This is a genomic window from Streptomyces sp. NPDC087906, assembly GCF_055584925.1.
Genome location: NZ_JBVJLC010000002.1, coordinates 396228 through 453898, shown reverse-complemented (window position 1 = coordinate 453898; position 57671 = coordinate 396228). Strand labels below are relative to the sequence as shown.

General features: G+C 70.9%; 50 protein-coding genes (2 of these 50 cut by a window edge). 23 read left to right on the top strand and 27 right to left on the bottom strand.

Annotation, left to right across the window (positions count from 1 at the left end; genetic code table 11):
* The 3 genes from ACZ63I_RS07335 to ACZ63I_RS07325 form a co-directional block, all read left to right on the top strand.
* On the top strand, positions 1-433 hold the 3' portion of the coding sequence (locus ACZ63I_RS07335; RefSeq protein ID WP_469336258.1) for a carbohydrate ABC transporter permease. The gene continues 455 nt to the left of window position 1, outside the view; 433 of the gene's 888 nt are visible here — the last part of the coding sequence; the start codon falls outside the window, past its left edge; it ends in the stop codon at positions 431-433.
* A 104-nt stretch (positions 434-537) separates the two neighbouring features.
* On the top strand, positions 538-3030 hold the full coding sequence (locus tag ACZ63I_RS07330) for a carbohydrate-binding protein (protein ID WP_469336256.1): 2493 nt from the start codon (positions 538-540) through the stop codon (positions 3028-3030).
* Positions 3031-3099: 69 nt separating this feature from the next.
* Complete coding sequence (locus tag ACZ63I_RS07325) at positions 3100-4731, top strand: glycoside hydrolase family 13 protein (protein WP_469336255.1); 1632 nt, start codon at positions 3100-3102, stop codon at positions 4729-4731.
* A 21-nt stretch (positions 4732-4752) separates the two neighbouring features.
* On the opposite strand, the gene ACZ63I_RS07320 is transcribed toward ACZ63I_RS07325, so the two are convergent.
* Positions 4753-5640, bottom strand: coding sequence for a helix-turn-helix transcriptional regulator (locus tag ACZ63I_RS07320; protein ID WP_469336253.1), 888 nt, complete (start codon positions 5638-5640; stop codon positions 4753-4755).
* 113 nt (positions 5641-5753) lie between these two features.
* Between ACZ63I_RS07320 and ACZ63I_RS07315 the strand changes: the two genes are divergently transcribed.
* Complete coding sequence (locus ACZ63I_RS07315; RefSeq protein WP_469336251.1) at positions 5754-6449, top strand: SDR family NAD(P)-dependent oxidoreductase; 696 nt, start codon at positions 5754-5756, stop codon at positions 6447-6449.
* 292 nt (positions 6450-6741) lie between these two features.
* On the opposite strand, the gene ACZ63I_RS07310 is transcribed toward ACZ63I_RS07315, so the two are convergent.
* A complete protein-coding gene (locus tag ACZ63I_RS07310) occupies positions 6742-7680 on the bottom strand; it encodes a hypothetical protein (protein WP_469336249.1) in 939 nt (312 codons plus the stop codon).
* 229 nt (positions 7681-7909) lie between these two features.
* Between ACZ63I_RS07310 and ACZ63I_RS07305 the strand changes: the two genes are divergently transcribed.
* Positions 7910-8224, top strand: coding sequence for a UBP-type zinc finger domain-containing protein (locus ACZ63I_RS07305; RefSeq protein ID WP_469336247.1), 315 nt, complete (start codon positions 7910-7912; stop codon positions 8222-8224).
* Positions 8225-8278: 54 nt separating this feature from the next.
* Here ACZ63I_RS07305 and ACZ63I_RS07300 read toward each other — a convergent pair whose 3' ends face one another.
* Positions 8279-9148 (bottom strand): NAD-dependent epimerase/dehydratase family protein, encoded by an 870-nt coding sequence (locus tag ACZ63I_RS07300; RefSeq protein ID WP_469336245.1) that lies wholly within the window; start codon positions 9146-9148, stop codon positions 8279-8281.
* Positions 9149-9307: 159 nt separating this feature from the next.
* On the opposite strand from ACZ63I_RS07300, the gene ACZ63I_RS07295 reads away from it, so the two are divergent.
* Complete coding sequence (locus ACZ63I_RS07295; protein WP_469336243.1) at positions 9308-9757, top strand: hypothetical protein; 450 nt, start codon at positions 9308-9310, stop codon at positions 9755-9757.
* Positions 9758-9880: 123 nt separating this feature from the next.
* On the opposite strand, the gene ACZ63I_RS07290 is transcribed toward ACZ63I_RS07295, so the two are convergent.
* From ACZ63I_RS07290 to ACZ63I_RS07275, 4 genes are all read right to left on the bottom strand, one after another.
* Positions 9881-10603, bottom strand: a complete 723-nt coding sequence (locus tag ACZ63I_RS07290; RefSeq protein WP_469337029.1) for a VOC family protein — start codon at positions 10601-10603, stop codon at positions 9881-9883.
* A gap of 138 nt (positions 10604-10741) precedes the next feature.
* Complete coding sequence (locus ACZ63I_RS07285; protein ID WP_469336241.1) at positions 10742-11509, bottom strand: sulfite exporter TauE/SafE family protein; 768 nt, start codon at positions 11507-11509, stop codon at positions 10742-10744.
* A 164-nt stretch (positions 11510-11673) separates the two neighbouring features.
* Positions 11674-13515, bottom strand: a complete 1842-nt coding sequence (locus ACZ63I_RS07280) for a coagulation factor 5/8 type domain-containing protein (protein WP_469336239.1) — start codon at positions 13513-13515, stop codon at positions 11674-11676.
* 30 nt (positions 13516-13545) lie between these two features.
* Positions 13546-14565: a chitinase gene (locus tag ACZ63I_RS07275; protein WP_469336237.1), complete on the bottom strand. Its 1020-nt coding sequence runs from the start codon at positions 14563-14565 to the stop codon at positions 13546-13548.
* Between the two features lie 233 nt (positions 14566-14798).
* Between ACZ63I_RS07275 and ACZ63I_RS07270 the strand changes: the two genes are divergently transcribed.
* From ACZ63I_RS07270 to ACZ63I_RS07260, 3 genes are all read left to right on the top strand, one after another.
* Positions 14799-15407, top strand: a complete 609-nt coding sequence (locus ACZ63I_RS07270; protein ID WP_469336236.1) for an NUDIX hydrolase — start codon at positions 14799-14801, stop codon at positions 15405-15407.
* 59 nt (positions 15408-15466) lie between these two features.
* Positions 15467-16768 (top strand): FAD-binding protein, encoded by a 1302-nt coding sequence (locus ACZ63I_RS07265; protein WP_469336234.1) that lies wholly within the window; start codon positions 15467-15469, stop codon positions 16766-16768.
* 69 nt (positions 16769-16837) lie between these two features.
* Positions 16838-17863 (top strand): serine hydrolase, encoded by a 1026-nt coding sequence (locus ACZ63I_RS07260; RefSeq protein ID WP_469336233.1) that lies wholly within the window; start codon positions 16838-16840, stop codon positions 17861-17863.
* 42 nt (positions 17864-17905) lie between these two features.
* Here ACZ63I_RS07260 and sthA read toward each other — a convergent pair whose 3' ends face one another.
* Positions 17906-19309, bottom strand: a complete 1404-nt coding sequence (gene sthA / locus ACZ63I_RS07255) for a Si-specific NAD(P)(+) transhydrogenase (protein WP_469336232.1) — start codon at positions 19307-19309, stop codon at positions 17906-17908.
* Between the two features lie 205 nt (positions 19310-19514).
* Here sthA and ACZ63I_RS07250 point away from each other — a divergent pair, with 205 nt between their 5' ends.
* The 3 genes from ACZ63I_RS07250 to ACZ63I_RS07240 all read left to right on the top strand — a co-directional run bounded on the left by ACZ63I_RS07250 (position 19515) and on the right by ACZ63I_RS07240 (position 24490).
* Entirely contained in the window at positions 19515-20348 is an 834-nt protein-coding gene (locus ACZ63I_RS07250; RefSeq protein WP_469336230.1) for an aldo/keto reductase, read from the top strand.
* A 72-nt stretch (positions 20349-20420) separates the two neighbouring features.
* Positions 20421-21515 (top strand): DUF475 domain-containing protein, encoded by a 1095-nt coding sequence (locus tag ACZ63I_RS07245; protein WP_469336228.1) that lies wholly within the window; start codon positions 20421-20423, stop codon positions 21513-21515.
* A 251-nt stretch (positions 21516-21766) separates the two neighbouring features.
* Positions 21767-24490: a glycosyl hydrolase family 95 catalytic domain-containing protein gene (locus tag ACZ63I_RS07240; RefSeq protein ID WP_469336226.1), complete on the top strand. Its 2724-nt coding sequence runs from the start codon at positions 21767-21769 to the stop codon at positions 24488-24490.
* Between the two features lie 28 nt (positions 24491-24518).
* Here ACZ63I_RS07240 and ACZ63I_RS07235 read toward each other — a convergent pair whose 3' ends face one another.
* The 3 genes from ACZ63I_RS07235 to ykgO form a co-directional block, all read right to left on the bottom strand.
* Positions 24519-25805, bottom strand: a complete 1287-nt coding sequence (locus ACZ63I_RS07235) for an MFS transporter (protein ID WP_469336225.1) — start codon at positions 25803-25805, stop codon at positions 24519-24521.
* A 44-nt stretch (positions 25806-25849) separates the two neighbouring features.
* On the bottom strand, positions 25850-27685 hold the full coding sequence (locus ACZ63I_RS07230) for a glycoside hydrolase family 15 protein (protein WP_469336223.1): 1836 nt from the start codon (positions 27683-27685) through the stop codon (positions 25850-25852).
* A gap of 67 nt (positions 27686-27752) precedes the next feature.
* A complete protein-coding gene (gene ykgO / locus ACZ63I_RS07225) occupies positions 27753-27875 on the bottom strand; it encodes a type B 50S ribosomal protein L36 (protein ID WP_469337027.1) in 123 nt (40 codons plus the stop codon).
* A gap of 152 nt (positions 27876-28027) precedes the next feature.
* On the opposite strand from ykgO, the gene ACZ63I_RS07220 reads away from it, so the two are divergent.
* Positions 28028-29686, top strand: a complete 1659-nt coding sequence (locus ACZ63I_RS07220; protein ID WP_469336221.1) for an NAD(P)/FAD-dependent oxidoreductase — start codon at positions 28028-28030, stop codon at positions 29684-29686.
* A complete protein-coding gene (locus tag ACZ63I_RS07215; protein WP_469336220.1) occupies positions 29683-31146 on the top strand; it encodes an ATP-binding protein in 1464 nt (487 codons plus the stop codon). The genes ACZ63I_RS07220 and ACZ63I_RS07215 overlap by 4 nt, the downstream gene beginning before the upstream one ends.
* A gap of 21 nt (positions 31147-31167) precedes the next feature.
* Here ACZ63I_RS07215 and ACZ63I_RS07210 read toward each other — a convergent pair whose 3' ends face one another.
* A complete protein-coding gene (locus ACZ63I_RS07210) occupies positions 31168-32382 on the bottom strand; it encodes a cysteine desulfurase-like protein (protein WP_469337025.1) in 1215 nt (404 codons plus the stop codon).
* 97 nt (positions 32383-32479) lie between these two features.
* On the opposite strand from ACZ63I_RS07210, the gene ACZ63I_RS07205 reads away from it, so the two are divergent.
* The 4 genes from ACZ63I_RS07205 (at position 32480) to ACZ63I_RS07190 (ending at position 36384) form a co-directional block, all read left to right on the top strand.
* Entirely contained in the window at positions 32480-33283 is an 804-nt protein-coding gene (locus ACZ63I_RS07205; protein ID WP_469336219.1) for an SAM-dependent methyltransferase, read from the top strand.
* A 53-nt stretch (positions 33284-33336) separates the two neighbouring features.
* On the top strand, positions 33337-33576 hold the full coding sequence (locus tag ACZ63I_RS07200; protein ID WP_469336218.1) for a hypothetical protein: 240 nt from the start codon (positions 33337-33339) through the stop codon (positions 33574-33576).
* Positions 33577-33760: 184 nt separating this feature from the next.
* Positions 33761-35179: a DUF2252 domain-containing protein gene (locus ACZ63I_RS07195; protein ID WP_469336216.1), complete on the top strand. Its 1419-nt coding sequence runs from the start codon at positions 33761-33763 to the stop codon at positions 35177-35179.
* 110 nt (positions 35180-35289) lie between these two features.
* Positions 35290-36384 (top strand): L,D-transpeptidase, encoded by a 1095-nt coding sequence (locus ACZ63I_RS07190; protein WP_469336214.1) that lies wholly within the window; start codon positions 35290-35292, stop codon positions 36382-36384.
* On the opposite strand, the gene ACZ63I_RS07185 is transcribed toward ACZ63I_RS07190, so the two are convergent.
* From ACZ63I_RS07185 to ACZ63I_RS07150, 8 genes are all read right to left on the bottom strand, one after another.
* The gene (locus tag ACZ63I_RS07185; RefSeq protein WP_469336213.1) at positions 36381-36860 is read right to left on the bottom strand and encodes a VOC family protein; all 480 of its coding nucleotides are present in this window, start codon (positions 36858-36860) and stop codon (positions 36381-36383) included. The genes ACZ63I_RS07190 and ACZ63I_RS07185 overlap by 4 nt on opposite strands.
* A gap of 72 nt (positions 36861-36932) precedes the next feature.
* Positions 36933-37577 carry a beta-glucanase gene (locus ACZ63I_RS07180; protein ID WP_469337024.1) on the bottom strand — a complete coding sequence of 215 codons (645 nt, stop codon included), beginning with the start codon at positions 37575-37577 and terminating at the stop codon, positions 36933-36935.
* Between the two features lie 215 nt (positions 37578-37792).
* A complete protein-coding gene (locus tag ACZ63I_RS07175; RefSeq protein WP_469337022.1) occupies positions 37793-38815 on the bottom strand; it encodes a TolB family protein in 1023 nt (340 codons plus the stop codon).
* A gap of 23 nt (positions 38816-38838) precedes the next feature.
* Positions 38839-40110, bottom strand: coding sequence for an MFS transporter (locus ACZ63I_RS07170; protein ID WP_469336211.1), 1272 nt, complete (start codon positions 40108-40110; stop codon positions 38839-38841).
* A 1-nt stretch (position 40111) separates the two neighbouring features.
* Entirely contained in the window at positions 40112-41011 is a 900-nt protein-coding gene (locus ACZ63I_RS07165; protein ID WP_469336209.1) for an alkaline phosphatase family protein, read from the bottom strand.
* 157 nt (positions 41012-41168) lie between these two features.
* Entirely contained in the window at positions 41169-42662 is a 1494-nt protein-coding gene (locus tag ACZ63I_RS07160; RefSeq protein WP_469336207.1) for a metallophosphoesterase family protein, read from the bottom strand.
* 61 nt (positions 42663-42723) lie between these two features.
* A complete protein-coding gene (locus ACZ63I_RS07155) occupies positions 42724-43353 on the bottom strand; it encodes an alpha-ketoglutarate-dependent dioxygenase AlkB (protein ID WP_469336205.1) in 630 nt (209 codons plus the stop codon).
* A 117-nt stretch (positions 43354-43470) separates the two neighbouring features.
* The gene (locus ACZ63I_RS07150; protein ID WP_469336204.1) at positions 43471-43896 is read right to left on the bottom strand and encodes a cold-shock protein; all 426 of its coding nucleotides are present in this window, start codon (positions 43894-43896) and stop codon (positions 43471-43473) included.
* Positions 43897-44019: 123 nt separating this feature from the next.
* Between ACZ63I_RS07150 and ACZ63I_RS07145 the strand changes: the two genes are divergently transcribed.
* Together ACZ63I_RS07145 and ACZ63I_RS07140 are read left to right on the top strand one after the other, a co-directional pair.
* Entirely contained in the window at positions 44020-44451 is a 432-nt protein-coding gene (locus ACZ63I_RS07145) for an SRPBCC family protein (RefSeq protein ID WP_469336202.1), read from the top strand.
* Between the two features lie 215 nt (positions 44452-44666).
* Complete coding sequence (locus ACZ63I_RS07140) at positions 44667-45287, top strand: N-acetylmuramoyl-L-alanine amidase (RefSeq protein WP_469336200.1); 621 nt, start codon at positions 44667-44669, stop codon at positions 45285-45287.
* Positions 45288-45345: 58 nt separating this feature from the next.
* Here the strand turns inward: ACZ63I_RS07140 and ACZ63I_RS07135 are convergent, their stop codons facing one another.
* The 3 genes from ACZ63I_RS07135 to ACZ63I_RS07125 all read right to left on the bottom strand — a co-directional run bounded on the left by ACZ63I_RS07135 (position 45346) and on the right by ACZ63I_RS07125 (position 47350).
* Positions 45346-46074, bottom strand: coding sequence for a Type 1 glutamine amidotransferase-like domain-containing protein (locus ACZ63I_RS07135; RefSeq protein WP_469336198.1), 729 nt, complete (start codon positions 46072-46074; stop codon positions 45346-45348).
* Positions 46071-46592, bottom strand: coding sequence for a GNAT family N-acetyltransferase (locus tag ACZ63I_RS07130; RefSeq protein ID WP_469336197.1), 522 nt, complete (start codon positions 46590-46592; stop codon positions 46071-46073). The genes ACZ63I_RS07135 and ACZ63I_RS07130 overlap by 4 nt, the downstream gene beginning before the upstream one ends.
* A 98-nt stretch (positions 46593-46690) precedes the next feature.
* Positions 46691-47350, bottom strand: coding sequence for a GntR family transcriptional regulator (locus ACZ63I_RS07125; protein ID WP_469336195.1), 660 nt, complete (start codon positions 47348-47350; stop codon positions 46691-46693).
* A gap of 142 nt (positions 47351-47492) precedes the next feature.
* Between ACZ63I_RS07125 and ACZ63I_RS07120 the strand changes: the two genes are divergently transcribed.
* The 3 genes from ACZ63I_RS07120 (at position 47493) to ACZ63I_RS07110 (ending at position 51249) form a co-directional block, all read left to right on the top strand.
* A complete protein-coding gene (locus ACZ63I_RS07120; RefSeq protein WP_469336194.1) occupies positions 47493-48962 on the top strand; it encodes an NCS1 family nucleobase:cation symporter-1 in 1470 nt (489 codons plus the stop codon).
* A gap of 5 nt (positions 48963-48967) precedes the next feature.
* Positions 48968-49690: an aspartate/glutamate racemase family protein gene (locus tag ACZ63I_RS07115; protein WP_469336192.1), complete on the top strand. Its 723-nt coding sequence runs from the start codon at positions 48968-48970 to the stop codon at positions 49688-49690.
* Positions 49691-49767: 77 nt separating this feature from the next.
* The gene (locus ACZ63I_RS07110; RefSeq protein ID WP_469336190.1) at positions 49768-51249 is read left to right on the top strand and encodes a serine/threonine-protein kinase; all 1482 of its coding nucleotides are present in this window, start codon (positions 49768-49770) and stop codon (positions 51247-51249) included.
* An 8-nt stretch (positions 51250-51257) separates the two neighbouring features.
* Here ACZ63I_RS07110 and ACZ63I_RS07105 read toward each other — a convergent pair whose 3' ends face one another.
* The 4 genes from ACZ63I_RS07105 to ACZ63I_RS07090 all read right to left on the bottom strand — a co-directional run.
* Positions 51258-52259 (bottom strand): helix-turn-helix transcriptional regulator, encoded by a 1002-nt coding sequence (locus ACZ63I_RS07105; RefSeq protein ID WP_469336188.1) that lies wholly within the window; start codon positions 52257-52259, stop codon positions 51258-51260.
* A 235-nt stretch (positions 52260-52494) separates the two neighbouring features.
* Entirely contained in the window at positions 52495-56328 is a 3834-nt protein-coding gene (locus tag ACZ63I_RS07100) for a S8 family peptidase (protein WP_469336187.1), read from the bottom strand.
* 332 nt (positions 56329-56660) lie between these two features.
* Positions 56661-57371 (bottom strand): type 1 glutamine amidotransferase, encoded by a 711-nt coding sequence (locus ACZ63I_RS07095; protein ID WP_469336185.1) that lies wholly within the window; start codon positions 57369-57371, stop codon positions 56661-56663.
* Between the two features lie 122 nt (positions 57372-57493).
* Positions 57494-57671: the 3' portion of a hypothetical protein gene (locus tag ACZ63I_RS07090; protein WP_469336183.1), read on the bottom strand. 167 nt of this gene lie beyond the right edge of the window; 178 of the gene's 345 nt are visible here — the last part of the coding sequence; its start codon lies off the right edge, out of view — the gene reads right to left on this strand; it ends in the stop codon at positions 57494-57496.

Genomic DNA, 57671 nt, shown 5'->3' with positions numbered 1-57671 from the left:
GGTGCACGCCAACCTCATCAACACCCCGTGGGCGATCTGGCTGCCGGCCTGCGCCAACGCGTTCAACATCTTCATACTCAAGCGGTTCTTCGACCAGATCCCAGGCGAACTGCTCGACTCCGCGCGGATCGACGGCGCCGGCACCGTACGGGTCCTGGTCTCCGTCATCCTGCCGCTCTCCCGCCCGGTCCTCGCCGTGGTGTCCATCTTCGCGGTCGTCGGAGTCTGGAAGGACTTCCTCTGGCCGATGCTCGTCCTGCCCGACCCGGCACGGCAGCCGATCACCGTGGCGCTGAACCGGCTCTCCCTCGACATGCCCGCGAACCAACTCCTCGCGGGCATGGTGATGGCCAGTGTGCCGCTGCTCGTCCTGTTCCTGATCTTCCAGCGCAGCATCATCTCCGGCCTCACCGCAGGCAGCCTCAAAGGCTGATTCCTGTCTCCCCCCTCCTGGAAGGACACACTGTCGTGTCACCAGCACCGAGAACACGTCCAACTCCCTCCCCCTCTACGGCCCTTCTGCGCATATCCGCCCTGATGGTGGCCCTGATCTGCGCCCTGGCCTACGCGCTGACCGGGCCGCTGGCCCCCGGCGCGCACGCGGCGAGCAGCACCCTGGAAGCAGAGTCGGCCGCGCTGTCCGGCGGCGCCGCCGTCTCCACCGAGCACCCCGGCTACACCGGCAGCGGCTTCGTCGGCGGTTACACCGACGCCAACAAGGGCAAGGCGTCCACCTCGTTCACCGTCCAGTCGGCAGCGGCCGGCGCCGGCTCGGTGAAGATCCGCTACGCCAACGGCACCACGGCGACGATGACCCTGAGCCTCTACGCCAACGGCACCAAGGTCCGCCAGGTGAGCCTGCCCCCCACGGCCAACTGGGACAGTTGGACCACCCGTGACGAGGCGCTGACCTACCGGCAGGGCGCCAACACCGTCGCCCTGACCTTCACCACCGCCGACAGCGGCAACGTCAACCTCGACAACGTCGTCGCCACCACGCCGGACAGCACACCGACCGATCCGCCCACCGACCCGCCGACCGACCCGCCCGCCGGATCGCCCGCCCTGCAGGCCGAGAGCGCCTACTTCTCCGGTGGCGCCTCCGTCGCGACCTCGGCGGCCGGCTTCACCGGCAGCGGCTACCTCACCGGCTTCACCACCAGCGGCGCCCGCTCCGTGTACGACGTCAACACCGCCTCCGCCAAGACCTATCCGGTGGTCGTGCGCTACCGCACCGACGGCGGATCGGCCGCCACCATCAGCCTCACCGCCAACGGCAGCAAGGTCCGCCAGCTCTCGCTGCCCGGCACCTCGGGCGCGTGGAAGGACGCCACCACCGACGCCCCGCTGCGGGCCCAGCTCAACACACTGACCCTGCGCACCGAGTCGGGTGACAACGGCGCCCTGCAACTGGACGGCGTCACCGTCACCGGGTCGGCCGCCCTTGCCACCCGCGGCGCGACCGTCCCGTACACCACGTACGAGGCGGAGTCCGGCGCCACCAACGCCTCCACCATCGGCCCCGACCGCACGTACCTCTCCGTGCCGTCCGAGGCGTCGGGCCGCAAGGCGGTCGTCCTCGACAGCACCGGCGAGTACGTCCAGTTCACCCTGACCAAGCCCGCCAACGCGCTGACCCTGCGCTACTCCCTGCCGGACACCGCCCCCTCGGCGACCCTCAGTGTGTACGCGGGCTCCACCCATGTCCGCGACCTCGATCTGACCACCAAGTACAGTTGGGTGTACGGCGCGTACCCGTACAACAACGACTCGTCGCAGGGCTCCGGCCACCACTTCTTCGACGAGACCCGCGCCCTCATCGGCAGCTTCCCCGCCGGGACCGTGCTCAAGTTCCAGAAGGACGCGGGGGACACCGCCGCCTCGTACACCCTGGACCTCGTCGAGACCGAGACCGTCGCGGCCGACCAGGCCATGCCGTCCAGCGGGTTCGTCTCCGCGACCACCCTCGGCGTCACCGCCAACGACAACAGCGACGACACCTCAGCCCTCAACTCGGCCGTGCAGAACGTGAAGTCGCAGGGCAAGGGGCTCTGGCTGCCCGCCGGTACGTACAACATCTCCGGGCACGTGAACCTCACCGGGATCGCCCTGCGCGGCGCCGGCGCCTGGTCGACCGTACTGCGCGGCAGCAACGGCAAGGGCGGCCTCTTCGGCCAGGGCGGCACCAGCACCGTCCAGGACCTGACCATCGCCGGTGACGTGTCCTACCGCGACGACGCCAACTTCGACGCCGGTATCGAAGGCAACTTCGGCAACGGCTCGACGTTCCAGAACATCTGGATCGAACACACCAAGGTCGGTCTGTGGATCGACGCACCCACCAACGGCCTGTACGCCACCGGGCTGCGCATCCGCGACACCTTCGCCGACGGCGTCAACCTCCACAAGGGGACCACCGACACCGAACTGCGCAACTCCAGCATCCGCAACACCGGCGACGACGGACTCGCGATGTTCTCCGAGGGCCAGGCGGTCACCCGCAGCGCCTTCCGCTTCAACACCGTGCAGGTGCCGCTGCTCGCCAACACCGTGGGCATCTACGGCGGCAACGCCAACCGCGTCGAGGACAACCTCCTCTCCGACACCGTCACCGGCTCGGCCGGCATCGCCATCAGCAGCCGCTTCGCGCCCGTACCGTTCAGCGGCACCACGTCCGTGCAGCGCAACACACTCCAGCGCACCGGCGGCTTCGAACCCAACTGGCAGAGCAAGTTCGGCGCCCTGTGGATCTACGCCGACTCCTCCGACATCACAGCGCCCGTCCTCGTCCAGGACATCGACATCATCGACTCCACCTACAGCGGGGTGCTGATCTCCTTCAACAAGACGGTCAGCAATCTGACCCTGAAGAACATCAAGATCCAGAACACCGGCCTCTACGGCATCGAGATCCAGTCCGCGGGATCCGGCACCTTCTCCGGTGTCACGGTCAGCGGCGCCGCCTCCGGTGGCCTGAACAGCAGCGGCGGATTCGCCATCACGCGCGGAGCCGGCAACTCCGGCTGGTAACCGCCCCCGGTGCCGGGGCCCCCGCGACCCCGGGGGCCCCGGCACCACCTCATCGAACAAGGAGTTCCTGTGACCCACTGGTGGCGGCATGCCGCGATCTACCAGATCTACGTACGCAGCTTCGCCGACGGCGACGGCGACGGCACCGGCGACCTCGCCGGCGTCCGCGACCGGCTGCCCTATCTGCGGGAACTGGGCGTCGACGCCCTGTGGTTCACCCCCTGGTACACCTCACCGATGGCCGACGGCGGCTACGACGTCGCCGACTACCGCGACATCGACCCGCTGTTCGGCACCCTCGCCGAGGCCGAGCAACTCGTCGAGGACGCCCACACCCACGGACTGCGCGTCCTCGTCGACCTCGTACCCAACCACTGCTCCGACCAGCACCACTGGTTCCAGGAAGCGCTCGCCGCAGGACCCGGCTCCGCCGCACGCGAACGCTTCTGGTTCCTGCCGGGCCGCGGCGACAGCGGCGAACTGCCGCCCAACGACTGGCACTCCTACTTCGGCGGCAGCGCCTGGACCCGGATCACCGAGGCCGACGGCACCCCAGGACCCTGGTACCTGCACATGTTCGCCCCGCAGCAGCCCGACCTGAACTGGGAACACCCCGAGGTCCGCGCCGAGTTCGAGGACATCCTGCACTTCTGGCTGCGCCGCGGCGTCGACGGCTTCCGGATCGACGTGGCACACGGCCTCGCCAAGAAGCCGGGACTGCCCGACATCGGCCCCGACCCCGACCCGACCGATCTGCCCTACCAGGACCACGACGACGTCCATGACATCTACCGCAGTTGGCGCAAGATCCTCGACGGCTACCCCGGCGACCGGATCTTCGTCGGCGAGGTCTGGCTGCCGTCGGCCGAGCAGTTCGCCCGCTATCTGCGCCCCGACGAACTGCACTCCGCCTTCAACTTCGACTTCCTGTGCAGCTCGTGGGAGCCGGCCGCGCTGCGCGACGTCATCGACTCGACGCTCGCCGCACACGGCCCGGTCGGCGCGCCGCCCACCTGGGTGCTCTCCAACCACGACACCATCCGCCATGTCACCCGCTACGGCCGCGCCGACACCTCGTTCGATATGGGCGACAAGCGGCTCGGCGACCCGAGCGACCTGGCACTCGGCCGCCGAAGAGCCCGCGCCGCTGCGCTGCTGACCATGGCGCTGCCCGGCGGGGTGTACATCTACCAGGGCGACGAACTGGGCCTGCCCGAGGTCCAGGACCTGCCGGACGCACTCCTCCAGGACCCCACCTATGTGCGCTCCGGCGGCGCCGACCGGGGCCGCGACGGCTGCCGCATCCCGCTGCCCTGGCAGGACGGCGGCGCGGCGCTCGGCTTCTCACCGGACGGCGCCACCGCGGCGCCCTGGCTGCCGCAGCCCGCCGACTGGGCCGCGCTCAGCGCCGCGCGACAGGCCGCCGACCCCGACTCGTTCCTCGCCCTCTACCGCGCGGCCCTGGCGCTGCGCTCGGCCCGCCTGACCGGCCTGCCGGAGACCCTGACCTGGGTCGACAGCCCGCCGGGGACCCTCTGCTTCGACCGCGACGGCGGCTTCCGCTGCCTGGTCAACGCGACGGAGGCGCCGGTTCCGCTGCCTGCGGGCGGGCAGGTGCTGCTCAGCAGCGGACCGCTGGACGAGAGCCCCGAGGGCGGCGTCCTGCCCGCCGACAGCACGGTCTGGCTGGACATGAACTGAGCAACCGCGGTCCGGGCCCGGCTACTTCACCGACTTCTCGCCGGTCGGGCCCGCGGCGACCGGTGGTCCCGCGATCGTGGCCAGCCGCAGCTTGGTCTCGTCCTCGCTGCCTGGCACGGCCGTCATGATCACGATCTTCAGCTCGGAGTCACCGTCGGTCAGGGTGTCGCAGTCCACCGTGACCGTCCCAACCGACGGGTGCTCGATCCTCTTGTGGTCCTCGCGGTGCGTGGCCACCGAACCCGCCGCCCACAGCTCGGCGAACCGCTCGCTGCCCGCGGTCAGTTCGCGGATCAGCTCCGCCAGGTGCGTGTCGTGCGGGAAGCGGCCGGTGGCCCGGCGCAGATCGGAGACGACAGCCGCGTCCGTCGCTGCCCTGTCCACCTCGATCACCGGCCACAGCGCGAGCCGGACCGGGCCCGCGTCCTGCGGGAACCTGCTGCGGGCGAAATTGCGCCGCCGCGGTGGAATCGCCGACGGGTCGCCCAGCAGCGCGGCCCAGCCGCGGTTCCACCAGATGAGCTGCCAGTCGGCGGCGAACACCGCGGCCGCGGTGTCCGCCAGCCGGCTGAGCACCCGCTGCACACCGGGCGGGATATGGCCGGGGATCGTGTCGTCCCCCGGCGGAACGAGGTGGGCGAGCCGGTACAGGTGGTCCCGCTCGGCGGCCGAAAGCTGGAGGGCGCGGGCCAGGGACGCCACCACCGAGGCCGAAGGCGTCGTGGACCGCCCCTGCTCCAGGCGTACGACGTAGTCGACCGACACCCCGGCGAGTTCGGCCAGCTCCTCGCGGCGCAGCCCGGCGGCGCGGCGCGCGTGGCCCACCGGCAGTGCGGCGGCCGACGGGGGCAGCCGGTCCCGCCAGGTGCGGATCATCGCACCCAGCCCGGCTCCGGGGGTCGTTTTCATACGTCCCATGCTCCCGCATCCCGGGGCCGCCCGGCGCCGCCCATGGTGGTACTGCCGTTCCTACCGTCGAACCTTCTCTGGTCGGCCGCCCCGGCCGGACGAAGACTGAAGGCATGACGATCATCTTCATCACAGGAGCGAACAAGGGGCTCGGCCGTGAGACGGCCCGCCGGCTCGTCGAGCTGGGCCACACCGTCCTCGCCGGAGCCCGTGACCCCGAACAGGGCGCGGAGGCCGCCGCCGCACTCGGCGCGCGGTTCGTGCCCATCGACGTGACCGACGACGCGTCGGTCACGGCCGCGGCGGCGGACGTCGCCGCGCACGAAGGCTCGGTCGACGTGCTGGTCAACAACGCGGGCATCCTCGGCCCCGCCACTGCCGCGGACGGGCTGACCGGCGCCGACGCCCTCGGTGTCCTCGACGTCAACGTCGCGGGAGTGGTCCGTACGACCACCGCCTTCCTGCCGCTGCTGCGCAGGTCGGCCGATCCCGTCGTGGTCAACGTCAGCAGCGGCGTCGGCTCGCTCGCGTTCACCCACGACCCGGAGCGGGTCGAGTCGTCCGTCGTCGCACCGCTGTACGCCGCGTCGAAGGCGGCGCTCACGATGCTGACCACCCAGTACGCCAAGGCGCTGCCGGACATCCGGATCAACGCCGCCGATCCCGGCTACACGGCGACCGACCTCAACGGCCACAGCGGCCACCAGACCGTCACGGAGGGGACGGACGCGATCGTCGCGCTGGTCACGGAGAAGCCGGGCTCGGGCTCCGGCCGCTTCGTCGACCGGGAAGGCGAGATCGGCTGGTAGCGGCGCCGGGCGCCGATACGCGGTAGGGCGGCGAGGCGCCGGACGGGCAGCGTCGAACGGGCAGCAAAGAGACCCCGACCGGACGGGGGAGACCGGTCGGGGCCGTATGGGGAAGGGTGCGGATGGCGGTCGCCTCGCGGCGATGCGCTCCATGGGGCTTCAGCCGAACGATCGTCCCCATGTGCGATTTTTATCTGGGGCCCGGGGACACTTCCCATCCACACCCACGCCCAGTCCAACGGCCGGCCCCCGCCGATTGTTCCCCGGCCCCGGCGAGGTTCCCGGCAGGTTCCTACGAGGGGAACTGGTCCTCCGGAATCTCGCTGGTCGTGGCATTGCCCAGGATCGACTTGGCCAGCGAGAACGTCAGCACGTCGTACTGCGTACCGCCGCTCACCTGCTTCGTGCGGAAGACCGCCCTGTCGTCGAACTTCTGGAAGCTGCAGTCACGCGTGAAGGACTTCTTCGCCCCGTTCCAGTCAGCGCCTGTCGTGAAGTACACCGTGTACGAGCCGTTCGAGACGCTGCGCACCGTAGCACGGTCGTGCTTGCGCACGTACACCGTGAAGACGCTCTTCTTGCCCCGGGTCAGGGCGATCACGGCGTCGCTGTCCGTGCCGTTGTCGATGGTGAGCTTGCCGAGCCCGGAGCGGCCGGAGTCCTTCACGAGATGGCCGTTCCCGAGCCGGCGGTGGAGCGGTTTCTCGGTGCGCGGCGGCTTCAGCTCGGCCGGATAGCCCAGCGTGGTCAGCGATTCCGTCGCTTTCCGCACCGCAGCGGGCCCCGCACCGCCGCCCAGCTCCACCCGGGGCGACGTCGCGCAGCGTCCGCTGTCCGGCGCCGCGTCCGTGAGGTCGCCGCTCAGATCACGCAGCGCCATGGCGAGATCGTTGTTCCCCGTCGCCGCGTCGTCGGGCGTCGGGACCCCGTCCAGCGAGTCGGCCGCCGAGGTGGCTGCGGTGGCGGCGGCGCCCAGGGCCTTCGCCAGCTCCTTGCCCTCGTGCGCCCGGTCGACCGCACGCAGCGCCCGGTCGACCGGCGCGAGCGTCGTGGTCAGCGCCTTGCCGTAGACGGCCGGATCGACCGTGGGCGTCGGGCTCGGCTCCGCGCTCCCGCTGCTGACGGAGGCCGAAGGCTCCGATCCGCTGCCCGAGCCGCCCGAGCCGCCGCCTGATCCGCCGCCTGATCCGCACGCCGCCAGCGACACCGCCGCCAGAGCCAGTGCGGACATGCGCGCATACGTGTACTTCCCCATAACGCCCCCCGAATTCCCCCGCCCGGCGCAGGCCAGGCCCCGTATGTCCACGGTTCTCCGACGGCGGACGGCTGTCAAGAAGGCCCCTGGCCACCGCGGCGCCGCGTTCTGCTGGCGACGGCGCAGAACCGGCCGTACGGTTGAACCACGACTGGACTGACTGACTCGATAGCGACCGACGCGGTCGGGACGGGCGGGCGGCACCATGGCACACGAAGGAAGCAGCGGCGGAATGATCTGCAGCCACCTCGCTGACGTGGAACCTGTGACCCCGGACAGCGAGGACAGTTGTCTGGACTGCGTGGCGCTCGGCGACACGTGGGTGCATCTGCGGGAGTGCCAGACCTGCGGGCACATCGGATGCTGCGACTCCTCCAAGAACAAGCACGCGACCGCGCACAACAAGGCCACCGGGCACCCGCTCATCCGCTCCTACGAGCCCGGTGAGGGCTGGTGGTGGTGTTACGAGGACGAGGTCGTCTTCGAGGTCGAGGGCATGGGCCCGGTCCGCCCCGCCTGATCCCGGCCGCCGGCCGGGTCCGCTGATCGGGGCCGCTGATCGGGACCCGTACGCTCAAGACCCGCCGGAGGCCGCGCCGAACCCGTCACGCCAGGACCGCACGCGCGGCGTCCAGCCCAGGTCCTCGCGGGCGTGGCGGTTGCTCGCGCCCCGCGCCCAGTCGTGCCGGGGGCCAGGCCCGGTCGCGTGCTCAGGCAGCGGCGCGCCGACAGCCGCGCAGAACGCCGGGATCCAGTCATGGCCCGCCGCGGGTTCGTCGTCGCACACGTTCACCGCGCCCGACGGCCACTCCAGCGCCGCGACAGCCGCGGCCACGGCGTCGTCGACATGCAGGAAGCTGCTCACGTCACCGTCGGCGACCAGCTCCCCGGCGAGCGCCTGCTCCGCCATCAGCGCGCCGGGCGCGTACCAGGTGCCGGGGCCGTAGAGCACGCCGTACCGCAGCGCCACCCACTCGGGCAGCTCCCGGGCCGTCTCCTCCAGCGTCGCCACGGCCCGTACGGTCGTCGACCTCGGCGCCTCCGCCGTCAGATCCAGCGGGGTCTCCTCGCAGGCGGGCCCCTCACCGCCCTGGTAGGCCCAGGCGATGCTCTGCGCCACCATCCGCCGGGCGCCCGCCGACAGCGCGGCATTGGCCAGATTGGCGGTGCCGATCTTCCGCATCGCGGCGTTCGCCTCGCTGCTGCCGCCGCTGAGGTCGGTGAGCTGGTGCATGACGACCTCGGGTGACGCGTTCCTGACGGTACGGGTGATCGCCTCGGCGTCGTACACATCGGCGACGGCGGCCTCGGCGCCCTTCGAGCGCAGCGCCTCAGCGTCCGAGGTGCGGCGGGTCAGCGCGACGACGTCATGGCCGTCGGCGAGCAGCAGGGGCAGCAGCCGGCTGCCGATGACACCGGTGGCTCCTGCCAGGAAGATACGCATGTCGGCCGGCCTCTCGTCGCTGTCGTCGTGGTGGCGTCCCCGCCCAGCTCAGCATCCCCCGGCGGCGCGCCGCACCCGCCGCTCCGCCGCGCCGGACGCGGGGAGGACTTTTACCGCGTTTCGGGGGCAGGCCGTTGTCTGACGGAAGGGAAGTGCGGCATGAACGGCTCCACCGAGCAGACATCGCAGGATTCGACGCCGACCATCACGGAACCGGTCTCCGACCTCCAGCTCCAGCTCCTGATCAGGCTGCTGGGGGAGGACCCCAGATCATGGCTGCCGATCACACTGAACGTGCCGGGCGGTGTGGTGTACGGGGACCTGATCACGCGCGAGGCGTGGAAGGCCGACTGGGCGCGGAGCCTGCGCCGGGTGCGGAGCGTCGGCTCGAACCTGCTCGCCAGGTTCCCCGAGACGGTGGACCAGGCCGTCGACGAACTGCGCGGCGACGACGGGTCGCAGCACCTGCCGCGCTGGATCCATCTGCGCAACGTCACCGTGACGACGGGCGGTGTCAGCCCCGACGTGGAGGTGCCGGTGTGGCGCGGCAGGCTCTCCGACGTGGCCGGCTGGGCGCTGGGCCGCCCGGAGCAGCCCGACGAGCACTGACCCACCGCTCCCGACGACCAGCGCGCCGCGAGCCGCGCCCGCCCGGCCGGAGCCGACGCCCGCCGGCCGGGCGTTTCGCCCGCGCCCGAGCGCGCGTCGGCTCAGGCCGCGCGGCGTGTCGGGTCAGGCCGACGTGACGGTGAACAGCGCGCCGTCCGGGTCGCGCAGCGTCGCCTCGCGGAGCGTGGGCGCGGCCTCGGCGGGTGAGACCAGCACGCCGCCCCTGGCCGTCGCCGCAGCGACGGACTCCGCCACCTCCGGCACCTGGAAGTAGACGTGCCAGCGCGGCCGCAACTGCGGATCGGGCATCGCCTGGACGGCGCCGCCCCGGATCTTGGCGACCACATGGCCCTCCTGGCGCAGCACCGCGCTGTCGTCCTCCCGCACGAGCGTGAAGTCGCCCTCGCCCTCGGGCGCCCAGCCCAGCACCTGGCTGTAGAAGCGGGCGGCGTCCGACGTGTCGCGGGTGCGCAGCTCCAGCCAGGCCGGGGCGCTGCCGCGGCCCACCGTCCAGTCGGAGCGCACGGCGCCCTCCCAGATCCCGAAGGCCGCGCCGTCCGGGTCGGTGGCGAGCGCCGCGCGGCCGGTGTGGAAGGCGAGCGGGCCCACGGCCACCGTCGCGCCGCGCTCCCTGATCCGGGCCGCCGCCGCGTCCACGTCGGCCACGGCGAAGTACGGCGTCCAGGAGACGGCGACCTGGAGCGACGACGCGAGCGCGCCGATGCCGGCGACGGGCAGCCCGTCGGTGAGCGCCACGCAGAAGTCGTCCCCGAGCCCGGCGGCGCGGTACGTCCAGCCGAGCACATCGCCGTAGAAGAGCTGGGAGGCGGCGAGTTCACGTGACAACAGGGTCACCCAGCACGGCGCCCCGGCCACTGTCTGCGAATCAGTCTTGTCCCGCTCCAACACCGCTCACTCCGTCTTCGTCCGACCGCCTGTTTGACCCTTACTCTGCCAGGCCGCGCGGCGCGCCGCGCAGGGCCCTCAGCGCAGCAGCAGCTCCACGCCGCCGAGGACGGTCGCCCCGATCACCAGCCGTTCGAACACCCGTTGATTGATGCGGTTGACGCAGACCTTGCCGATGAGGGCGCCGGGCACGACGAACAGCGCGAGGAACACGTCCAGCAGCAGGGAGCGTCCGTCGATCAGCCCGAGCCCCACGCTGAAGGGCACCTTGGCGGTGTTGACGATCAGGAAGAACCAGGCGGACGTGCCGAGGAAGCTCAGTTTCCGGAAGCCGGCGGACAGCAGATACAGCGACATGACCGGGCCGCCCGCGTTCGCGACCATGGTGGTGAAGCCGCCGAGCACCCCGTAGGAGCGGGCCTTCAGACGGCTGTTGGCCGGCTCCGCCGCGTCGCCTGGACTGTCGGCGGCGGCCCGCGTCGCCGTGTGCCGCCGCCACATCGTGACGCCCGCCATCAGCAGCAGGATCGCCCCGATCGACGTACGGACCGCGGCGTCGTCCGCCCACAGCAGGAACACCGTGCCGACCACCACCCCGGCGGCGACCGCGGGGAACAGCCGCCACAGCGTGGGCCAGTGCGCGTGCCGCCGGTAGGTGAGCACGGCCAGCGCATCCCCGACGATCAGTACGGGCAGCAGCACCCCCGTCGACTCACGCGCGGGCAGCACGGCGGCGAAGACCGCCAGACTGACCGTATTGGCCCCGCTCACCGCCGTCTTGGAGAAACCGACCAGCGCCGCCGCTGCCGCGAGCGCGACGAACCCCCATACACCTGTACCGTCCATGTCGATCACTGATGCTATGCCTCGAACGGGTGTGGAGGCTGTGACGAGGAGGTCGCGCAGTCCGTCGCCCCCGACGCCCGCATCGTGTACGTGGTGCGGCGTGGGCCGGGTCCGGTAGCTCAGCCACCGGACCCGGCCCGCAACGCGCCCGCGGCCGGCGGCGGTTACGGATAGCCGACCAGGTTCGCGACCTGGCTTCCGCTGTTCGACGGGCCCCCGGCCCCGTTGATCACGTGGTTGACGGTGCCCGCACCGCCCAGCGACACGGTGACCATGTCGTGGAACTTCACGCCCGGCGTGTCCGGAACCTCGAAGGCGTGCTCGGCGACCACCGACCTGTCGGCCGTGAAGTTGCAGTAACTGCCGAGCCCCCACGCCTCGTGGTCGGTGACGCCGTCCGCCACCTTGTACGCGGCGTAGCCCTTGGTGTCACCGCTCGTCCAGGCGCCCTGCGACGGCGGGTCGTACGGCATCTCGTTCTGGTAGAAGTACGTCCTGCCGCCGTTGCCGTTCCAGATCGTCTGGTACTCCTGGTAGTGCTCGACGAACAGCCCGTACATCGTGACGTCGTCACCGTTGACGATCAGCCCGTTCGCCGCCGTGTTCTGGTCCCAGCCGACCCCGTCGCCGTGGTCGGCGCGCCAGATCCACAGATGGTCCCCGATGACGTCCGAGCTGTTGACGACCAAGCTCTTTGTCGCCTTGCCGACATGGGCACCGCCGACGCGGAAGAACACATCGCTCAGCGACGTGGGGTTGTCGGCGTGACGCGCGCTCGAACCGTCCGCGCCGACCTCCATCAGCGTCGGCGAGTTGGCGGTACCCGCGTCGATCAGCAGACCGGCGATCTTCACCCCGTCCACGTCGGCGACCGACATCGCGGTGATCCCGTCGTCCGGGGTCAGGGTCGCGAGGCCCATACCGAGGACGACGGTGTCGGGGTCGGTCACCTTCAGCGTCTGGTCCAGGTGGTAGACCCCGGGTGTGACGAGCAGGTTCTTGCCCGCGGCGAGCGCGGCGTTCATGTCGGCCGCCGTCGCACCCGGTTTGGCGATGTAGAAGTCGTCGATCGGCAGGGACTCGCCCGCCGGGGCACCGCCCGACCAGGTCGTCCCCGAGGCGTTCTCGCGCAGCGCGGGCACGAACACCTGGTAGGCGCCCGCTTCGTCGATGTACAGGAACGGCTTCTCGCGGGAGACCGGCGCCTGGTCGACCGTCGTGTACGGCGGGTTGGGGAAGCCCGTGGCCGGGGCGTTCTTCACCCCGACGAAGACCATGTTCCAGTTGGAGCCGTTCCAACCGCCGATCTCGTCGCCCCGGGACAGCCACTGCTGCTGCGTACCGGACTTGACCTGCCCGTCGACCTTCGTGTCGGCCATGAAGCCGCCGCTGGCCCAGCCGCCGTCGTCCAGCGCCAGATCCCCCTTGAGGTGGATCCGGCGGTACGGCGCGGCCTGCGAGACGGCCCAGCGGTCGGCGCCGCCGGTGGGGGTGACGGACAGGTTCTCCGCGTCGCGCCAGAAGTTCTGGGTGGCGTTCTGCGGCGGGAACCAGTCGGCCTCCGCGTGCACGGCCCCGTTGATGTCCACGTCGTCGGGGGACAGGCCGAGCCCCGCGACCTGGGTGTAGAAGCCGACGTTCGCGTCCACGTCGTACGAGCCGGGCTTGAACAGCTCGGCGTGCCGCTCCTCACCGAACTGGTTGGTCTCCTGCTGCCGGAAGACCTCGTCGAGCCGGCCCTGGATGTCGGCGGTCGGCGTCGACGGGTCGAACACGTCGACGTTCGGGCCGAGATCGGGTGCGTCGGCCGACGGGTCGGCGAACGCCTTACCGGTCTGCGCTGCTGCCGGGGCCCCGGCGCTCCGCGGGTCCTGGCCCGCCATGGCCGACTGCGCGGCGAAGGCGCCCGACGCCAGCAGGACGACGGCCGCCGCCACGGGCAGTACGCGGCCGCGCCGCAGGAACCGGCGTCGACCGGCCCGGAGTGCGGGTGTGTCGCTGTTCATGGGTGGTCTCCTCTCCGGTGTGCCGCGCCGTCAGCCGGTGAACCCGGCGATGATGCTGGTGAACTGCCAGGGCTCCTGGTCCACTCCGGAGCAGGTGTCGTCGTTCGGGTACTCACCGGGGCACGGCCGGTCGCGGTTGACCGACCAGAAGGAGAGCCGGGCCAGATGGTGCTGCTGGGCGTAGTCGGTGATGGCGGTGAAGTCGTCCGTGGTCACCGTCTCCTGGACGTCGGTGATGCCGTTCATCGAGGACAGCCCGCTGTGCGCGTACGCCTCCTCGTCGCTGTACCCGTAGGCGTTCTTGACCGAGTCCTTGAGTCCGTCGGTGGCCTGCTCGGTGAGGTCGGCCATGTTCTGGCCCGCGCCGCCGAAGTCGAACGGCATGATCGTCCAGCCGTCCACCTCGAGTCCCGAGTCGGCGGCCCGCCCGATCATGCTGTCGTCGGGGCCCGACTGGTCGCTGGGGAAGGTCACATAGGTGACCAGACCTGCGTTGTCCGCCTTGACCTGCTTCAGCGCGTCGATCGTCTTCTGCTGCGTGGCCGGGTCGTTGTACGCGTCGCCCTCGATGTCGATGTCGATCGCCTTCAGGCCGTAGGCGTCGATCACCTTCTGGTACGCGCCGGCCAGCGCGGACGCGTCCGCGCAGCTCTGCTCCAGCTTGTTGCCGTTCGCGCCGCCGAACGACGGGACGACATCGCCGCCCGCGCCCCGCACGGTGTCGATCGTCTGCTCGTCGACGCCGCCGCCGAGCGGCCTGCTGCCGTCCCACTGCGGGTCGCAGCCGCCGCTGTCCAGCACGAACGCCATGGTGAACCAGCGGACACCGGTGGCGTTCATGACCTCGGTCGGATCCGGCGGGTTGCCCCAGCCGTTGTACAGGTACGGGGCGACGGCCTGCGGCGCCGCGGCCGGCGCGGCGTCCTCGGGGGCGGCGTAGGCGTTGGCCGCGAAGGTGGCGCCCGACGCGACGGCGGCGGCGCAGACGGCGACGGCCGACCTGCGGAGCAACCGCCGGTTCGCGGATGTGGCATGGCGTGCTGAACTCATGTGGGGGGCCTTCCGATGTGGGGGGAGGGAAGGTGTGAAGCGGGCTGTGCGGGCGGCACGCGCCGGAACGCGAAGGCGGTGATCGCCCAACAGGCCCTGCTCCATGATTAATTCAAGGCTTGAGTTAACTCGTGGGCCCAAGGGGCGTCAAGGGGTTGGATGCCGGCAGCACGCATTCGTCTCTTGAACAAAACGGATGGACCCGGCAGCCTGCGCCTTCGTAATGTCCCTCCATGGACAACGCGCGGAACACCGTCGGCGGCCCGGTCGTCGACGTACTCTCCCGGTACGAACCGGCCGGTCCCGCAGAGGCGGCGGACGCCCGGCGGGTGCGGGAACTGGCAGGTGGCGGCGGGGATCCCTGGCTGCGCTCGACCCCGCTGCACACGACGGCGTCCGCGCTGATCGTCCACCCGCCCACCGGCCGGGTCCTGCTGCGCCGGCACGCCCGGCAGCGGTCCTGGCTCCAGGTCGGCGGCCACGGCGACCCGGGCGAGAGCGACCCGGTGTCGATCGCGCTGCGCGAGGCCGTCGAGGAGACCGGGCTGAGCGATCTGCGGCCCTGGCCGGACGCCTCCCTCCTCCAGGTGGTGATCGTCCCGGTCGCCGCGGGGCGCGGCGAGCCCGCGCACGAACACGCCGATCTGCGCTTCGTGTTCGCCACCGACGAACCGGACGCCGCCCGCCCGGAGAACCCCGACGCTCCGCTCCGCTGGCTCACCGTCGCCGAGGCCATGGAGACCACGAACGAGGCCAATGTCCGCGAGGCGCTGCGGCGCGTGGCGCTGCTGCTCGACGAGGCCGGGCACCGTCCGGCGGGGGCCCCCGCGCCGCGCCGCTGACCTGGCATGCAAGAGTTCCGGTGAGTGAGCCAGGTCCGAACGCAGTGAGGGAGAGCGCCGTGCGCCACACGCCAGAAGGGTCCGAATCCGGTCAGGCGGCGCCGGCGGTGACGAACTGGGCCCGCAACATCTCCTTCCGCGCGGCCCGGGTGCACGCGCCGTCGTCGGTGGAGCAGGTGCGGGACATCGTCGCGAACAGCGCCCATGTCCGGGCGCTCGGCAGCGGCCACTCCTTCAACGCCATCGCCGACACCACGGGCGACCTCGTCTCCGTCGCCGCGCTGCCGAAGACCATCGACGTCGACACGGCGGCGCGGACCGTCACCGTCGGCGGCGGCATGCGGTTCGCCGAGTTCACCGGAGCCGTGCACGAGGCGGGACTCGCGCTGCACAACCTCGGCTCGCTCCCGCACATCTCGGTCGCCGGGGCCTGCGCCACCGGAACCCACGGCTCCGGCATCGGCAACGGCTCGCTGGCCACCGCCGTACGCGCCCTGGAGATGGTCACGGCCGACGGCTCGCTGCGCACCCTCGACCGGGACGACGACGACTTCGCGGGCGCCGTCGTCGCGCTGGGCTCCCTCGGCGTCGTGACCCGGATGACCCTGGACCTGGTGCCGCGCTACGAAGTCCGGCAGTGGGTGTACGAGGGGCTGTCGTACGCCGCGCTGCGGGAGAGCTTCGAGGACGTCTTGTCCGCCGCGTACAGCGTCAGCCTCTTCACCCGCTGGCGGGCCGAGCGGATGGAGCAGGTGTGGCTGAAGCAGCGCGAGGGCGACCAGGAGCAGCCGGCGCCCCGCACCTGGCTCGGCGCCACGCTCGCCGACGGGCAGCGCCATCCGGTGCCCGGGATGGACCCGGTGACCTGCACGGTCCAGGGCGGGGTCGCCGGACCGTGGTACGAGCGGCTGCCGCACTTCAAGCCGGAGTTCACCCCGAGCAACGGGGACGAGCTGCAGAGCGAGTACTTCGTCGCCCGCGAGGACGGCCTCGCCGCCTTCGACGCGCTGGCCCGGATCGCACCGCTGATCGCCCCGGTCCTGCAGATCGGCGAGATCCGCACCGTGGCCGCCGACGGGCTGTGGCTGAGCCCCGCGTACGGCCGCGACTCGGTGGCCTTCCACTTCACCTGGGTGCCGGACACGGCAGCGGTGACGCCGGTGCTGACCGCCATGGAGGAGGCGCTGGCCCCCTTCGCCGTCCGGCCGCACTGGGGAAAGCTGTTCACGACCGGGCCCGAGCGGCTGCGGGAGCTGTACGAGCACTACGCGGACTTCGAGGCGCTGGCGAGCGCGTACGACCCGCGGGGCACGTTCCGTAACGACCTGACCACGCGATTCTTCCCCGGAAGCCCGGCGTGACGCTATTTGTCACATAGCTTTCACTTTGGCTATAGCCGAGACACAGTTTGTGTTTCTACTGTCTCGGACATGCCCCGTTCGACGCTGTACACCTCCGCCGCCATCGCCCTGTTCGTGGTCGTCTGGGCGGCGGTGGACGGTGGCCAGTCACCGGCCAGCGGCGCGGTGCCGCCCGCGCCCCGGTCGAGCAGCCCGCTGACCCCGCTGTCGTTCCCGGCAGCCCCCGGGCCCACCGGACCGCTGCCCAGGGTGCTGCCCCCCGGCGTACCCGCGCCGTCCCCGAAGGCCGCGCCGACCCCAAGGGCCGCGGTGAAGCGGACCTCGTCGGTCGAACCGGCACCGGCCACCGGTGTCAAACCCGCGCAGGACCCGCAGAAGCTGCTGGCCGACCTGATGGCACCGATCGACGCGGCGACCTCCGCCTCCGTCTCGGTCGCCGTCCTCGACATGACAAACGGGCGCACCGCGCGGTACGAGGTACAAGCGGGCCGGACGTACGACACGGCGAGCATCGTCAAGGTCGACGTCCTCGCCGCGCTGCTGCTGCGGGCACAGGACCGCGAACGCGGGCTCACGGCCCAGGAGAAGACGTACGCGAGCGCGATGATCCGGGTCAGCGACAACGACTCCACGGACGCGCTGTGGCAGATCATCGGCGGCGCGGGCGGGCTCGAAGCGGCCAACCGCCGACTGGGGCTGAAGGAGACGGACGCCGGGGCCGGCGGGCTGTGGGGCCTCACCCAGACGACGGCGGCGGACCAACTGACCCTGCTGTCGGCCGTGTTCGGTGACCACTCGGCGCTCGACAAGGCGTCGCGGGCGTATCTGCGCGGACTGATGGGCGAGATATCACCCGGGCAGGACTGGGGGGTCTCGGCGGCGGGCCGCACCGACGGACTCAAGAACGGCTGGCTGCCGAGGAGCGCGACCGGGCTGTGGGACATCAACAGCATCGGCAAGGTGACCGCGGGCGGACACGCCTGCCTGCTGGCGGTGCTGTCGAAGGGACACACCGGCCAGCGGGCCGGGATCGAGGTGGTCGAGCAGGCGGCCAGGGCCGCCGTCAAGGCGCTCGGCCTGAAGAGCGCGGGCTGAGCGCGGGCGCCGGACAGCAGCCGCGCTCAGCGCCGCGTTCGCTCAGCGCCCCATCAGGTCGGTCTGCCGGATCTTGTTCGTCACGTCGAGGGCCGCCACCTTGTACGACTCGGCGAGCGTCGGGTAGTTGAAGACCGCGTCCACCAGATAGTCGACCGTGCCGCCGTTGCCCATCACGGCCTGCCCGATATGGACCAGCTCCGTGGCCCCCGAGCCGAAGCAGTGCACCCCGAGCAGCCGCCGGTCCTCGGGGGACACCAGCAGCTTCAGCATGCCGTGCGCGTCCCCGATGATCTGCCCGCGCGCCAGCTCCCGGTAGCGGGACACCCCCACCTCGAACGGCACCCGCTCGTCGGTGAGCTGGTCCTCGGTCTTCCCGATGAAGCTGATCTCCGGAATGGTGTAGATGCCGATCGGCTGGAGATGGTGCATCGGGTTCACCGGCTCGTCGCAGGCGTGGTAAGCGGCGGCCCGGCCCTGCTCCATCGAGGTCGCGGCCAGCGCGGGAAAGCCGATCACGTCGCCGACCGCGTAGATGTGCGGCACGGACGTGAGGTAGTGCTCGTCCACGCTGATCCGGCCGCGCTTGTCGGCGGTGAGCCCCGCCTTTTCCAGGTCGAGTTCGTCGGTGAGCCCCTGCCGGCCCGCCGAGTACATCACCGCGTCAGCGGCTATCTTCTTGCCGCTCTCCAGGACGGTCAGCGTGCCCTGCTGGTGCCGCTCGACAGCGGCGACCGTCTCACCGAAGCGGAACGTCACCGCCAGGTCCCGCAGCCCGTACTTGAGCGCCTCGACCACCTCGGCGTCGCAGAAGTCCAGCATCGAGTCGCGCTGCTCGACCACGGTGATCTTGCTGCCGAGCGCGGCGAACATACTGGCGTACTCGATGCCGATGACGCCGGCGCCCACGATGACCATGGACCGGGGCACCCGGTCCATGTTGAGGACGCTGTCGGAGTCCATGACCGTGCGCTCGTCGAACTCGACGCTCGCCGGGCGCGCGGGCCGCGTGCCGGTGGCGACGACGATGTGCTCGGCGGTCACCAGCCGGTCCTCGCCGCCCGCGTCCCTGACGGCGACGGTGTGCTCGTCCATGAACCGCCCGGTCCCCGGCAGCAGGGTGACCTGGTTCCTGGCGAGCTGGCTGCGGATCACATCGACCTCGCGGCTGATCACATGGTCCGTACGGGCCGTCAGATCCGCGATGGTGATTTCTTCCTTGAGCCGGTAGCTCTGCCCGTACAGGTCGCGCTGGGTGAGGCCGGTGAGATACAGCACCGCCTCGCGCAGCGTCTTGGACGGGATGGTGCCGGTGTGTATGGAGACGCCGCCGACCATGTCGGTCCGGTCGACGATCGCGACTCTGCGGCCGAGCTTTGTCGCTGCGATGGCGGCCTTCTGGCCGCCCGGGCCTGATCCGATGACAAGCATGTCGAAGTCGCGCACGCACAGGAGTCTGGCATTCGCGGCGGCTTCCCGGAAGAGCGGATCCGGTTGCCTGCCGTCCGGCTGCCGCCGCGGCGCCGCCCGCCCCGGTGTTTCGGCTTGTCAGCCGTCCAGGTGGCCTCGGCCTCCGATGCGTTTCCCCTCGCCCGCACCGGGGAGGCGATCTTCTGACACTCACCGGGGGCAGACCGACGGAGGCATCAACGTGCCCGCAGTTCCCACCATCACGCTCAACAACGGTGTCGAGATCCCGCAGCTCGGCTTCGGTACCTTCCAGATCCCGCCGAAGGAGACCGAGGCGGCGGTGCTGGCGGCCCTGGAGACCGGCTACCGGCACATCGACACGGCCGAGATGTACGGCAACGAGAAGGAGGTCGGCAAGGCGGTACGCGCGTCCGGTCTCGACCGGGGCGACGTCTTCGTCACCAGCAAGCTGAACAATCCGTACCACGCCCACGACGACGCGCTGCGCGCGTTCGAGCAGAGCCTCGAAGACCTGGACATCGACTATCTCGACCTGTTCCTGATCCACTGGCCGATGCCCGCCGTCGGCGACTTCGTGGAGACCTGGCACGCCATGGAGGAGATGTACCGCTCGGGCCGGGTGAAGGCGGTCGGCGTCTCGAACTTCAAGCCGCACCACCTGCGCAGGCTGCTCACCGACAGCGTCATCGTGCCCGCCGTCAACCAGATCGAGGTGCACCCGTATCTGACGCAGGACGACGTGCGCGCCTTCAACGCCGAGCACGAGATCGCCACCGAGGCCTGGTCGCCCATCGCGCAGGGGCTGGTCCTGGACGACCCGACGATCACCGGCATCGCCGAGCGGGTCGGCAAGTCCGCCGCGCAGGTGACGCTGCGCTGGCATCTGCAGCGCGGCGACATCGTCTTCCCGAAGTCGGTGACGGCCGAGCGGGTGAAGGAGAACTTCGACCTCTTCGACTTCGAGCTGACCGAGGGCGACATCGCCGAGATCACCGCGCTGAACAGGGACGAGCGGACCGGGTTCGACCCCGACCGGATGAACGCCACCCCCTGAGCCCAGCAAGATCCGTACGGCAGGGCCTAGGTTGGGCGGGCGGCCGGTCGTTGCGAGCAGATAGGGCAGTCAGTGGTTCTGAAGACGTTCCGATGGGCCTTCCTCATCAGCCTGCTCGGCCTGGCGGCCGGGGTCCTCTACGACGGCTGGGCGGGGCTCGGGGTCGTGGCGATCCTGGCCGTCCTCGAAGTGTCGCTGTCCTTCGACAACGCGGTGATCAACGCCGGAATCCTGAAGAAGATGAATGCCTTCTGGCAGCGCATCTTCCTCACCGTCGGCGTGCTGATCGCCGTCTTCGGCATGCGGCTGGCCTTCCCCATCGTGATCGTCACCATCACGGCCAGGATCAATCCGGTCGACGCGGTACGGCTCGCGTTCAACGACAAGGACCGCTACGAGCAACTGGTGACCGACGCGCATCCGTCGATCGCCGCCTTCGGCGGGATGTTCCTGTTGATGATCTTCCTCAGCTTCATCTTCGAGGAGCGGGACATCAAGTGGCAGGCGTGGCTGGAGCGCCCGCTGGCCAGGCTCGGCAGGGTCGAGATGCTCTCGGTCTGCGTCGCGCTGATCGTCCTGCTGATCGCGGCGCTGACCGTGGCCACCCACGCCCATCAGCACGGCGGCCACCACGCCGACAAGTCCGGCACGGTCCTGACGGCGGGGGTGGCGGGACTGATCGCCTATCTGGTCGTCGGCGGTCTCTCCACCTTCTTCGAGAACCGGCTGGAGGAGGACGAGGAACGCGCGGAGGCGGAGCGCGAGACGGCGGGCGCCGAGCAGGGGGCGGGCTCGGGGGCGGGCCTCACCGGCAAGGCCGCGTTCTTCATGTTCCTCTACCTGGAGGTGCTGGACGCGTCGTTCAGCTTCGACGGAGTCATCGGCGCTTTCGCCATCACCAACGACATCGTGCTGATGGCCCTCGGCCTCGGTATCGGCGCCCTGTACGTCAGGTCGCTGACGGTCTACCTGGTGCGGCAGGGGACCCTGGACGACTACGTCTACCTGGAGCACGGCGCGCACTACGCGATCGGCGCCCTCGCCGTGATTCTCCTCGTCACCATCCAGTACGAGATCAGCGAGCTGATCACCGGACTCGTCGGGGTCGTGCTGATCGGATGGTCGTTCCTCTCGTCGGTCCGGCGGAACAAACTGCGGTCCGTCTGAAGATCACAGACGAAGATCACGAGCTGAAGATCCGATCAATGCGGGCGGCGGCGTGGTAATTACTGGTGCGTTTCCTCTTGACGGCACCAGACCTCCGATGTTCACTGCGTGCTGTGTACCTGTCACATCGCTGTTTCGCGCGGGTTACCGGTCGGGACCGGTGACCCGCTCCGGCAGGTTCCGCATCTCACCCGCGCTTTCGGATCAGCCGCCCCCCGCCCATCGCCGCTCGTGGGAGTGACACACATACGATGAAAAGACCCACTCGACTCTTCGCCCTCGCCATAGCCGCCGCCTGTATGGTCGGCGGCCTCGCCGGCATACCGGCGGCGTCCGCCTCCTCCACCGACGCCGCGTTCAACTCGGCGACGGGCGGGCTCAACGTCGACTACGCGAAGTACCTCTCCAAGCACGACATCGTCTACAACCGGCCCAACACCGACCCCGACTACGGTCTGACGGTGGGCAACGGCAAGACCGGTGCGATGGCTTGGAACGACAACGGTCTGAAGATGCAGGTGTCCGGCGTGGACACGTCGGAGCAGACGGCGTTCGGCGCCGGGCTCGTCAAGCTCAACACCACGCCCGCGATGGACACCGGCTACAGCACGTTCCAGCAGCGCCTGTCGCTGTACAACGGCACCCTCACCACCAAGTACGACAGCAACCGCACCGTCACGGTCATGGGCAAGCCCAACTCCGAGGTGATGGGCGTCCATGTCGACGACACCCGCGGCGGCGTCTCCAGCGTCTCGCTCGACCTGAGCCTGTGGGACCTGAGCCAGCTCAGCAACAGCGGTGACGTGCCCAACCTGGACACCTGGAAGAACGTGTCCACCTACGCCGACTCGACCGGCGCCGGCATCAGCAGGGGACAGGCCGACCCGAACAACTTCGGCTACACGCTCGCCGCCACCGTCGAAGGCGCGCCCTTCACCACGAAGGTCGTCGACTCCAAGACCGTACGGCTGACGATCACCCCGTCGAGCAGCTACACCATCTGGTTCACCACCAGCACCCGGCTGAACGCGTCGGACCACAATTCGGTCAACGCGGCCAAGAGCGCGCTGAGTTCGGTGAAGAGCACCGGATACGCCTCGACCCTGACGAGCTATCAGAACTGGTGGCACTCGTTCTGGCAGAAGTCGTTCGTGCAGTACTCCAACGCGGCCGGCGACGCCGACTACATGGAGAACGCCTACTACCTCGGCACGTACATGATCGCCGCGGGCGGGTTCGGCAACTACCCGTTCCACTTCATCAACGGTGACTTCAGAGCCACCGGCGACACCACCAAGTGGAGCAACGCGTACTGGTACTGGAACCAACGGGACGTCTACAACTCGTTCCTTGCGTCCAACCACGCCGACGTGATGAACACCTTCAACAACCTGTACAGCCGGAACTTCAACACGCTCAAGGCGTACACGAAGACCCGGTACAACGTCGACGGCATCTGGGTGCCGGAGACCATGGGCTGGGACGGCAACGCCCGCGGCACGGTGAACAGCGACTACACCAAGAACATCTGGTCGACCGGCTACGAGGCCGCGTTCAACATGTACCAGCAGTACAAGTACACCAACGACAGCAACTACCTGCGCAACACGGCCTATCCGTTCATGCGCGAGGTCGCGAAGTTCTACACGCAGATGCTCTCGGTCGACAGCGCGGGCAAGTACTACGTGGCGTCGTCCAACTCGCACGAGACGTACTGGAACGTGCCCAACGCGATCACCGACCTGGCCGCCGTGCGCAGCCTGTTCCCGATCGCCATCCAGACGGCGAAGGACCTCGGCCAGGACGCGTCGCTCGTCCCGCAGTGGCAGAAGGTCCTGGACAACCTGATCGCCTACCCGTCGGACGCGAACACCTATCTGCCGCACACCCCGCCGATCGCCCAGACCCGCAACAACGAGAACGTCGCGTCCGAGCTGATCTGGCCGTACAACATCACCGGCATCGGCTACCCGGACCAGCAGAAGGCCGTCAACACCTGGAACGCGCGGCCGTTCCCGTACGGCAACGTGTGGGCCAACGACGCGGTGCAGGCGGCCCGGCTGGGGCTCGGGAACCAGACCTTCGACGGCATGAAGACGATGCTGAAGAAGTACCAGACGTATCCCAACGGTCTGACCGACAACACCAACGGTGTGTTCGAGTACTTCGGTGTGCATCTGTCGGCGATGAACGAGTCGCTGCTCCAGTCGTACAACGGCAAGATCAGGGTCTTCCCCGCCGTGCCGTCCGATTCGAGCTTCGTCGGCAAGTTCACCCTCCAGGCGAGCGGCGGCTTCACCGTGTCGTCCGAGCGCGAGGCGGGCGAGGTCAAGTACGTCGGGCTCAAGAGCCAGTACGGCAACAGCACCACGGTCGTGAACCCGTGGGGCAACCAGCAGGTCCGGGTCCGCAAGGCGTCGGACAACTCGACCGTACTGACCACGAGCGACCCCGAGTTCAAGCTCACCACGGCGGCGAACACCGTGTACGTCGTGGAGCGCACGGCCAAGCCGCTCAGCGGCTACTCGGCGACCACGCTGACCGGCACCGCCAACCAGGACGCCAAGACCCTGGCCGGCACCAACTCGACGCTGGGCATCGGCAAGACGGCCAACCCGATGGTCAACGACTCGGCGGTGACGTACGACAGCAACTGGTACGGCACCAGCGCCCGCGGCTACGGCGACTACAACGACGACACCCACCACAGCACGGTCGTGGGCGCGACGGCCCAGTACACCTTCACCGGCACGGGCATCCAGTACCTGTCCGAGCGCAACGGTGACATGGGCAAGGTCGACGTCTATCTCGACAACGCGCTGCAGGGCACGGTCGATCTGTACGTCTCGGGAGCGAGACAGGCGCAGCAGGTCGTCTGGCAGAAGTCAGGACTGGCCGGCGGCTCGCACACGATCAAGGTGGTCAACAAGAGCACATCGGTCGGCATGATCGACGCCTTCCGTATCACTCCCTGACCGCTCGGCCCTGAGGAGCGCGCGAGGCTCAGCCGCCCTGCGCCACGGTCCGGTCCCCGGTGTGTTCCGCCGGGGGCCGGACCTCCGCCTGCTGGGTGCGCTCGGCGTCGGCCAGCAGCGAGTGGCCCGTCGCCAGCACACCGATCGCCACGAGCACGGCCCCCGCGCCCAGCCAGAACGGCACATGCACGGTGTAGTGCTCGGCCAGCTTGCCCGCCGCGTACGGCGCGAGACCGCCGCCGATGAAGCGGACGAAGCCGTACGCCGCCGAGGCGACGGGACGCTCCACCGGCGCGACCGTCATCACGGCCTGGGTGGTGATGGTGTTGTTGATGCCGATGAAGGCGCCGGAGACGATCACGGCGACGATCAGCGTGGTCCGCGAATCCGTGAAGGCGGCGATGACCGCGATGTCGACCGCGAACAGCGCCAGATTGAGGTAGAGCGCCCTGGCGATGCCCAGCCGGGCCTGGAGCCTGGGCGCGCCGAAGACGGCGAACAGCGCCACCAGCACGCCCCACCCCGTGAACACGTAGCCGAGCTGATGGGTCCCGAGGTGCATGGGGAACGGCGCGTAGCCGAGCACGGTGAAGAAGCCCCAGTTGTAGAGCAGCGCGGTCAGCCCCATGGTCAGCAGGCCGCGGTGGCGCAGCGCCCGCAGCGGGTCGAGGACCGACGTCCGGTGCGCGGGCGGCGGCGTCGGCTGTACGAGGGTGAGCGTGGCGACCAGGGCGAGCGCCATCAGGACGGCGACGCCGAAGAACGGGCCGCGCCAACTGATGCCGCCGAGTTCCCCGCCGAGCAGCGGGCCGATGGCGATGCCGATGCCGAGCGCCGTCTCGTACAGGATGATGGCGCCCGCGAAGCCGCCGCTCGCCGAGCCGACGATGACCGCCAGCGAGGTCGCGATGAACAGCGCGTTGCCCAGCCCCCAGCCGGCCCGGAAGCCGACGATGCCGGCGATGCTGCCGGAGGCGCCGGCCAGCGCGCTGAAGGCGACGATCAGGATCAGCCCGGCGACCAGCGTGCGCTTGGCGCCGATCCGGCTGGAGACGAAGCCGGTGAACAGCATGGCGACGGCGGTGACCACCAGATAGCTGGTGAACAGCAGGGTCACCTGGCTGGGGCTGGCCTTCAGCCCGTCGGCGAGGGCGGGCAGGATCGGGTCGACGAGTCCGATCCCCATGAAGGAGATCACACAGGCGAAGGCGACCGCCCAGACGGCCTTCGGCTGGCGGAACGGGCTCGGGGCGCCGGGAGCGCCGCCGTGCGCCGCCTCGTGGAGGGGCGCTGAGGCGTTTTCACTGTCGGTCACAAAATAAGGTGTACCACGCATCTATTTCTGTCGCCAGACCCGCGTCAGCCCATCGCGCGGTCGAGGTTGATCGCCGAACTGATCAGCGCCAGATGCGTGAACGCCTGCGGGAAGTTGCCCAGATGCTCGCCCGTCAGACCGATCTGCTCGGCGTAGAGCCCGACGTGATTGGCGTAGGTGAACATCTTCTCCAGCGCGACCCGCGCCTCCTCCACGTCACCCGAGCGGGCCAGCGCCTCCACCCACCAGAACGAGCAGATGGAGAACGTGCCCTCGGTGCCGTCGAGACCGTCCGGCGCCTGTTCCGGGTCGTACCGGAAGACCAGGCTGTCCGCCACGAGCCTGCCCCGGATCGCCGCGACGGTCGAGTGGAACCGCTGGTCGGCGGGGGAGATGAACTTGACCATCGGCATGAGCAGCGCCGAGGCGTCCAGGATCATCTCCACCTCGCCGTCGGGCTCGGCGCTCAGCCGCTGGACGAACGTGCCCGCCACCGGGTCCCAGCCGCGCGCCATGATCGCGTGGTAGATCCGGTCGCGCACCTGGGTCCAGCGGCCCAGATCCCCGGGCAGGCCGCGCTGCCTGGCCATCCTGATCATGCGCTCGACGGCCACCCAGCACATCAGCCGCGAGTAGGTGTGGTGCTGCCGGCCGGCCCGGGTCTCCCAGATGGACTCGTCGGGGGTGTCCCAGTTGTCCATCAGCCAGTCGAGGATCTCGCACAGATCCGTCCAGCCCTCGTGCGAGATGCCGCCGCCGTGCTTGTTGAACAGATAGACCGAGTCGATCAGCTCGCCGTAGATGTCCAACTGGAGCTGGCAGCTCGCGTCGTTGCCCGTGCGGACCGGGTACGAGCCCCGGTACCCCTCCAGATGGCCGAGCACCTCCTCGGGGAGGTACGCGTCGCCGTCGATGGAGTACATGACCCGCAGCGGCCCGGCGCCCTGGTCGGTCGCCGTGCGCAGCCGCTCGGTCAGCCAGCCGATGAAGGCCTCGGCCTCGTCGGTGAAGCCGAGCCGCAGCAGCGCGTAGAGGGAGAACGCCGCGTCCCTGATCCACACGTACCGGTAGTCCCAGTTGCGGCCCCCGCCGATCCGCTCGGGCAGGCCCAGCGTCGGCGCGGCGATGACGGCGCCGGTCGGTTCGTGGGTGAGCAGTTTGAGGGTGAGCGCCGAGCGGTGGACCATCTCGCGCCAGCGGCCCGTGTAGCCGGACTGGGAGAGCCAGCGGCGCCAGAACGCCACCGTCGCGTCGAACAGCACCTCCGCCGCCTCGGGGCCCACCGGCTCATCGGGGAACTCGGCGCCGTCGGCCGCCGCCTCCAGCACGAACAGGGCGCTCTCGCGCTCGGCCAGCTCGAACGCGCCGTACGCGTCGTCCCCCTCGATGTCCAGCCGCACCGTCGAGCGCACCGACAGGGACAGCGTCTCGCCGGTGAACACCACCCCGTCCGGCACCCGGGCAAGGGTGTGCCGGTCGCGGCCGTAGTTCATGCGCGGTGCCACCCGCACCGACATCCGCATCCGGCCCCGTACGTTGACCACGCGCCGCACCAGCCGCTGGCGGTGCTCGCTGTCCCGGGCCCGCAGGACCGGCATGAAGTCCTGGATCTCGACGATGCCGTCCTCGGTGAGCATCCGGGTCACCAGGATGTTGGTGTCGGGGAAGTAGAACTGGTGCCGCTTGGCGATCCGGCAGGACGGGGCGATCTCCCAGTAGCCGCCCTTGCCGGCGTCCAGCAGCGAGGCGAAGACGCTGGGGGAGTCGAACCGGGGGGCGCAGAACCAGTCCACCCGGCCGTCCGTACCGACCAGCGCCGCGGTCCGCAGGTCACCGATCAGGCCGTGCTCGGCGATCGGCAGATAGTCCTCGGCCTTCATCCACCGAGTCTCACCCGCGGACCGCCGCCCCGCACACCGGTCGCCGACCTTCCCGCGGATCGCGCACTCAGCCCTGGCGGGCCTTGAACCGGGGGTCCTTCTTGTTGATCACGAAGACGCGGCCCCGCCTGCGGACGACCTGCGCCCCGGGCTTGGACTTCAAGGACCGCAACGACTTGCGCACCTTCATGGCCCGCTCCCTTCCTTGGATGTTCATGACAACAGTGCGCCGGGCTCCGCCATTCCCCGGCCCCGCCCCGTTCGCGGCCCGTCCCGCGGCCTCCCGGCGTAGGCTGATAGCCCCGGGCGCATCGAGGAGACGACCAGTTCAGGGGTGGTGGCATGGTCAACCCGACGATCTTGACCGTCGACGACGATCCGGCGGTCTCCCGAGCCGTCGCACGCGACATCCGGCGGCGCTACGGCGAGCGCTACCGCGTCGTGCGCGCGGCCTCGGGAGAGGACGCGCTGGAGGCGCTGCGCGAGATCAAGCTGCGCGGGGACCAGCTCGCGATCATCCTCGCCGACTACCGGATGCCGAAGATGAACGGCATCGAGTTCCTGGAAGCGGCGATGGACCTCTTCCCGCTCGCCCGGCGGGTGCTGCTCACCGCGTACGCGGACACCGGCGCGGCCATCGACGCCATCAACGTGGTCGATCTCGACCACTACCTGCTCAAGCCGTGGAACCCGCCGGAGGAGAACCTCTACCCGGTCATCGACGGGCTGCTCGACCTCTGGCTCGCCACCCCCGACCCCTCGGCCACCGAGACCCGGGTCGTGGGCCACCGCTGGTCGGCCCCCTCCTTCGCGGTACGCGACTTCCTCGCCCGCAATCTCGTGCCGTACCGCTGGCTCCAGGCCGACGAGCCCGAGGGCAGGCGGCTGCTCGACGCGGCGGGCGCCGCCGAGGGCGACGTCCCCCTGGTGATCACGGCCGACGGCGCGTCCCTGATGGCGCCGACCGACGCCCAGCTCGCCGCCCATGTCGGCCTCACCACCACACCCACCGCCGACTTCTACGACCTCGTCGTGGTCGGCGCCGGGCCCGCGGGACTCGGCGCCGCCGTGTACGGCGCTTCCGAGGGGCTGCGTACGGTCCTGGTGGAGCGCCAGGCCACCGGCGGCCAGGCGGGCCAGAGTTCGCGCATCGAGAACTACCTGGGATTTCCGGACGGGGTCTCGGGCGCCCAGCTCACCGAGCGGGCCCGCAGGCAGGCGACGAAGTTCGGCGCCGAGATCCTCTCCACCCGCGAGGTCATCTCCATGGAGGCGCCCGGCTCGGGCCGGGTGCTGCGGTTCGGCGACGGGACCTCGATCACCGCGCACACCGTCGTCCTGTCCACCGGAGTCTCCTACCGCCGGCTGACCGCGCCGGGCCTTGAGGAGTTCACCGGCGCCGGGGTCTTCTACGGGTCCACCGTCACGGAGGCGCACACCTGCTCCGGCGAGGACGTGTACCTGGTGGGCGGCGCCAACTCGGCAGGCCAGGCCGCCGTCTACTTCTCCCGCTACGCGCGCCGGGTGCATCTGCTCGTCCGCGGCGAGGATCTCGCACGGTCGATGTCCAGCTACCTCATCGACCAGCTCCGCGACATCGACAACGTCGTCGTGCACCCCTGGACCGAGGTCGTCGAGGGCAAGGGCGGCGACCACCTCCAGCAGTTGACGCTCAGGGACACCAGGACCGGCGACACGGAAACCGTCGAGACGTCCTGGCTGTTCGTCTTCATCGGCGCCGAGCCCCGCACCGAGTGGCTGGACGGCGTGGTCGAGCGCGACGAACGCGGGTTCGTCCTCACAGGACCCGACCTGGTCGCGGCGGGCCGTCGGCCCGCGTCCTGGCAACTGCCGCGCGACCCGTACCACTTGGAGTGCAGCGTGCCCGGTGTCTTCGCGGCGGGCGATGTCCGCGCCACCTCGCTCAAACGCGTCGCGTCCGCCGTGGGCGAAGGCGCGATGGCCATCTCGCTGGTCCACCGCTATCTGGAGGCACAGTGACCGACACCGTCCGGCTGAGTCCGGAAGAGCTGCGCACCCTGTTCCTGTTCGAGGCCCTGGACGACGACCAGTTGGTGTGGCTGTCCGAGCGGGGGAGCGTCGAGGAGCGGGCAGGCGGCAGCGTCGTCTACGAGGAGGGCGAGCCGGCGACCTGCTTCTTCGTCCTGCTGAGCGGCGCCGTGTCGCTCAACAGGCGGCTGCACGGCGACGACATCGAGGTCAGCAGGACCGACCAGCGCGGTGTCTACAGCGGCGCCATGCAGGCGTATCTCGGCGACCGCGTCGAGCAGTTGTACGCCAACACGCTGCGGGCCGTCAGCGACGCGACGTTCTTCGTGCTGCCCGCCGACGAGTTCGCCACGGCCGTCCGCGAGTGGTTCCCGATGGCGCTGCATCTGCTGGAGGGGCTGTTCTTCGGCACCCGCGCCGCCAACACCATCGTCGGGGAGCGGGAGCGGCTGATCGCCCTCGGCTCACTGTCGGCCGGCCTCACCCACGAGCTGAACAACCCCGCCGCCTCCGCCGTCAGGGCCACGGCGGCGCTGCGCGACCGGGTGGCCGGCATGCGGCACAAGCTCGCCCTCATCGCCGACGGCCGGGTCGACGGCACCCGGCTGCACGGCCTGGTGGAACTGCAGGACGCGGCGGTGAAGCAGGCGGCGGCCGCCCCGCCGCAGACCGCGCTCGGCGCTGCCGACGCCGAGGACGAACTGGCCGACTGGCTCGAAGAGCACGGCGTATCGGGCGCCTGGGACCTCGCGCCCGCCATGGCGGCAGGCGGCATCAGCGTCCCCTGGCTGGCCACCGTCGAGGACACGGTCGGCGCGGCCTACCTGGACTCCGCCGTGCGCTGGATCGCGTACACCATCGACACCGAACTGCTGATGGGCGAGATCGACGACGCGGTGACCCGGATCTCCGGTCTGGTCGGGGCCGCCAAGCAGTACTCGCAGCTCGACCGCGCCGCGCAGCAGACCGTCGACGTGCACGCCCTGCTCAACGCCACGCTCACCATGCTCCAGGCGAAGATCCCCCAGGGTGTCAAGGTGGTCAAGGACTACGATCCCGACCTGCCGGGCATCCGGGCGTTCGGCGCCGAACTCAACCAGGTGTGGACCAACTTGATCCACAACGCCCTGGACGCGATGGACGGCACGGGCACGCTCACCCTGCGCACCAGGCACGAACCGGACCGGGTGCTCGTCGATGTGATCGACACGGGCTCCGGCATCCCGCCCGAGGTCAGGCCGCGGATCTTCGAGCCCTTCTTCACCACGAAACCCGTCGGTGAGGGCACCGGCCTCGGCCTCGACATCTCGCACCGCATCGTCGTCAACAAGCACGGCGGCGACATCCGGGTCTACTCGGAGCCGGGCAGCACCCGGTTCGAGGTGTGCCTGCCGATCACCCAGGAACCGCCGGAGGAGCCGCCGGTCGCTCCGGAGGGCCCTGGGGACTGACGGCGCGGCGCGCGCGGGGCGCTACGCGGCCCTGCGCAGGAAGTCGCCGAGGCCGCCGATCAGCCGCTCGACGTCGTCGTCGTTCGTGTACGGGGCGAGCCCCACCCGCAGCCCGCCGGTGTCGCCGAGGCCGAGCCTGCGCGACGCCTCCACCGCGTAGAACGACCCGGTGGGCGCGACGACCCCCCGGTCGGCCAGGAAGCGGTACGCGTCCCGCGCGTCGCGGCCGTCGAAGGTCAGCAGCAGCGTCGGGGTGCGGTGCCGGGCCCGCGAGTACAGCGTGACGGCCGGCAGTTCGCTCAGCGCCTCCTCGATCCGGCTCCGCAGGACGTCCTCGTGCGCCTCCAGCGCGGCGAACGACCCGGCCAGCCGCGCCCGCCGCGAGCCGTCCGAGGGACCGGCGAGCGCGGCGAAGAAGTCCACCGCCGCGCGCACCCCGGCGAGGAATTCGTACGGCAGGGTGCCCAGTTCGAAGCGCTCGGGCACGGTGTCGGCGGACGGCACCAGCTTGCCGGGCCGCAGCCCCTCCAGCAGCGCGGCCCGGCCGGCGAGCACCCCCAGATGGGGCCCGCAGAACTTGTACGGGGAGCAGACCAGGAAGTCCGCGCCGAGCGCGTCCCTGTCCACATACGTGTGCGCCGCCGCGTGCACCGCGTCGACATGGAGCAGCGCACCCGCCTCATGGACGAGCCGCGCGATCTCCCGCACCGGCGGGCGGGTGCCGATGAGGTTCGAAGCGGCCGTGACGGCGACCAGCCGGGTGCGCTCCGAGAGGACGGCGCGTACGTCGTCGGCGGTCAGCTCGCCCGACGCCGGGTCGAAGTCCGCCCACCGCACGGTCGCCCCGGCGGCCTCCGCCGCCTGGATCCACGGGCGCACATTGGCGTCATGGTCCAGCGTGGTCACCACCACCTCGTCACCCGGCGCCCACGAAGCGGACAGCGTCCGGGACAGGTCGTACGTGAGCTGCGTCGCGCTGCGGCCGAAGACGATCTCCGAAGGCTCGGTGCCGAGCAGATCCGCCATCGCCCGGCGCGCGGCCGTGACAAGCTCGCCCGCGTTCCGCTCCCCGGCGGTCCTGCCGCCCCCGCCGTTCGACAGCGGCGCCGCGAGCGCCGCGCCGATCGCGTCGATGACGGGCCGAGGCGTCTGCGTACCGCCGGGTCCGTCGAAATGCGCGCACCCGGCCCGCAGGGCGGGGAACTGCGCGCGGACCGCCTCGACGTCGTACGTCATGGAGAACTCCTGGGTCATGTCGGGGCTGGTGAGCCTAATCGAACAGGCCTTGCGCAATCGCTGGTTACACATCCACTCGATATGTGAAGCTTTGGCCATGAGCACTCCTCAAGACCCCCTCGCCCTCAGACTGAAGACGGACCGTCCGCACTCGGCGCGCGTATGGAACTACCTTCTGGGCGGCAAGGACCACTACCCCGTCGACGCCGAGACCGGCGACGTCATCCTCAAGACGTTCCCCGACATCGCCCGTATCGCCCGCGCGCAGCGGGCCTTCCTCGCCCGCTCGGTCCGCTTCCTGGCGGGCGAGGCGGGGATCCGGCAGTTCCTGGACATCGGCACCGGCCTGCCCACCGCCAACAACACCCACGAGGTGGCCCAGCGGCTGGCGCCCGAGTCCCGGATCGTCTACGTCGACAACGACCCGCTGGTCCTCACCCACGCCAGGGCGCTGCTCACCAGCACCTCCGAGGGCGCGTGCGCGTACATCGACGCCGATCTGCGGGACGCCGGCAAGATCCTGGCGGAGGCGGCCAAGACGCTGGACTTCAGCCGTCCGGTGGGGCTGACGATGCTCGGCATGCTGGGTCAGCTCTCCGACGCGGAGAAGCCGCAGGACGTGGTGGAGGAGATGCTCGCGGCGCTGCCCTCGGGCAGCTATCTGGCGCTCAGCGACGGCACCGACGGCAACGAGACGGCGAACCAGGCCATCGCCGTCTACAACGCCAACTCGGCCAGTTCGTACCATCTCAGGCCGCCGGCGCAGATCACCGAGTTCTTCACGGGACTCGAACTGGTCGAGCCCGGCATCGTCATGACGTCGGAGTGGCGGCCGGACCCGGACGACACCGGCGACTTCGGCCGGGTGGAGTCCGTCGCGGGTGTGGGACTCAAGCCCTGACCCGGACGGAACCGTGACCTCCGCCCGGCCCGTGCGTTGTACGGATCATGAACATGCGTCGAATCCTCACTGCCGCGGCGGCAGGTTCCGCCTTCCTCGCCGCCCTTTCCCCCTCGGCCCAGGCCCTCGACTTCGGCGGCACCCTCAGCGGTGCCGCACAGACGGCGGCGGCAGCCGGCGGACAGGTCGAGCCCGTGGCCGACGGCGCCCTGGGTGAGAAGGCGGCCGCGGTGCAGGGTGTGGTCAAGGGCGGCACCCAGGTGGTGAAGTCCGGCAACGACCTGCTGCACTGAGCGGCTCCGTCAGCGACCCGGTGGCCGGGCACCCCTGGTGCCCGGCCACCCGTCTGTCCACGGCTACCGGGGCGGCCGGGGGCTGCCGAGATGCGTCGCACGGCGGGCGGCGGAGAATGGAACGGGCCAGGCCAGCCCCTGGGGCGAGAGCGTCCAGCTCGTCGGGACGACGGGAAGGGCCGCCATGCAGACCTCCACCAGCCCGGCCGCCGGCGGAACGTATCTCACCCCGGCCGAGCGCGCGGCAGCGGGCAAGGCGGCCCGCCGGACGCTGCCGAGATCGGCGCACGGCGAATTCACCGCCGCTACCGACCGCCCCGACCCGATCGACGTGATCGAGGGCCAGTCGGCGACCCGCGTACCGGATCTCGTCCCCATCCGCTATGGGCGGATGGCGGAGTCGCCGTTCCGCTTCTACCGGGGCGCCGCCGCGATCATGGCGGCCGACCTGGGCGCGGCGCCGCACACCGGTCTCACCGCCCAGCTCTGCGGTGACGCCCATCTGATGAACTTCCGGCTGCTCGCCTCGCCCGAGCGGCGGCTGATGTTCGACATCAACGACTTCGACGAGACGCTGCCGGGCCCCTGGGAGTGGGACGTCAAACGGCTGGCCGCCAGCCTCGTCATCGCGGGCCGGGAGAACGGCTACTCGGCGAAGGAGCGCGCCGGAATCGTCCGGGCCGCCGTCGGCGCGTACCGCGAGCGCATGCGGTACTTCGCCGGGCTCGGCAACCTCGCCGTCTGGTACGAGCGCGCCGACGTGGAGGAACTGCGCGCCACGGCGGCCGGGCGGCTCGACAAGCGGGGCCGCGGCCGGGTCACCAAGGCGGTGGGCAAGGCCAGGACCAGGGACAATCTGCGGGCGTTCGAAAAGCTCACCCGCCTGCTGCACGGCGAACGCCGCTTCCTCGCCGACCCGCCGCTGATCGTGCCGCTCGACGACATGCTGCCCGGCGCCGAGCGCGACCGGCTGGAGGCGGGCCTGCGCGAACTCGTCGACCGCTACGCGGGCAGTCTGTCCATGGACCGGCAGCATCTGCTCCGGCAGTACCGGGTCGTCGACATCGCCCGCAAGGTGGTCGGTGTGGGCAGCGTCGGCACCCGCTGCTGGATCGTGCTGCTCCTCGGCAAGGACGACCAGGACCCGCTGATCCTCCAGGCCAAGGAGGCCGACACCTCGGTGCTCGCCGAGCAGGTCGGCACAAGCGCCTACGACAACCAGGGCCGCCGGGTCGTCGCCGGCCAGCGGCTCATGCAGTCCGTCGGTGACATCTTCCTCGGCTGGGACCGGGCCAAGGGCCTCGACGGCAGGCAACGGGACTTCTACATCCGGCAGTTCAACGACTGGAAGGGTGTCGCCGTACCCCAGATCATGGTGCCGCGCGGGATGCGGGTCTTCGGCGAACTCTGCGGCGCCACCCTGGCCCGCGCGCACGCCAGGTCGGGGGACCGGATCGCCGTCGCCGCCTATCTGGGCGCAGGGGACGCCTTCGACCGGGCGCTGGCGCGGTTCGCCGAGAGCTACGCCGACCAGAACGAACGCGACCACCGCGCGCTGACCGAGGCGATCGGTACCGGGCGCGTGATTGCGGTCACGACCTGACCATCTTTGGTGACTGATATACACCATTCGTGTAACCATGGGCACGGAAATCCGTATCTCCAGGGATATCGGACCTCTGAAGAAGTGGCGAGTGGAATATGCGCATGCGCATGGGCCGAAGCAGGAGCAGCATAGGCATCGCACTGGCGACGGGCGCGGTGATCGCGGGCGCCAGTGCCTGCGGCGGCAGCGTCTCGGCCGCCGCCGACGCGAAGCCACCGGTCTCACCGACCGTGAGCGCGCACCAGCAGCCTGTGGCATCGGCATCGGCATCGGCATCCGCCTCCGCCTCCGCGCCGGCCGCCGCCTCCCCCTCCGCTTCTCTCTCCGCGTCCGCGCTCGCCTCGTCATCGACGCCCGCGCAGCCGAAGCCCGACCCCAAGCCCGCGCAGCCGATGCTGCTGAACACGATCACCCCGAAGAACGACGCCACGGTCGGCGTGGCCATGCCGATCTCGGTGGTCTTCAGCAACCCGGTGGCGGCCTCGGCGCGCGCGGACGTCGAGCAGCATCTCAAGGTGTCCGCCTCGGAGCCCACCACCGGCGCCTGGCACTGGTTCAGCGGCACCCGCGTGGACTGGCGGCCGCAGAGCTACTGGAAGTCCGGTACGCAGGTCAGGGTCGACGCCGAGCTGACCGGCGTGAGCAACGGGAACGGCCGCCTCGGGACCCATGACTACGAGCACTCGTTCACCATCGGGGACGACGTCGAGGCCGCCGTCTCCGTGCCAGGACACACCCTGAAGATCACCAAGAACGGCGCCCCCGTCCGTACGCTCCCGATCGACGCGGGCAGCAAGGACTGGCCGTCCTGGAACGGCACCATGGCGGTGATCGACAAGGAGCGCACCGTCCATATGACCTCGTGCAGCGTCGGGATCAGTTGCGACAAGAAGGACAAGGACTTCTACGACCTGAAGCTGCCCTGGGACGTCCACCTCACCACGTCGGGCACCTACATCCACTACTCCACCGGCGACCCGTACCCGGGGCACAGCGTCGGCTCGCACGGCTGCGTCCACCTGTCGATGGCCGACGCGAAGTGGTTCTACAACTACGTCAAGCAGGGTGACCCGGTCACCATCACCGGCTCACCGCGCGGCAAGGCCGCCGCCGACAACGGGTACGCGGCCTTCAACCTGTCGTGGTCGAAGTGGCTGGCCGGCAGCGCCGACGGCGCGCAGACGACCGCCACGATCTTCTAGCCGTTCGCGTCGTCGGCCGCCGCCCGCAGCGCCGCCAGGTCGATCTTCTTCATGCCGAACATGGCTTTGACGGCGCGCTCGGACCGCGCGGGGTCCGGGTCGCCCAGCACCTCCGCCATGCCGACCGGGACGACCTGCCAGGACAGCCCGTACTTGTCCTTGAGCCAGCCGCACTGGACCTCTTCGCCGCCGTCCGTGAGCTTGTCCCAGTAGTAGTCGACCTCGTCCTGGTCGGCGCAGTTGATCAGCAGCGAGATCGCCTCGTCGAAGGTGAAGTGCGGGCCGCCGTTGATCGCCGTGTACGGCTGGCCGTCCAGCACGAAATCGACGGTCAGCACCGAGCCGGCCGGGCCGGGGCCAGCCTCGCCGTAGTGCGTGATGTTGGTGATCTTCGAGTTCGGGAACACGGAGATGTAGAACTCGGCCGCCTGTAGGCCCTGGGTGTCGAACCACAGGTTGGGCGTAATCCGGGGCATGGCGCTCTCCTTCGTCAGGGCGCGTCCGTCAGGGGCGCGTCGTCCGTCTGCCACTGTTGACCGCTCCGGCGGTCAGAAGTCATCGCCCCTGTGGACATGAAGATGCTCGACGGTGAAGGACATCGCCGTCAGGTCGGGCGCGGGCGCCGGGTGGTACATCCCGGCGCAGACGGACAGGTTCACGATGAGATACGCCCGCCACTGCCGGCCCACGCCCCGGCCGTCGGCGAAGGCCCGTACCCCGTTGACCCACCAGACGACGGACCTGGCCCCGAACTCCACCTTCAGATCCACCCAGGCGCCCGGCGCGACGGACGCGTGGGTGTAGCCGCGGTGGCCGCCCCTGACATGGTTGGTCAGCTCCAGCAGATGGGGGTTGTCCGGGTGGTACTCGAAGACGTCGACCTCGTTGCCGCCCTCGAACCAGGTCCAGACGGCGGGCCACGCGCCGGTCTCCACGGGCAGCCGCACCCGGGTGTCGAGGATGTCGCCGGCGCGGAGCATGAAGCCGTCCGCGCTGCCCTCGGTGGTCAGCAGCCCGGTGTCCCAGTCGCCGTCGGCGCGGCGGCAGGCGCGGAAGGTGCCGCCCCTGCTGAACTGCGGATCGGCCACGAGATGGTCCAGCTTGTTGTCGCCCGGGTTGGTCGGCCCGCCGTCCGGATAGGCCCAGGAGCGGCCCGCCACCCACTGGTCGGCGCTGGCGAAGTCGGCGGTCAGGACGGGCGGCCCGTACCGCCGGGGCGGCGCGGCGGGCGCCGGTACGGCGAGCCTCGGCCTGAGTTTCTGGGCGAGCCATTCCCTGAGTCCGGATCCGTGATCGCTCACCGCACGCCTTTCGCCGGGAACCGCGAAAGGGACATGGTAGTCGTCGCCCTCGGTAAGAGAGTGTTAACGCGCCGTGTCGATCAGTCGCACGGGAGCAGGGGAGCACGTCAGCGCTGATAGGCGGGGGCGAGCGCCGCCCGCATCAGCAGGTGGGGGGCGCCCGTGCCGTCGGCAGGCAGCGCGTACAGGTCGGAGCCGTAGTCGCTCGGCATCGAGTAGACGACCGTCCGGCCGTCCTGCCACACCGCCTGGTCGTCGACGCTGCGCGGCTCGGCCAGCGCGGTCTCGCGCATCGTCCGCAGATCCAGCACGTACAGCCGCCAGGGCGAGTCGGCGGGCAGCCCCGCGACCCGTTTCTTGTACGCGATCCGGGTGCCGTCCGGCGACAGCGACGGGCATTCCACGTTCGTGTGGAGCGTGCTGAGCGAGCGCGTCGTCGTATCGCCGCGCACCAGATACGTCTTTCCGCCGGTCGCCATCGTCGCGTAGAAGGTCCGGTCGTCGGCGAAGGTGACGCCCCAGAAATTGAGGTCGGCGGCGTGCAGGGTACGGCCGTCCCTGGTGACCCGGTACGCCTCCAGGGACGGATCGAGCCGCCCGGTGCGGGTGTCGAGGATCGCGGTGCGGGTGGAGAAGTCGGTGCCCGCGTAGGAGTCGCCGCCGACGAAGACGGTCCAGGCGGCCAGCCGGCCGCTCGGGGAGACCCGGGCCCGGGTGGGGATCCCGGGCAGCGCGTAGTGGGCGACCTCTTTGAGCCTGCTGTCGAGGACCACGGCCCGGTAGCTGTCCGTCAGCGCGCCGTGCTCCGCCCGGAGGCAGATACCGGTACCGGCGGCGGCGTGGAAGCGCAGGCACTTCACTCCCGAAGCGGTGCGCCGGCCGGCCGGATCACCGGCGGGTACGGTGCTCAGCTCGTCGCGGTGCGGGCCGTACGCCATGTTCCTGAAGACGATCAGCGGCGCCGCCGTGCGGGCGAGCGACACCTGCCCGGCGACGACCGGCGGGCCGCCCGCCTGGGGGCGGTCCCGGTCCGCCGCGCGGTCACCGGCGCGCAGCAGGGCGGCGCAGGCCACCGCCGCCAGCACCACGACCGCCGTGAGCAGCACGAGCAGCTTGGTACGGAGCGCCATGGACGCCACCCCCTCGATGGACGTCACGCGGCGACTCCTGATGCGCCTTCCGGCCGCAGCCGGTACGAGAACACCGCGCACACCGCCAGGGCGGCGGCCGCGGCGCCGAGCGCGCTCCTGTCGCCCCAGACGCTCCACGCGGCGCCGAACGCGATCGAGCAGGCGAACCGCGCGGCGGCCTGGCCCGTCTGCACCAGCGCGAGACCGCTGGACCGCAGCTCGGCGGGCACACAGCCGGCCGCCGCTGCCATCAGTACCCCGTCGGTCGCCGCGTAGAAGCAGCCGTGCAGGGCGAGCACGGCGTAGGGCAGGGCGGCGCCGTGCCAGGACGACAGGATCAGCCCGTAGGCGGCGAGCAGCGCGAGATGGCCGCCGAGGAACACCCGCCAGCGCCCCACCAGGTCGGCGAGCCGGCCGAGCGGTACGGCCAGCAGCAGGAACGCCGCCGCCGTGCCGAGCGGGAGCAGCGCGAACAACCGGTCGGGCACGCCGAGCCGGTGCTGGAGCAGCAGATAGACGAACGAGTCGCTGACGGTCGCGAGGCCCAGCAGCAGCGCGCACACCGACAAACGCCGCACGTCCCGGCGGCGCAGCAGCCCGACGGCCGCCCGCAGCGAGACACCATCGGTGCTTGCCGCGGTGCTTGCCGCGGTGCTTGTCCCCGCGCGGCTGCCGGGCACGAACAGCACCAGGACGACCACGCCGACCGCCGCCACGCAGAAGCTGACCGTGAACACCGCGTCGTACCCGTCCACCGTGGCCCGCAGGATCACGAACGCCACCAGCGGTCCGAGCAGCGCGCCCGCTGTGTCCATGGCCCGGTGCACCCCGAACGCCCTGCCGCGTGACTCGGGCGCCGAGGCGAGCGAGATCATGGCGTCGCGCGGCGCCGTACGCAGCCCCTTGCCGGTCCGGTCGGCGGCCAGTACCGCGCCGATCAGCGGGAGTGAACCCGCCAGCAGGAGCAGGGGTTTGCAGATCGCCGAGAGGCCGTAGCCGAGGACGGCGACGGACTTGTGGCGGCCGCCGCGGTCGGCGAGATGGCCGCCGACGAGCCGCACCAGCGCGCTGAACCCGTTGTACACGCCGTCCAGCAGCCCGAAGCCGAGCGGCGAGAGGCCGAGCCCGGTCACCAGGTAGAGCGGCAGCACGGCGGTGACCATCTCGGAGGAGACGTCCGTGATGAGGCTGACGGAGCCCAGGGCCAGCACCGTGGGCGCGACAGCGGCGCGCCGCCCGGAACCTCCCCGGGCGGGCGCCGCCGCGGGGGCGCCGCGACTGTCCGCTACGTACACGTCAGGAGGCCCAGATGCCCGTGATGTCCGTGGCGTTGGCGGCCTGACCCGCGTGCGCCGTGCCGTACATGTCCTCGACGGTGCGCAGCACGTTGTAGTGGGTGTACTTGGTCGAGGACGACGAACCGGCCTTGACCGGCTGCCCGTAGAACACTGTGGTGATCTTGTTGCCGGAGAGCGAGTTGTCCTCGTCGAAGGTGACGACGAGCAGGCTGTTGTGCGTCTTCGCCCACGTGGCGTAGGCACCGAGGTTGTTCTTCAGCCAGGTGTCGCCGGTGGCGACCGAGCAGTCGTGCATGTCGCTGCAGAGGTTCGGTGTCACGAACGAGACCTGCGGCAACTGGCCGAAGTCCGTCGGGAACTGCGCGAAGGTGCGCGCCGTCGACGTCGGGACGTTCTTGAAGCCGAACCAGGGGTTGTGCTTGCGGGCGTACTTGCCGCTGTTGCAGGTGGTCGAACCGGCGCTGGGCAGCGTCTCGTTGTAGCTTCCCCAGGTCTTGCCCGCCGCCGTCAGCTCGGAAGCGAGGTTCGCCGCCGACGAGAAACCGGGCGTGTAGCAGCCGTCGTCCGTGATGCCCTGCGTCGAACCGGAGAACAGCGCGAAGTAGTTGGGCTGGCTGGGGTGCGTGATGGCGTACGAGGCGGTGAGGTTGGCGCCGCCCGACTTCAGCGAGTTGATGTACGGCGCGCTCGAACTGCCGATGATCTGGCTGTAGGCGTGGTTCTCCATGACCACCACGACCACATGGTCGGGGGTCGGCACACTGCCGGCGGCCTGGGCGCTCGAAGCGCCGCCGAGAGAGGCCCAGAGTCCGGCGCAGGCGGCGGCGAAGCAGGCGAGCGAGGCGATGACGGTACGGGAGCGGCGGGGCGACGGCCATCGTGCGGACAAGCCGGACACGGGTTACCTCCGGTTCGGGGGGACGGGGAGGTGCACCGCGAGTGTAGGGAAGCGGGACGGCGCCCGAAGCGCCGTCCAGATGAAGTACCGGAGAACGTCCGGTGGGCGCCGGCGGCCCCAACGCCCGTGATTCGCGGCGACGTTGGGGCTGCCCGGGTCAGCCGAGCGGAATGACGATTTCGTCCTCGACCGGCGGGTCCAGCTCCTGTTCGAGATTGCCGGTGGCGGCGAAGCAGCGGATCCGCAGCGTCTGCGGCGTGACGTCGAGACGCAGGAAGCTCTTGAAGAACGGCGGCGTGAAGGTCACCGAACCCGGTGAGAAGAGCTGCGCGTAGATCTTGCGCACCGGCAGCCGGAACCACGACCTGCGCCTGCGCTGCTTCGCCACGCCCAGCAGCGCCGCGACCAGCCGCACGCGCAGGGTCACCCGGGCCTCCGTGCCGCGCGTGGGCCGGATGCCGAGCCGCTTCGAGATCACCGCGGTGGCCTGCTCGGAGGTCAGCTCGAAGAACCGCCGCAGATGGAACCGGCGGCCGTACACCCCGCTGTAGAACGCCAGGGAGTCACCGCGCAGCGGGTAGCAGCGGAACTCGTCCTCGGTGACCCCGCCGGTGGTGATGCGGGCGATGGTGTGCGTGGCGTGCATGAAGGCACCGCCGCCGCCGGACACCAGGTACTGCACGGTGCGCCCGTGCACATCGACCGGGTAGTGCTGGTAGTTGTGGATGTCGCCGCCGATCGCCGCCACGTAGTGGCAGTCCGGATCGCGGACGATCTCGTCCACCGTTCCGCCGCCCTCGATGGCGCACGGCTCGTACTTGTTGTCGACGTAGATCGGCGATCCGGTGACCAGGATCTTCGGCCTCGGCCCCTGCGAGACCCGGCGCAGCCACTGCCCCTGCTCCTCGTCGATCGTGCCGAGCAGCCCGGTGTCGATCCCGATGATCCGCAGCGGTCCCGCGTCGATCGCCCAGTAGGGGCCCGGCTGTTCGGCCTGCTGGGCCGGCGCGGAGCGCAGCGCCCGCGCCTCGGCGAGCCGCTTCTCGGCGGGTACGTCGGGCCGCCTCCACAGCAGTCCGCGCCACCACGCGCGCGACAGCTTCGCCGGCGGTGCGGCGGGCGGCAGGGCAGGGGCGTCGCAGAAGACGCGCATGAAGCCGGTGTTGCCGTCGTACCAGTCGTGGTTGCCGGGTACGGCGTAGATCGGCGCCTGGTAACGCTGGTACGGCTGGAAGAACTTGGTGCCGTACTCGTTGGCGCTGCCGACCGGGTAGAGCACATCGCTGGACAGGACGGTGAAGCGCGTCCCCTCGCTCGCCTTGAGGAAGCCCGGCACCACGGCGTACTGGGGAGCGTCGCCCTCGCCGGTGTCACCGAAGAGCATGAAGGAGAAGGTGTCGGGGTCGTCCCGTTCGATCAGCAGGTCGGGGGAGACGCCTCGGTCGAGCTGGGCCTTGACCCAGCGGCGCCTGTCCTCGCCCGTCGGATCCCCGAACAGGGAGGCGAGCGGTCCGTTGCGGGCCTTCCACAGCGTGCCCGGGTCGAACCAGGAGAGCTTCTTCGCGGTGGGCGGCAGCAGACTCTCGTAGCTGCCGGGCCGCTGGCCGTGCCAGCCGGCGCCGGCCGCCGAGTCGCGTGAGGAGGAAGGCATCGCCGCACCGTAGCAACTCGCAGGTGGGGCACGGCGCGTGGGTCCGCCGGACGCATCGGCCTCAACGCACCCCGGGCGGCCGGAACTGGACGCTGATGCGGGGGCCCACGTCGCGCGTGGTCTTCGGGATCGCGTGCTCCCAGGTCCGCTGGCACGAGCCGCCCATCACGATCAGGTCGCCGTGGCCGAGCGGCACCCGCCGGCCGGGCGCCCCGCCGCCCGCCGGGCGCAGGGCGAGGTCGCGCGGCTCGCCGACGGAGAGGATCGCCACCATGGTGTCCTGCCGGGCACCGCGCCCCGTCCGGTCGCCGTGCCAGGCCACGCTGTCCCTGCCGTCCCGGTAGTAGCAGAGCCCGGCGGTGGCGAACGGCTCGCCCAGCTCGGCGGCGTAGTGCGCGGACAGCGCGTCGCGTGCGGTCTCCAGCGCGGGATGCGGCAGCGGGGCGCCGTCCCGGTAGAAGCAGAGCAGTCGGGGTACGGCCACCTCGCGGTCGTACATCTGCCGGCGCTGGGCCTGCCAGGGCACGTCCGCCACCAGCTCGTCGAAGAGCGCCGCGGCGCCGCTGAGCCAGCCGGGCAGCAGATCGATCCAGGCCCCGTCGCCCAGCGCCGTACGCCGGACGTCGTGCAGCGGGCCGACGCGTACCGCGTCGCCCTGGTCGAAGAGAGACCCCTGTAGATGAGTCGACATATCACCCAGCATAACCACACACTCGAACAAGTGAGCTATACGGTGGTGTGCCAGGACGCACGGCGGCGGCCGGGCCCCGGAGGACCCGACCGCCGCACGCGACACCTTCGGAAGGGCTCAGCCCTCGGTCCAGCCGTGGCCCTTGCCGAACTGGAGCAGGCCGCGGCGGATCCGCAGGATCTGGTCACCGGTGAGGGACGGCTCCGACGCCAGCAGCGTCTCGGTCACCTCGTGCAGGAACTCCTCCGCGCTGAGCAGGTCGCACATCGAGTCGTCGCCGGCCGGCTGCCTGGCGCCGAACGCCGACGGGGCCGGCGGCAGCTCCGCCCCTTCGGGCAGCCGCACCGAGGAAGCCTTCAGCCCCCGGTCGCCCTCCTCGATCTCGAACTCCACCACCAGACCCGAGCGCACGGCGGACTCGGGGATCAGGAGGTCGTTGACGTGCAGGAAGACATCCTCCCCACCGTGATCCGCGCCGCGATCCGGTGCGATGAACCCGTAACCCCGCGCCCCGTCGAAGCGCACCACGCGACCAGTGACCATGCCATACCCCCGTCAACACCGGGCCCCTTGCCCGGACGAAACCAGGTACAGAGCATGGCACACGCCCGATACTGGACACACCGTGTGCACCGGCCCCCCACCAGCAGCCAAGGAGATCGCCCCATGACACTTCGGACGTACTCGCTGAGGATCGAAGCGCCGGCCTCGCGTGTCTGGGCGGTGGTGAGTGATGTCGCGAGCTGGCCCGCGCTCACGCCGTCGATCAATTCCCTTGTCGCCGTGGGGGATTGGGGCATCATCCCGGGAAACAAGTTCCTGCTCGACCAGCCGAGGCTGCGCAAGGCGGTCTGGACCGTGACGGACGTGCGGCCCGGCCGCTTCTTCGCCTGGGAGTCCGGCGGCGCCGCCGTCCGCACCCGGGGCACCCATGAGGTGACAGAGGAGTCCGGCGGCGCGGTGCTCACCCTGACGATCGAGCAGCGCGGTCTGCTCGGCCCGGTGGCCGGCGCCCTGGCGGGCGGTTTGACGGAGCGTTACATCCGACAGGAAGCGGCCGGTTTCAAGGAGCGCAGCGAGCACCCGGTCGCTCCGTGAAGGCGGCCTGACGTTTCCTCAGGTCAGAGCCGTTGATGCGTCCGAGTGACGGCCAGTCAGGTGGATTTCCCCTCTGACCAGGGGCGTTCTGTCTTTGGTCGGCCCATTGGCAGATGGGCCGTTCCCTTGGCAGGGCATGTGGTGTTGAGCATCATGAGCGCACAGCATGAATGTGACATGTACGCGACCCCACGCCGTCCCTGTCAGGAGTCACCATGGAGCCCGCACGCCACCACCCAGCCCGCCGGCGCCTGTTCACCGGAGCTGCCGCGCTCGCCGCGTCCGCCGCCCTCACCCCGCTCGCCGCCACCGCTGCCGCCGTGCCCCGCAACTCCCCGCGCTCGGCGGCCGGTTACCCCGCCACCCACTGGACCCCGGCCAGCACGTCGAACTACACGGCGGCGCAGCGCCCCACCGAGTACCCGATCGAGATGGTCGTGGTGCATGTGACCCAGGAGACCTTCGCCGACACCGTCAGACTCTTCCAGGACCCCGCGCACGCGGCCGCCGCACACTACGTCGTGCGGTCGGCCGACGGCTACATCGCCCAGTGCGTACGGGAGCGCGACGTCGCCTGGCACGCGGGGAACTGGGACTACAACACCCGCAGCATCGGCATCGAGCACGAGGGCTGGATCGACGACGCCTCCTGGTTCACCGACAAGATGTACCAGCAGTCGGCGCTGCTGACCGCCGCCGTCTGCGACCGGTTCGCCGTCCCCAGGGACCGCGCCCACATCATCGGCCATGTGGAGGTCCCCGGCGCCGACCACACCGACCCCGGCGCCCTGTGGGACTGGACCCGCTACATGAAGCTGGTCAAGGCGGCCCCCTGACGCCTCCGCACGGGCCGGACGGCACCGTCCGGCCCGCAAGGTCAGGGCAGCCCGCAGATCAGGGCAGCCGGCGGGGTTCGATGCGCTCCTCGACGGCCCGGTCACCCGCACGGCTGACGATGTACGCGCCCTTGCCCGGCGCCTCCGACACCGCCTCCACCAGCTCGGTGCCCCGGTAGACGAGGCCCACCCCGTCGTCGGTGCAGTGGGTGAGCGGCAGGGTGCCGTCGGCGACGAGCCGGTGCACCAGCGGGCGGCGGCCCTTGTCGCTGTCGTAGTGGACGCCGTTGCCGTAGGGCAGGAAGCCGAGCGCGTCGGTGACCGGGCGCAGCTCGGGGCCGAAGGAATCGGTCGTACCGCCCTGGAACCAGCAGATGGACCCCGCGCTGACCCCGGTCAGCACGACGCCGGACTGCCAGGCGGTCCGCAGGATCGTGTCGAGTCCGTGGACCCGCCACACGGCCAGCAGATTGGCCACCGAACCGCCCATGACCCAGACGACGTCCTGCTCCAGCACGGCCGCCCCGATGTCCTCGATGTTCGGCATCGGGAAGAGCTGCAACGGCGTGAGGTCGAACCCGGCGACCCGTGCGGCCTCGGTGATACGCGCGGCGAAGTGCTCGTCGTCGCCGATCGCCGTCCCCACGTACATGACCCGCGGCCGGCGGCCGTGGACGCCGGACAGTTCGACGGCGTGATGGGCGAGGGCGTCGAACGCCACGCGCGTACGGTCACCGAGGCGCAGCCCGCCCGAGGTGGCGACGATCGTCGGCTCCGGCGCGCTCATGCCGTACCACCTGCCGTGCCGGGCGCGTCAGGGACGGGCGGGTTCAGCGCCTTCGCGTAGCAGCGGCTCAGCGGCTCGAACCGGTACTCGCCGAACTTGGTGCACGGCGCGTAGCCGCTCGACTCGTAGAGCGCGATGGCCTCGGGCTGCTTGGTGCCGGTCTCCAGCACCATCCTGGTGCGTCCCGCCGCGGTGGCGTCCGCCTCCAGCGCGGCCAGCAGCCGCCGGGCGAGACCGAGGCCGCGGGCCTCCGGCGTCACATACATGCGCTTGATCTCCGCGTCACCGTCCGAGTACCCGGTGTCGTTGCGGTCCTGGGCCCGCCAGCCGCCGGTGGCCAGCGCGGTGCCGTACTCGTCGTACGCGATCAGATACAGCCCGCGCGGCGGCGCGAACATGTCGGGATCGAGCAGCGTGACATCGCCGCCGTCCCCGTAGCGCTCGGCGTATTCGAGCTGCACGCGGTCGTTGAGCTTGACGGCGTCGGGGTGGCCGAAGGAGACGGGGCGTATTTCCATGGACTCTTCGCACTTCTCTGCGTAAGGGGGCGGGCTACGCGATCATTGTGCCCGCGACCTCCGGGCAACCGGCGCGCGGCCCGGGAAATTCCGGGCCGCTACGGCGCGCCCGCGCCGTCGCCGAAGAGGTGGCGCGCGGTCGCCCGATGGCTGGCGCGTACGTGGGCGAGCGCGCTCGTGCGCGCCAGGTCCGCGTCGCCGGAGGCGATGGCCGCGTACAACTCGCGATGCTCGCTCAGCAGTTGCGGCCATTCCTCGTTCTGCCGGGTGAGCAGGCGCAGCCGCCCGTCGACCGGTTCCAGCACGGACACGATCAGGCTGTTGCCCGCCATGGCGAGCACCTGGTCGTGGAAGCGGGTGTTGATGTCGGTGATCCGCTCGGCGTCGCTGGTACGGGTCGCCGACGCTGCCTCGTCGAGCAGCCGGGCCAGCTCCGCCAGCCCCGCGCGGTCGGCGCGGGTGGCGGCGAGCCCCGCGGCGTAGACCTCCAGGGCCTCGCGCAGTTCGAACAGCTCGGCCACGTCCCCGGGGGTGAGCCGGCGCACCACGGCGCGGCGCGGCGTCTCGAAGAGGACGAAACCCTCGGCCACCAGCGCGCGTACGGCCTCGCGCACCGGGACCCTGGACACCCCGAAGCGGTCGGCGAGTTCGCGCTCGACGAGCCGGTCGCCCGGCCGCAGCCGGCCGCCGATGATGTCGTTCCGCAGCTCGGCGAGTACCCGCGCGCGCACGGCGCCCAGGGGTTCGGCGGTGGTCATGGTGCCAATGATCCACGAAGCGCGGGCCGTTTTACGGAGCCGTAACCGCCGGGACACGGCCCGCGGCACTCGGCGGCGGGACCATGACGGCGTGTTTGGTATACCAAACACGCCCGTCCCCGTTCCCTCATCGGGAGGCTCCGTGTCCCTCGCAGACCCCGCAGCAGCCACCGGCACCAGCACGTTCGTCCCCGACCCCCGGCTCACCAACGCCGACCTGGCCCCGGCCGGCAGCCGGAAATGGAAGGTCTTCGACCTCTTCGCGATGTGGATGTCCGACGTCCACAACCTCGGCAACTACACCTTCGCCGCCGGGCTGCTGGTCCTCGGCATGAACGCCTGGCAGATCTTCACCGCGCTGCTCGTCGGCTTCGTCATCATCTACGTCGGCATGAATCTGATGGGCCGCGTCGGCCAGCGGCACGGCGTCCCCTTCCCCGTCGTCAGCCGGATCAGCTTCGGCGTCTGGGGCGCCAACATCCCCGCGCTGATCCGCGCCGTCATCGCCATCATGTGGTACGGGATCCAGACCTACCTCGCGTCCGTCGCCGTCAACGTGATGCTGCTCGCCGCCGCGCCCGGCCTGGTCTCCTGGACGCACCACTCCTTCCTCGGGCTCGACGCGCTCGGCTGGACCTCCTTCCTCACCCTCTGGGTCCTCCAGGCGCTGATCATCGGGCAGGGCATGGAGTCGGTCCGCAAGTTCCAGGACTTCTGCGGACCCGCCATCTGGCTCGTGATGATCGCCCTCGCCGTCTGGGTGCTCGCCAAGGCCGGCTGGAGCATCTCCCTGACCTCGACCCCGCACCCCGTCTCCACGGGGGAGCAGGTCCGGCAGTGGTTCGGCGCGATCGGGCTGATCCTCGCGACCTACGGCACGCTGATGCTCAACTTCTGCGACTTCTCCCGCTTCGCGCCCGACCAGCGCACGGTGCGCCGGGGCAACTTCTGGGGCCTGCCGATCAACTCCACGGCGTTCGTCATCGTCTCCGTCGTCGTCACCGCTGGCTCCATCGAGGTCTTCGGCGAGGCCATCACCGATCCCGCGCTGCTCGTCGCGAAGGTCGGCAACACCTGGGTGCTGGTCCTCGGCGCGCTGACCTTCGCCATCGCCACGATGGGGGTCAACATCGTCGCGAACTTCGTCTCACCCGCCTACGACCTGGCCAACGTCTGGCCGCAGAAGATCACCTTCAAGGTCGGCGGAATGATCAGCACCGTCGCCGCGCTGCTGGTCACCCCCTGGAACCTCTACTCCAACCCGAACGTCGTCAACTACTTCCTCGGCGGCCTCGGCGCCTTCCTCGGCCCGCTGTTCGGGGTGATCATGGTCGACTACTACTGGGTCAAGCGCGGACGCGTCGACGCGGACGCGCTCTTCGACGGACGTCCAGGCTCGCGCTACTACTACCGCAAGGGCGTCAACCCCAAGGCGCTGTGGGCGTTCCTGCCGTCCGCCGCCGTCGCCGCCGTACTCGCGCTCGTGCCCTACTTCGGCGACGTCGCGCCGTACTCCTGGTTCATCGGTACGGCTGCCGCCGCAGCCCTGTACGCGGCGCTGGGCAGGGCCGAACGGGCCGAAGCCCTTCCCACGGCACTCGCGGAGGTCTGAACGGCGTGCGGATCGTCGTCACCAACTGCAACACGACCCGGTCCATGACCGAGGAGATCGTGCGCGGTGCCCGGACGGTCGCGAGTCCGGGCACCACGATCACCGGGCTCACCCCCGGCTGGGGGCCCGAGTCCGCCGAGGGCTGGCTGGACAGCTATCTCTCCGCCGCCGCGGTCCTCGACACGCTCCGCGGTTACGAAGGGCCGTACGACGCCGTCGTCATGGCCGGATTCGGCGAACACGGCAGGGAGGGCGCCCGCGAACTGCTCGACGTACCCGTCGTCGACATCACCGAAGCCGCGGCCCATCTCGCCTGCCTGCTGGGGCGCAGATACGGCGTCGTCACCACGCTCGACCGCTCACGCGGCCAGATCGAGGACAGCCTCCACACGGCGGGGCTCGCGGCGAACTGCGCCGCCGTCGAGGGCACCGGACTCGGCGTACTCGACCTCGGCGACGAACAGCGCACCACGCAGGCGTTCCTGGCGGCGGCGGAACGGGCCGCCGAAGCGGGCGCCGAAGTGCTGGTCCTCGGCTGCGCCGGAATGACAGGACTGCGGACCGCGCTGGCGCGGCGCCTCGCCATGCCCGTCGTGGACGGGGTCGCCGCGGCCGTCCGCCTCGCGGAGTCGCTCGTGGCCCTGGAGCTGAACACGAGCCGTACCGGGGGTTACGCCAGGCCACTGCCCAAGCGGCGAACCTGGCCGACCCCCCGGACGGCAGGATGAGGTCGCGAACACGGGGCACAAGAAGGCAATGACCGCTCGTCCTTGCCCGCGCACCCGTTTGTCAGGGGGTCCCTCCCATGCACGTTGACGACAACGGACCACAGGGGCGCGCGGGGACGACGGCGCCCCTCCTGCTCGCCGGCCGCTACCGGATGCTCAGCAGACTCGGCCGCGGCGGCATGGGCGAGGTCTGGCGGGCCGTCGACGAGGTCCTGGGACGGCCCGTCGCCGTCAAACTGCTGCTGAACCGGCAGGCCGACGAAGCGGCCATCGCCCGCTTCCACCTGGAGGCCCAGACGGCGGCGCGGCTCAGCGACCCGCATGTGGTCGCCGTGTACGACACCGGCACGGAGGCCGACCGCCAGTACCTCGTCACCGAGCTGCTGGAGGGACGCAGCCTCGCCGACGAGATATCCGAACACGGACCGCTGCCCTCCTGGCGCACCGCCAGGATCGGCGGCCAGGTCGCCGAAGGACTCGCCGCAGCCCACCGGCAGGGCGTCGTGCACCGCGACGTCAAACCCGGCAATCTGCTGCTCAACTCCGACGACACCGTGAAGATAGGCGACTTCGGCATAGCCCGCTTCGCCGACGAGTCGTCGGCGGGGCTCACCACCACCGGCCAGATCATCGGCACCAGCGCCTACCTCTCACCGGAGCGCGCCCTCGGCCGCCCGGCCGGACCGCCCGCCGACATGTACGCGCTCGGCTGCGTCCTGTACGAACTCCTCTCCGGGCACACCCCGTTCGAGGCGGACACGCCCACGGCGATGGTGTACCAGCACGTCGACGTGACCCCCGACCCGCCGGGGCGCTACCACTCCGACCTGCCCGAGGCGTTCGACGAATTCGTCCTGCGGCTGCTGGCCAAGGACAGCGACGAGCGCCCCACCGCCCGGCAGGCCGCCGGATTCCTGGCAGCCCCCGACCGCTGGGCCGCGCGGCGCACCACCCGTCGCGCCACCCGTCCCCTGCCCGCGGCGGCCCCGCACGGGGGAGCGGCTCCGGTTCCGGGAACGGCCCCCGACCCGAGCCGGCCGCCGGTCCGCCGGTGGCGCGTCCGCCGGGCGCACGCCGTCATCGGTACGGTCGTCGCCGCTGTCGCCACCGTCTCGATCGCCGGCCTCACCGCCGTATCGTCCGGGGACGGGAACAGCACGGGTACGGAGCGCGGCGCGGGATCCAGTACGGCGCCCCGCACCCCCGCGGCCGCGAAGCCCAAGCCGCCCGCGGCGGCCACCGGGAAGGCCCGCCCCGCTCCGCCGGCCTCGGCGGAAGCGGGCAGCTCCGCCCGGCCCGCCGCACGGTCCGGCCCTGCTCGGTCAGCGAGCCCGGCCGGGAAGACGGAGACCACGCCGGCGCCCGAACCCTCGGCCACGGCCGAGCCGCCCACACAGCGCACCACACCCCCCGCGACGCAGACCCCGCCGTCGAAGCCGCCCGGGACCACCCCGCCCCCGCAGAGCCCGACCGCCCCCGCCACACCCCCGCCCACGGAACCCGCCGACCCGGCCGAGCCCCCGCCCGACGAGCTGCCCGACGAGCTGCCCGAGGCCTGACGGCCGCGCTACATCAGCCCCCTGCGGGCCGCCTGCCACGCCAACTGCATCCGGGTCGTCGCGCCGACGGCCGTCATCATCCCCTGGATGCGCCGCTGCACCGTCCGCCTGCTGAGCCCCGTCTGACTCGCTATGGCCTTGTCGGCCACCCCGGCCACCAGCAGCGAAAGCAACTGGCGGTCCGTCGCCGACAGCACCTGCCCAGGCGTCGTGCCGTCCGTACCGCTCACCTCGCCCGAAGCGCTGACGTCCAGCGGTACCGCGTCCTCCCAGTACCGCTCGAACAGCGCGACCAGCGCCTCCAGCAGACTGCTCCCGCGCACCAGCGCCGTCGTCGGCTCCTCGGAACTGCCGCCGGGGCCGCCAGGAACCAGCGGGCAGATCGCGATGGACCGGTCGGCGACCGCCAGCCTGAGCGGCAGATGCGGCACGGCGCGAGCGATCTCGCCGGCCCGCACCCCCTCCACCACGTTGTCGACCGCCCCCGCGTCGTCGAAGAACGCCCGCTCGTACAGGACCCGGTAGCGCACCCCGCGGGCCAGCGCGTCGAACTCGGCCTTGTTGCTGCCCGACGGCATCGCGACGTACTGCGCCTTGCAGAACCACAGCATCTCGTGCCGGGTGTTGTCCTGGATCTGCCGCAGTTGCTGGCGCAGCGCCTCGGCGCCGGTGATCACCTCGATGAGCTGGTCGGGGTCGCTGCGGCGGCGGGTACGCCGGTACGTCTCCACCAGATCGGTCACGGCGGCGCGTGCCTCGTCGAGCGCGTCCGACCTGCGCTGCAGGTGCGGCATCAGGGCGACGTCCGGGGGAGCGGCGGCAAAGCTGCGCGGGGTGCGGTCCGTCCAGGTCGCGAGGCCCTTGTCGGTGAGCGAGGCCAGCGCGCGCTCCGTCTCGTGCGGACTGAGACCGGCTCGCTCCGATATCTCGTCCGCCGCGGCGGTGGGCGTCGTCACGAGCAGCCGGTAGACGGATTCCTCCGTCTCGGTCAGGCCCACAGCCTCCAGCATTGCCGCTCCTCTCCGGCGCACCGCCGTCATGTCCGAGGGGGCGGCGCCCGCGCCGAGAGGGTCAGGGTCGCCCGATCCGTCGGCGCCGACGCCAGGAAACGGCACTATACGCCTGGTGGCACCGGGTGCCGGAGCGTCAGAAAGCGGCGGGCACGGGGGCGGTCGACCCCCGTACCCGCCGCTGTGGCCCCGGGCCCGCCCGTCCCCATTCCGCCGGACGGGCCCCGGCCGGGTGCTACCCGCCGAGGCGGTAGGCGCGTTCCACGGTCTGCCGGACGCTGTTGCCCGCCTTGTCCGTGGCGGTCACCCGCAGCGTCACGAACGCGTCGTCCGCCGTGCGCCTCGGCTGCTCCAGGGTCGCGGCGAACCGGTTGCGGCCCCGGTCGGCGATCCGGGTCGCCGCCGTCCACGTCCTGCCGTCGTCGTACGAGGCGTCGACCCGTACCTTGACGCCCTGCGGAGCCGCCACACCGGGCTGCTCGCGCACGGTGAGACCGATGTCGTGCCGGCGGCCCTCCCGCACCGCGTTGTCCGCGTCGACCGGTACGTCGTAGTCGACCTGGAGCAGCGGAAGCGCGGTCCGCGCCGACGCCGTACCCGAGCGGAACGACCACGAGGTCGCCGTACGGGTGCCGAACGCCCACTCCCCCGAGGTGCGGGACGTCGACAGGTCGAGCCGGTAGCCGGCCGCGCCGGGTGCCACCTCGACATCGGCCCAGGCGCTGTCGGCCGTGGCCACCTGGACGCCGTCCCGGAACAGCTTCGCCGACGAGGCGTCACCCGCCGGCAGCGGATCCTGCGCCGCACCCGCCGTACCTGACGTACCGATACCGCCGCCGTCGACCACCGTGCGCGACCAGTGACCCGCCGTCGCGTCGGTGAACTCGGGGATCCGCAGCGACAGGACATCGCCCTCGCGGGCGGACGGGGTCGCCGTACCGGCCGGGATCGACGGCCGGACCACGGCGCCGAACCAGCTCTCGTCGCTCCTGGCGCCCGCCTTGTAGTAACGCGGGGCGTCCCGCATCCCGTTGTTGAGCGGCACGTCGACGTCGAAAGCGGTGGTGTGGCTGACGTAGTGCTGCCATGCGGTGTCGTCGGCACTCACGTACTCCGTGCGTTGGAAGCCGGTCGGCACGAAACGGCTGTACTGGTTCCAGGCGTAGTCCTGGTACGGGCGCCAGCCGAACCGCTGCTCGCTCGCCCACGGCAGGCCGCCGTTGTCCGCGTACGTGGTGCGGACCTGGGCGGTGTTGCGGTCCGAGACCGTGTAGACCACGTTCTGCGGGACCTGCCCGACCGAGGTCTGCATCACGTCGTAGAGATACGGGCTGCGCGCGGTCCCGGAGAAGGCGACCGTGGTGCTGCGGCGCTTGACGCGCTCCAGCAGGGCCGCGCCGCCCTCGGCGCTCACCCGCACGGTCGGCAGCGCGTTGGGCTCCGAGTCAGGACGCCATCTGGTCCACGGGTACTTCGTCGGCCACACCAGCAGCAGCCCCTTCGCACCGGCCTTCGCCGCCGCGTCGGCGAGCTGCCGCTCGTCGGAGCCGTCGTCCCGTACGACGGCCAGCTTGCCGCGCACCTTGGCGGGCCGCAGGTCCGGCGCCGCGCTCGTACCGGCGTCCACGGCCGTCAGCCGTACGCCCTTCTCGGCGTAGAGCGGCGAGGAGTTGGTGTAGTACGGGTTGAGATCGATGCCGGCGCCGACGACCTCCGCCTTGATCAGCGGTGCGACGAGCTGCCAGCGGGAAGCGAACTCGAAGGTGCCGTCGGTGACCTTGGCGGTCGGGCTCACATACAGCCGCTTGGCGATGTCGAAGTACATCACGCCCTGGGTGAGGCTGTGCCCGTCGATCTGCCGGTAGGTCTGGTAGCTCGGGGCGCCGCGCTGCTCGGCCGGCTTGGGCGTGCGGATCCGCACCTGGGTGGTCTTCCGCGCGTCCAGCGTGACGCTCATGTCCTTGGTGACCTTCACCTCGGGCAGGACGACGTTCCGCAACTCCTGCCCGTCGGTGCCCTCGTCGACCGACGAGCTGCTGAGCTGGTACGTCCCCTCCTCGACCTCGGCGACGGCCGGATCGGTGCTGAGGTAGTCCACGAACCCGTCCGGGCCCCAGATGGTCGGCAGCGATCCGTCCTGGTGTCCGTCCTTGTCCAGGGACGTGACGGTGAGCCGGTGGATCGGACCGTGCACCACGAAGCTGACGGTGGTGTGGGCGACGACCGTGCCGTCCGCCGTGGCGGCGGTGACATAGCCGTAGTACTCGCCCCGCTCGGCCCGCGCCGGATCGGCGCCCAGCGGCACATCGGCCGAGGCGCCCGGTGCCAGTTGTACGGCGCCGTTGCCGAACGTGAGCGCGCCGGTGCCGAGTTCACGGCCGCCGGTCGTCGCGAGCTTGGCGGTCAGCCGCAGCGAGACCGCCTTGTCCGACTGGTTGGTGTAATGGATCGTGGCGTTCGCGGCGTCGGCCGACTGCTTCGCGCCGCCCGTCTGGAACGGACCGAGTGCGACCGTGCCGGTCGCCGTGACTGGGCCGGTCGTCGCGCTCGCCAAGTCGATACGCCCGCCGCCCTGTTCGGTCGGCAGATCGCCGGACACGGGGTGGGCGGTGCTGATCAGCGCGTCCTTGAGTTCCCGCGCGCCCCAGGTCGGATGCTCCTGCGCGAGCAGCGCCGCTGCTCCCGCCACGTGCGGTGTCGCCATCGACGTGCCGGAAGCCGCGACGTAGTACTCGTCGACCGGCGTGCCCAGCGTCGTACCCGCCGCGCGCGCGGCAACGATGTCAACGCCGGGAGCTGTGACATCGGGCTTCACCGCGCCGTCACCGACGCGCGGACCGCGGCTGGAGAACGGGGCGAGCGAGTCGTCGCGGTCGACGGCGCCGACGGTCAGCGCGTCGTCGGCGGCGCCGGGCGAGCCGATCGTCTCCGTCCCCGCCTCGCCGTTGTTGCCCGCCGCCACCACGAACAACGTGCCGGTACGCTCGGTGATCTTGTCGACCGCCGCGCTCATCGGGTCGGTGCCGTCGGTCGTCTCGTCAGAGCCGAGGCTCAGGTTGACGACCTTGGCGCCCTGCGCCGCCGCCCACTCCATGCCCTCGATGATCTGCGACTCGCTGCCGAAGCCGTCGTCCCCGAGCACCTTGCCGACCAGCAGGTCGGCCTGCGAGGCGACGCCCTTGCGGCTGCCGCCGGAAGCGGCGCCGGTGCCGCCGACGATGGACGCGACATGCGTGCCGTGGCCGAAGACGTCGGCGGTGCCGCCACTGCCCGAGAAGTCCTTGGTCAGCGACACCCGTCCGGCCAGGTCCGGATGGGTCTGGTCGACGCCCGTGTCCAGGATGGCGACCTTGACGCCCTTGCCCTGGTAGCCGAGCGCCCAGGCGGCCGGCGCGTTGATCTGCCCCGTACTGCGGTCCAGGGACGCGCTCACCCGGCCGTCGAGCCACACCTTGGGCGTCGCCGACAGCCGCTTGGCGGTCAGCTCGCCGTCGCCGGGCGCCAGTTCGTGCCAGAAGGCGGCGAGATCACCGTCGGCGACCCGCACCGAGCGGGCGCCGATGCTGGTGAGACGCCGCGAGGGCGCGGTGTCGTCGCCCAGCGCGGTGAGTTCCCTCGCGGTGCCGGCCGCCGCCGACCCGGCCTCCGGGTCCGACACGATCAGCGGCAGACCGTCGCTGTGCGCCTCGTCGTACCCCTGCGCCACCAGGGCGCTGACGTCGAACAGGTGCCGGTCAAGCGCGCCGGTGGAGACCAGGTCGAGCGCGTCGGACGGCAGGACCGTCAGCTCGCCGTCCTCCTCGGCGGTCCGGAACAGCACACCGTCCCTGCCGGGTCCGGGCTCGACCGAGGCCGTCCGCTTGCCGTCAGGGCCGACCCCGACGGTCACCCGGTCCCCGGTGATCAGCCGTACGGTCGCCGTCGGGCCGGCCTGCCCGGCCGCCGAACGGGCCCCGGCGCTCGCTTCGCTGCCGGTGTGCGGCGCCTGCGATGCCCACGCGGGTGCCAGGGCGCCCGCCGTCATCAGCAACGCCGTCGTTATCGCCGCCGAAAGGCGGGTCCGTCTCATAGGTGCAGCCCTTTCGTCCCACGCCGCTGTCACGTGCTCCGCTCAGAGTCCGGCAGCTCACGACGGGCTGTCACGGATTCCGGCTGGCGCGCTTGGGACATGTCGCAACGGCGCCAGCCCTGGTCCTGGCCCCTGCTGACCGGGCGTTCGCGCCCGCCGCACCGACGGGAACGTAGCCGTCACAGCCGTGTGACGGATGAGCCCCGCGTGAAAGGCGGGGAAACGTCCGGAACCAGGGAGCCGTACGACGGGACCGTCGAACGGCTCCTGACCGTCGAACGGCTCCTGACCCTCGAACGGCTCCTGACCGGCGGGTCGGCTCCTGCGAAGGGTCAGCCCTCGCCCTTCGCCACCGCGGCGAACCGCAGTGCCACCTCGTGCCAGACCTCCACCGACGCCGGTTCGTCGCGCTCGGCGGCGCGGGCGAGTGCCGTCCGGTCGGCGCCGTACTTCTCCAGCCGCTCCGTGCTCCACCCGCTGATCCGCTCCGCCGCCGCCTCCGGGTGGAACTGCACGCCCCAGGCGTTCGCGCCGAGCCGGAACGCCTGGTACGGGCAGTGCTCGCTGCGGGCCAGCCAGCTTGCCCCCGGCGGCAGTTCGGTGATCGCGTCCACATGGTTCTCGATCGCCGTGGGATGCGCGGGCAGCCCCCGGAACAGCGGGTCGTCCGCCGCCTCGGCGCGCAGCGTCAGCCGGGTGCTGCCGAACTCGGGCGTGCCGTGCTCGCCGCGTACCGTCCCGCCCGCGACCTGCGCCAGCATCTGGCCGCCCAGGCAGATCCCGAACACCGGCACCCCGGTGTCCAGGGCATCGCGGACCAGGGCCCTGGTCGGCGCGAGCCACGGTGCGCGGGCGTCGTCGTCGGGGAGGTAGGCACCACCGAGCACGATCAGCGCCCGGTGGGCCAGCTTCGGCGGCAGCGGCGCGCCGTCGTACGCCGGTACGACGGACAGGCCGAGACCGCCCTCGGCCAGCCAGCGCTCCCAGCGTCCCGGGCCGCCCGCCGGCCCGTGCTGTACGACGAGCGCCGATGCCGAAGCCATGGCTGTTCCTGCCCTTCCGAGTGGCCCCCTGCGGGCCGGTTCACCTGCCACCCTCTCAGACAGGTGGACGGGCGGACCGGCCCGGCCGGACGGTCCGGGCCGGTCAGGGCCGGGGAGCGGCGTCAGCGGGTCAGCAGGGGAAGCGCCGTGCAGGTACCCGTCACGGCGCCGCCGACGGCGACGACGGTGAGCGCCACACAGCGGCTCTTGAGCTGCTCGTAGCGCGCCGTGTACTCGTCCCGCAGCTCCACGCTGCGCTCCCGGATCCGGACGAGCACCGCCCGTGACACCCGCACCCGG

Coding starts and splice junctions, on each gene's coding strand:
- ACZ63I_RS07190 (WP_469336214.1), top strand. CDS start 35,290: ATGGGCCGAAGCAGGAGCAGCATAGGCATCGCACTGGCGACGGGCGCG.
- ACZ63I_RS07150 (WP_469336204.1), bottom strand. CDS start 43,896: ATGGTCACTGGTCGCGTGGTGCGCTTCGACGGGGCGCGGGGTTACGGG.
- ACZ63I_RS07185 (WP_469336213.1), bottom strand. CDS start 36,860: ATGCCCCGGATTACGCCCAACCTGTGGTTCGACACCCAGGGCCTACAG.
- ACZ63I_RS07315 (WP_469336251.1), top strand. CDS start 5,754: ATGACGATCATCTTCATCACAGGAGCGAACAAGGGGCTCGGCCGTGAG.
- ACZ63I_RS07275 (WP_469336237.1), bottom strand. CDS start 14,565: ATGAGTTCAGCACGCCATGCCACATCCGCGAACCGGCGGTTGCTCCGC.
- ACZ63I_RS07145 (WP_469336202.1), top strand. CDS start 44,020: ATGACACTTCGGACGTACTCGCTGAGGATCGAAGCGCCGGCCTCGCGT.
- ACZ63I_RS07260 (WP_469336233.1), top strand. CDS start 16,838: ATGCCCCGTTCGACGCTGTACACCTCCGCCGCCATCGCCCTGTTCGTG.
- ACZ63I_RS07200 (WP_469336218.1), top strand. CDS start 33,337: ATGCGTCGAATCCTCACTGCCGCGGCGGCAGGTTCCGCCTTCCTCGCC.
- ACZ63I_RS07305 (WP_469336247.1), top strand. CDS start 7,910: ATGGCACACGAAGGAAGCAGCGGCGGAATGATCTGCAGCCACCTCGCT.
- ACZ63I_RS07210 (WP_469337025.1), bottom strand. CDS start 32,382: ATGACGTACGACGTCGAGGCGGTCCGCGCGCAGTTCCCCGCCCTGCGG.
- ACZ63I_RS07195 (WP_469336216.1), top strand. CDS start 33,761: ATGCAGACCTCCACCAGCCCGGCCGCCGGCGGAACGTATCTCACCCCG.
- ACZ63I_RS07095 (WP_469336185.1), bottom strand. CDS start 57,371: ATGGCTTCGGCATCGGCGCTCGTCGTACAGCACGGGCCGGCGGGCGGC.
- ACZ63I_RS07175 (WP_469337022.1), bottom strand. CDS start 38,815: ATGGCGCTCCGTACCAAGCTGCTCGTGCTGCTCACGGCGGTCGTGGTG.
- ACZ63I_RS07100 (WP_469336187.1), bottom strand. CDS start 56,328: ATGAGACGGACCCGCCTTTCGGCGGCGATAACGACGGCGTTGCTGATG.
- ACZ63I_RS07240 (WP_469336226.1), top strand. CDS start 21,767: ATGAAAAGACCCACTCGACTCTTCGCCCTCGCCATAGCCGCCGCCTGT.
- ACZ63I_RS07270 (WP_469336236.1), top strand. CDS start 14,799: ATGGACAACGCGCGGAACACCGTCGGCGGCCCGGTCGTCGACGTACTC.
- ACZ63I_RS07280 (WP_469336239.1), bottom strand. CDS start 13,515: ATGAACAGCGACACACCCGCACTCCGGGCCGGTCGACGCCGGTTCCTG.
- ACZ63I_RS07125 (WP_469336195.1), bottom strand. CDS start 47,350: ATGACCACCGCCGAACCCCTGGGCGCCGTGCGCGCGCGGGTACTCGCC.
- ACZ63I_RS07285 (WP_469336241.1), bottom strand. CDS start 11,509: ATGGACGGTACAGGTGTATGGGGGTTCGTCGCGCTCGCGGCAGCGGCG.
- ACZ63I_RS07220 (WP_469336221.1), top strand. CDS start 28,028: ATGGTCAACCCGACGATCTTGACCGTCGACGACGATCCGGCGGTCTCC.
- ACZ63I_RS07330 (WP_469336256.1), top strand. CDS start 538: ATGGTGGCCCTGATCTGCGCCCTGGCCTACGCGCTGACCGGGCCGCTG.
- ACZ63I_RS07205 (WP_469336219.1), top strand. CDS start 32,480: ATGAGCACTCCTCAAGACCCCCTCGCCCTCAGACTGAAGACGGACCGT.
- ykgO (WP_469337027.1), bottom strand. CDS start 27,875: ATGAAGGTGCGCAAGTCGTTGCGGTCCTTGAAGTCCAAGCCCGGGGCG.
- ACZ63I_RS07230 (WP_469336223.1), bottom strand. CDS start 27,685: ATGAAGGCCGAGGACTATCTGCCGATCGCCGAGCACGGCCTGATCGGT.
- ACZ63I_RS07105 (WP_469336188.1), bottom strand. CDS start 52,259: ATGCTGGAGGCTGTGGGCCTGACCGAGACGGAGGAATCCGTCTACCGG.
- ACZ63I_RS07130 (WP_469336197.1), bottom strand. CDS start 46,592: ATGGAAATACGCCCCGTCTCCTTCGGCCACCCCGACGCCGTCAAGCTC.
- ACZ63I_RS07300 (WP_469336245.1), bottom strand. CDS start 9,148: ATGCGTATCTTCCTGGCAGGAGCCACCGGTGTCATCGGCAGCCGGCTG.
- ACZ63I_RS07110 (WP_469336190.1), top strand. CDS start 49,768: ATGCACGTTGACGACAACGGACCACAGGGGCGCGCGGGGACGACGGCG.
- ACZ63I_RS07295 (WP_469336243.1), top strand. CDS start 9,308: ATGAACGGCTCCACCGAGCAGACATCGCAGGATTCGACGCCGACCATC.
- ACZ63I_RS07140 (WP_469336200.1), top strand. CDS start 44,667: ATGGAGCCCGCACGCCACCACCCAGCCCGCCGGCGCCTGTTCACCGGA.
- ACZ63I_RS07310 (WP_469336249.1), bottom strand. CDS start 7,680: ATGTCCGCACTGGCTCTGGCGGCGGTGTCGCTGGCGGCGTGCGGATCA.
- ACZ63I_RS07160 (WP_469336207.1), bottom strand. CDS start 42,662: ATGCCTTCCTCCTCACGCGACTCGGCGGCCGGCGCCGGCTGGCACGGC.
- ACZ63I_RS07155 (WP_469336205.1), bottom strand. CDS start 43,353: ATGTCGACTCATCTACAGGGGTCTCTCTTCGACCAGGGCGACGCGGTA.
- ACZ63I_RS07320 (WP_469336253.1), bottom strand. CDS start 5,640: ATGAAAACGACCCCCGGAGCCGGGCTGGGTGCGATGATCCGCACCTGG.
- ACZ63I_RS07135 (WP_469336198.1), bottom strand. CDS start 46,074: ATGAGCGCGCCGGAGCCGACGATCGTCGCCACCTCGGGCGGGCTGCGC.